The following is a 56,120-nucleotide window of genomic DNA, read 5'->3' as shown; positions in this document are numbered from 1 at the left end:
GGGCAATGCCATGGGCCCCGACTTCTGGCGCGAACTGCCGCTGATCTTCGGCGAACTCGACGCCGACCCGGACATCCGCGCCATCGTGCTCACCGGATCCGGCACGCACTTCTCCTACGGCCTGGACCTGCCGGCCATGAGCCCGCTCTTCGGGCCGCTGCTGGCCGACCGGGCGCTCGCCGGGCCGCGCACCGACTTCCTCAAGCACGTGCGCAGCATGCAGGACTCGGTCACCGCGGTCGCCGACTGCGTCAAGCCGGTCATCGCGGCGATCTCCGGCTGGTGCATCGGCGGCGGACTGGACCTCATCGCCGCCGCGGATGTCCGCCTGGCCAGCGCCGACGCCAAGTTCAGCCTCCGCGAGGCCAAGGTGGCCATCGTCGCCGACATCGGCTCGCTGCATCGGCTGCCGGGCATCATCGGCGAGGGGCACGTGCGTGAACTCGCCTACACCGGCAAGGACATCGACGCGGCCCGCGCCGAGAAGATCGGCCTGATCAACGACGTGTACGCCGACCAGCAGGCCGTGCTGGACGCCGCCCACGCCATGGCGCGCGAGATCGCCGCCAACCCGCCGCTGGTGGTGCAGGGCATCAAGGACGTCCTCGACCAGCCCAAGCGCGGCAGGATCGCCGACGGGCTGCGCTACGTGTCGACCTGGAACTCGGCGTTCCTGCCGTCGGAGGACCTCACCGAGGCCATCCAGGCGGTCTTCGAGAAGCGCCCCCCGGAGTTCAAGGGGAAATGACCCCAGGGGGTTCCGGCCCCGTAAAAGGACCCCATGCCTCCGGTTCCCGGCCTATCGTTTTGGGCGGGGGACCGGAGGTTTGGCCATGGCTACATCCGAGGTGAGCGAGTCGACCGGTGCGGGCGGCTTCACTCATCGCGAAATAATGGTGATCCTCAGCGGGCTGCTGCTGGGCATCCTGCTCGCGGCGCTCGATCAGACCATCGTGTCCACCGCGATCCGCACCATCGCCGACGATCTGAACGGGTATTCACTGCAGGCCTGGGCGACCACCGCGTATCTGATCACCGCCACCCTGGCCACGCCGCTGTACGGCAAGCTCTCGGACATGTACGGGCGCAAGCCCTTCTACCTCGCCTCGATCACCATCTTCGTGACCGGCTCGCTGCTGTGCACCTTCGCGCAGTCCATGTACGAGCTGGCCGCTTTCCGGGCGCTGCAGGGTCTGGGCGCGGGCGGGCTCATGTCGCTGGCGCTGACCATCGTGGGCGACATCGTGAGCCCGCGCGAAAGGTCCAGGTACCAAGGGTATTTCCTGGCCGTGTTCGGTACCTCGAGTGTGATCGGGCCGGTGCTGGGCGGGCTGTTCGCGGGACAGCACAGCATTCTCGGGATCGCGGGCTGGCGCTGGGTGTTCCTGGTGAACGTGCCCATCGGCCTGTTCACCCTGGTCGTGGTGACCCGGGTGCTACGCCTGCCGCCCCGCGAGAAATCCCGTGACCGCGTGGACTACTGGGGCGCGCTGGCGCTCATCATCGCCATGAGCCCGCTGCTCATCGTGGCCCAGCAGGGACGCGAATGGGGCTGGGGCAGTGCGCGATCCATCGTCTGCTATCTGATCGGCGCGCTCGGGGTGATCGCCTTCATCCTGGTGGAAGCCGCGCTGGGAGAGGCCGCGCTCGTCCCGCTGCGCATCTTCGCCAATCGCACCTTCGCGCTCGGCGTCGTCATCTCGTTCGTGGTGGGCGCGGGCATGTTCGGCGGAATCCTGCTGCTGCCACAGTATTTGCAGGCCGACCGGGGTGCCGGCCCGATGCTGGGCGGGCTGCAGATGATACCCATGGTGCTGGGCATGATGATCGGCTCGGTGGTATCGGGGCAATTGATCTCGCGCACCGGGCACTACCGCGTCTACACGCTGCTGGGCTCGGCCATGATCACCATCGGGCTGTTCCTGCTGCACTACCTGAAGGCCGATACGGCGTTCTGGATCGTGGTGCTGTTCATGCTGTGTGTGGGTTTCGGGCTGGGCAATCTCATGCAGCCGCTCATCGTGGCGCTGCAGAATGCGTTGCCGCCCAAGGACATGGGCGTCTCCACCGCTGCCGCCACCTTCTTCCGGCAGATCGGCGGCACGCTCGGCGCCGCGGTGTTCCTGTCGATCCTGTTCGATCGGCTCGGACCCAATATCCGCGCGCAGCTGCTGGAAGCGGGCAAGGACCGCACGTTCCAGGACGCCGTCGCGGCCGGGGCGCACGACGGGAATCCCGCGGATATGGCGCTGTCGCAAGGACTTCTGAAGCACGACACCTCGGCGGCGCAGGGGGTGCTGAACGACAGTTCGGTGATCCAGAAGCTCGATCCCGTGCTCGCACACCCGTTCAAGGTGGGATTCGCGGAATCGCTGTCGACGGTCTTCCTGACCACATCCGCCGTCACCCTGCTGGCGTTCGTGCTGGTGGTGTTCTGGAAGGAAGTCCCGCTGCGCACGACCGCCGGGCTCGCGGCCGCTGCCGAGTAGGACGCGGGATCCGGGAAAACGAAAGGAGCGGCGCGGAATCCGCGCCGCCCCTCGTCAGCGGGAGCTCAGTGGCCGCCCTGCTCCTTCAGGCGAGCGTAGGCCTCGTCGACGAGCTTCTCGGCCTTCGCACGGCCCTCCCAGCCCTCGACCTTGACCCACTTGCCGGGCTCCAGGTCCTTGTAGTGCTCGAAGAAGTGCGCGATCTCCTTGCGCTGGAACTCCGGAATGTCCTCGACGTCCTGGATGTGCGCCCAGCGCTTGTCGCCGGCAGGCACCGCCACGAGCTTCTCGTCGATGCCGGCCTCGTCGCTCATGATCAGCACGCCGACGGGACGGGCCTCGACCAGCACACCCGGGAACACGGACTCGGGCAGCAGCACCATGCAATCCAGCGGATCGCCGTCGCCGCCGAGGGTGTTCTCGATGTAGCCGTAGTCGGCCGGGTACATCATCGGCGTGTACAGGAAGCGGTCCAGCCGAACGCGTCCGGTCTCGTGATCGACCTCGTACTTGTTGCGCTGACCCCGGGGGATCTCGATCGTGACGTCGAACTCCACGTCATCTCCTTTTCGGTGGGCGGTAAGGCTGCCGACTCGCCAGCTCGTTCAAGGGAACGACTGCGCAACGAGGATAGTGTGTGAATGCGGGGCAGTTCGCGGCCCGGCTCGGTTCTGGAGCGACGGAGCGAGGGAGCGCAGCGGCTGAGCGGAGGAGTGAAGAACCGAGCCTTCGGCTCCATAGGCCTGCGCCTTGGCCGTGAACCCGCGACGCCGAAGGCGGCGCAATCGGATACAGGAGACAGCGGCAGGTGTTTGGTCGGAACAAGCAGAACATCGGTGGTCTGGAGGCCAAGCGGCGACGCAGAACCTGGATCGTGGTGTCGTTGGTGCTGGTCGTCGCGGTGGCGGCGGCCGGGGCGGTGGCGGTGATCCTGAAGCCGTGGACGGAGGAATTCCGGCACGGGGGGTTGACGATCGCCGATCCGCCCGCGCCCGTGAAGCCGATTCCGCAGGTCGCGCCCGCCCCGGTGACCGCGCCCGCCGCCTCAGCGAACGGGCTGGCCGCCGCGCTCGGACCGGTGGTCGGCAATCCGGACCTCGGGATCTTCGCCGCCTCGGTCTCCGACGGGGACACCGGCAAGGTGCTGTGGACCATGGACCCGGACAAGGGCATGATCCCGTCCTCCACCGCCAAGATCCTCACCACCGCGGCCGGACTGCTCGCCCTGCCCGACGATCACCGGATCACCACCAAGGTGATGACCGGCTCGGCTCCCGGCGAGATCGTGCTGGTCGGCGGCGGCGACCCGACCATCACCGCGCAGCCGGACGGCAAGGGCTACTACCCGGACGCACCCCGGCTGCAGGACCTGGTCGCGCAGATCAAGACCGCCGGGCAGCGGGTGGACTCCATCGTGGTCGACACCTCCGCGTACGCGGGCCCGAACTTCGCGCCCGGCTGGGACAACGCCGATATCGCGGGCGGCTCCATCGCGCCGCTCGACCCGGTCATGATCGACGGAGGCCGCCTCGACCCGCTGGTCGAATATTCGCCCCGCACCCCCACTCCCGCCCTCGACGCCGGCCGGAAGCTGGCCGCCGAACTGGGCGTCGATCCCGCCAAGGTGAAGCTGGGCACCGCCCCGGCGAGCGCGAACCAGCTGGCCGCCGTGCAGTCCGCGCCGCTGCGGGAACGCATGCTGCAGGCCATGGTGCACTCCGACAATGTGCTCGCCGAGGCCATCGGCCGCGAGGTCGCGGTGGCGAGCGGGCAGGAAGCCTCCTTCACCGGCGCGGTGACCGCCATGACGACCGTGTTGCAGGCCGCCGGATTCGATCTGACCGGCCTGAAAATGGCCGACAACAGCGGGCTTTCGACCGACGACCACATTCCCCCGCGCCTGCTCAACCGGGTGCTGACCGTGGCCGCGTTGTCCAATAGCGCTGGCCCGCAAGGCAATTCGACCGCCGACTCGGCCGCGACCAGCGCCGACGGCTCCCCGCTCGCGCCGCTGCTGGACTTCCTGCCAGTGGCGGGCGGTACCGGCTCGCTGGCAGCCCGCTATGTCGACCGGGATCGCGACGGGGCGGGGTGGATCCGGGCCAAGACCGGAACTCTGTCCGTCTCGAGTGCGTTGGTGGGTTATGTGCTGGACCGCGACGGACGGGTCCTGACGTTCGCCTTGATGTCGAACGATCGGCCGCCGGAGGCGAGCCGACCCGCGCTGGACGCCGTCGCCAACGCACTGCGCAACTGTGGCTGCTCCTGACGGGTGGATGAACATGACCGGATCCGAAAACCCTGTGGCCCCCGCTCGCACCCGGACCAACCTGACCGGTGTAGTGGACTGGAACGTGGCCGCCCGCACCGGCGCCGCGCTGGTGCCCGCCGGGCCGCGGACATCCCGGTACTCGGCCGAACACGCGGTCGCCGAACTCGCCGCCGCCTCGGTGCGCGCCGAGGGGCCGGTCCGCGAGGTCAGCGGTCTCGACGACGGGTCGGTGGTACCGGACGCGCTGATCGTGGACCGGCCCGGCTGGATCCACGCCGCCGCCGAATCCATGGCCCAGCTCACCGGCAGCGGCGTGGAACCCGGGGAGAAGGGCAAACTCGTCGGCAAACCGGCAGGAGTGCAGGCCGGAGCCATGCTGGCGTTCCTGTCGACGGCCATCCTCGGCCAGTACGACCCGTTCACCGGGCCCGACGGCACGCTGCTGCTGGTCGCGCCCAACATCATGGCGGTGGAACGCGCACTCGGCGTGCTGCCCAGCGACTTCCGGCTCTGGGTGTGCCTGCACGAGGTCACCCACCGGGTCCAATTCTCTTCCGCCCCTTGGATCGCCGGCTACATGCGCCGCAATGTCGAGGTGCTCGGCGAGGCGGGCGACGAACCCCTCGCCGATATGCTGGCCCGGCTCGTCGACGCCGTGAAGGAGCGCCGCCGCGGCGGCGACGACCCGGCCGGCGGCGTCATCGGGCTGCTGCGCGCCACCCAGGCCGCACCGCAGCGCGACGCCCTCGACCGTCTGCTCATGCTCGGCACGCTGCTGGAGGGCCACGCGGACCACGTCATGGACGCCGTCGGACCCGCCGTGGTGCCCTCGGTCGCCCGCATCCGCGCCGCCTTCGATCAGCGCCGCAAGCGCCCAGCCAACCCCATCCAGCGGCTGCTGCGGGCACTGCTCGGCATGGACGCCAAGGTCGCCCAGTACGTGCGCGGCAAGGCCTTCGTCGACGAGGTCGTCGACACCGTCGGCATGGCCCGGTTCAACACCATCTGGACCGACCCCGAAACTCTGCCCCGCACAGACGAAATCGGCGAACCGCAGCGCTGGGTCGCCCGCGTCCTCGGCTGAGCCGTTGCCGCCGCACCGTGCCCCGGGGCCCGCGTGCGACGATCAGGGCGTGAACGATCGGCCCCGGCTGCCCGAGACGCCTGCCGCGCTGGAGATGCGGCGCGCCGTGCGGGAATGGCTGGGACGGTACGCGCCTGACGGGGTGGTCGCCGTGGCCCTCTCGGGTGGGGCGGATTCGGTCGCCCTGACAGCCGCCGCCTGCGCGGAGGCGGATGTGGTGGACGCCTTGACGGTGGATCACGGTCTGCAGACGGGGTCGGCGGAGGTGGCCGCGGCGGCGGCCGCGCTGGCGTCGAAGCTGGGCTGCCGGTCGGCGCGGGTACTGACCGTGACGGTCGAACGTGCCGGGACGGGCCCCGACATCGCCGATCACGACCAGGACATCGGCGACCGCGCGGGCAAGGCCCGGTACCCGGGTGGTCCGGAAGCGGCGGCGCGGCGGGCCCGGTACGCGGCGCTGGACCAGGCGCGGCAGGGATTGCCGGTGTTGCTCGGGCACACGCTGGACGATCAGGCCGAGACGGTACTGCTCGGGCTCGGGCGTGGGTCGGGGGCGCGGTCCATCCAGGGGATGCCGGAATTCGATGCGCCGTGGGGGCGGCCGCTGCTGGGGGTGCGGCGGAGCGTGGCCCGCGAACTGTGCGCGGATCTGGGGATCACGCCCTGGGAGGACCCGCACAACAGCGCGCCGGAATTCACCCGGGTACGCCTGCGACACGAGGTGCTGCCGCTGCTGGAGGACGTGCTCGGTGGTGGCGTGGCCGCCGCGCTCGCGCGCACGGCAGCGCAACTGCGGGAGGACGGGGAGGTGCTGGACGCGCTCGCCGGAGAGTTGCTGGCAGCCGCCCGGGACGGTGACGGGCTGCGAATCGAGATGCTCGCCACTGCCGCGCCCGCGGTCCGCCGCCGCGCCATTCGCGAATGGTTGCTCGAGCGTGGCGCAAAATCATTGACGGACAGCAATTTACGGGCGGTCGAGGCGCTGGTCACGCGGTGGCGGGGGCAGGGCGGGGTCGCGGTGGGCGGTTCGGCCAGTGGGACGAGGTTGGTTGCCGCGCGTGAACATGGCAGGCTCATACTCGGTTCGGAGTGAACCCGGATTCGGGTCGACATCACTGAAGGGAAACCAGCGGACGTGTACGGGGACGACATCGCGTCGGTGCTGATCAGCGAGGAACAGATCGCCGACAAGGTCGAGGAACTGGCCGAACTGGTCGCCAAGCGCTATCCCGCCGATGCCCCCGAGGGCGACCTGCTGCTGGTGGGCGTGCTCAAGGGCGCCATCTTCTTCATGACCGACCTGGCCAAGAAGCTCACCGTGCCGACGCAGATGGAATTCATGGCCGTCTCGTCCTACGGGTCCTCCACGTCGTCCTCGGGCGTGGTGCGCATCATGAAGGACCTGGACAAGGACATCGCCGGGCGCAATGTGCTGATCGTCGAGGACATCATCGACTCCGGCCTGACGCTGTCGTGGCTGCTGCGCAACCTGTCCAGCCGCAACCCGGCCTCGCTCGAGGTGGTGACGCTGCTGCGCAAGCCCGACGCGCTGCGCACCCAGGTGGATGTGATGGCCGTGGGCTTCGACATCCCGAACGAGTTCGTGGTGGGCTACGGCCTGGACTACGCCGAGCGCTACCGTGATCTGCCGTACATCGGCACCCTGGACCCGAAGGTCTACGGCGGGGAGTAACAACTCTCGAGGATCGAAACGAAGGCCGCTACCGGTGACCGGGAGCGGCTTTCGGCGTTGATGTGACGAAACTCACTCAATCGGCTGCTTTGGGGCGTGGGCCGGGGGGAGTGGTCGTTGCTGGATGTCGGCGCTCGGGTCGAGCGGGAATCGGGCATGGGGCGGCTTTGTGTGTAACTGCTGGTCAAGTGTCCGCTAGGGGGTGGGTGGGCGAGCGTCGGTGAATGGCCAGGAATTCGCGGGTCCGGTTAACAGAATGTTTCGGGGGAGTCCTATGCTGTCTGTAACAAACCTGACGGCTGTTTTCTGATCCAGTTGCAAACTTTTGGGTCAGATACGGCTGGAAAATCAAGACCGATTCTGATAGCAAGGGGCTATGGACCCGCATTTGCGCGACCTGCGGTATTTCGTCGCCGTCGCTGAGGAACTGCATTTCACCAACGCCGCTCAGCGGCTGCACATCGCACAACCCACCCTGTCACGACAGATCCGTCAGCTGGAGCGCCAGCTCGACGTCGTGCTGTTCGACCGCAACCAGCGCAGCGTGGCCCTGACCGTCGCCGGCAAGGAACTCCTCGAAGGCGCGCGGAAGATTCTGGAACTGTGGGAAGTCACCAATGTCGCCCTGCAAGAGGCCGGTGAGGTGCTGCGCGTCGGCATCCAATCCTCCATCGGCCGCGGCCTGATCACCGATCTGGAGAGCGCCAGCGGCCACCGGCTCGCCCTGCACTCCGCGTCCTGGACCGACCCGTCCAGCGGGCTGGCCGGCCGTCAGGCCGACCTCGCGCTCATGTGGCTGCCGGTGCCCGACACCAGCCGCTACCGCTGGCAGGTGCTGCGCACCGAACCGCGCTGGGTGCTGCTGCCCGAAAACCACGCCCTCGCCGGCCAGGAGCAGATCGACTTCGCCGACCTGATCGACGAGCCCTTCATCGCCATGCCCGCCGAAGCCGGTGCGGCACGGGACTTCTGGCTCGGTGCGGACGCCCGCGGCGGCCGTCAGGCCAAGATCGGTGCGGAAGCGGCCACCGCCGAGGAGCGCCTCGAAGCGGTCAGCCTCGGCCTGGGCGTGTGCCTGCTGGCCGAGAACAACGTCCCCATGTACCGCTGGCCCGGCCTCACCGCCCGCCCGGTCACCGGCCTGGCTCCCTGCGAACTGGCGGTGGCCTGGCGTGCCGACGACGACCGCCCCACCATCCTCGAGTTCGCCGTCCGCGTCCTCGACGGCGGCTTCGCCGAGAAGGAACCGGTCGCGGCCCAGTAGGCCCCGGCCAGGACCGGTCGAAACGGGCGGCGGCAGAGGGTCGGAGGTTGCCGCGGTCCGTCCGGCAGTACTGAGACAGAAGAACAGCGCCGCGTCACCGTGTGACGCGGCGCTGTGCTGTATCCGGGCGCGCTGTGATGGCGTGTGCTCAGGGAGCGACGCGCTGCCAGGGGTGGGCGGCCTCGATCTGCGCGGCCAGCCGGAGGATGGTCGACTCGCTGCCGGGCGGGCCCGCGATCTGCGCCGCGACCGGGGTGCCCGTGCGCGGGTGCAGGCCCATGGGTAGTGACAGCGCGGGCCAGCCGACCAGGTTCCACAGCGGCGTGAACGGCGAGAACTTCGTGTTCGCAAGGACATTCGCCAGCCAGGGGCGGGAATGCCAGCGGCGGGCACGCGGGGCGGGGGTCGCCAGGGTGGGCGTGATGACCACGTCGTAGCGCTCGAAGTAGTCGAGCAGCCGGGTCTCCACCCGATCGACCTGCGACGGGCGCAGCAGTCCGGACTTCAGGGCCGCCCTGCCGAGGGCGACGTGCACCCGGGTGCGGCGCTGCAGGCGATCCGGGTGCTGCACGGTCGCGGCCTCGCGGGCGGCATTGCCCAGCCAGCGCAGCAGCAGCGCGAAAGTCGAGCCCTGGTACGGGAGTTCGGCGACGCCGATGATGTGGCCCGCCCGGGAGGCGGCCGCGGCGGCCTTGTCGGCGGCGGCGGTCCAGGCCAGGTCGATATGGCCGAGTGGTGTCGGAGACCCGGTGGCCAGGCCGATGCGCAGCGTCGAGGGCGTCTCCAGATCGGCCAGGTCGGGGCGGTCCGCGAGCACCGAGAGCATGAGCGCGGTATCCGCGACCGTCGTTGCGAGGACCCCGTTCTCGGTCATCCCGCCCCACGAGTCCAGCCCCACCTCGGCGGGCACCAGACCGCGGCCGGGCTTGAGGCCGACCACGCCGCAGCAGGCGGCCGGAATGCGGACCGAGCCGAGCCCGTCATTGCCGTGCGCGATCGGGACCATGCCGGAGCCGACCGCCGCGCCGGAACCACCCGACGAGCCGCCCGCGGAGTAGCGGGTGTTCCACGGGCTGCGGGTGATGCTGCCCGGGCCGTCGGTGACACCCCAGAGCCCGAATTCGGGCACCGTGGTCAGGCCCACGACGACCGCGCCCGCGGCCCGCAGCCGCCGCACCACCGGGTGGTCGCCGGTGGCGGGGGTTTCGGGACCGGCCAGCGAACCGCCCCGGGTGACCTCGCCGGCGACGTCGATATTGTTCTTCACCGCGATCGGCACGCCGGCCAGCGGCAGCATGTCCAGATCCGGTCGTTCGGCCACCGTGCGGGCCTCGGCGCGGGCCGCTTCCTCGCGAACGAGACTGAAAGCGTTCAATTTCCGATCGCGGGCGCGAATCCGGTCCAGCGCCGCGCCGACCGCGTCCTCGGGGGAGATCGAGCCGTTCTGGACGGCCGCGGCGATGCCGGTGGCCGTGGTCAGGTCCACAGGGGGACGGTCGGATGGGGTGTCGGAATCCGCCGTGGTGCGTGCCACCGCTACCTCCTCGGCGGTGCCGGCTGTGGCGATTTCAGCCGCTAGCGCCGTGCCCTCGTCGTGCATGCTGGTGTTCCCCCGTCGCCTCGTGTCGAAATCGGGTGATCCGCTCGTGAGGCGCAAGTTATCATTCCGGCTAGCAGTCGGGGATGATGGTGTGGGGTGTGGCGGGTTCTTTGTCCCAATCTCAGAGTCCACGACATCCTCGGATCGACAGTGCGGATCGACGACATCCGTGCCGAGCCAGAGGGGTGCGGACATGGCTTCGGGTTCCGACCACCGTTCCGGCGGTTACTCGGCGAAAACGGAATCGAGTGCGATCGCCGCCTTCACGGCGGCGTGGGACTCCACTGCGGCCCCGCCCCGGATCACCGACTATCTGCCCGACGCCACCACACTGCGGCGGGGTGCGCTGATCGAGCTCATCCGGGTGGACATGCGCCACCGCTGGCTGCACCGACCCGCCGGAACCCAGGTCACCCCGCCCAAACGGCTGCGCGACTACTGCGCCGAATTCCCCGAACTCGCGGACCGGGATCTGCCCGCCGGGCTGGTGTACGAGGAGTTCGTCATCCGCCGGCACAGTGGCGAGCGCGTGGATCCGCGCGACTGCCTGCGCGAATATCCGGATCAGGCGGCCGAGCTGCGGGAACTGCTGAATGCCGACGACGACGATCAGAGCACGCGGCGGGCCGGGCTGAACGAATCCACGCGCGGTGACTTCGGGCTCGAACGCTCCGAGCGGACAGAGCTCGAGCCGACACAGCTCGAACGGACGCAGCTCGAGCCGACCGCCCGGACCGGGCCGCTCGTGGGCGGCGACACCACCCGGGTACCCGAACCGGGTGAGGTGACGCGGTACGAGGATCCCTCGCAGCTGGTCGGCACACCGGCCGAGCCCACCGGCGGGATCACCACGCCCGAGACCGGGGAACTGCTCGATCGCATCGAGATCGGGCAGCGCATCGATGATTTCGACCTGCTGACCAGTCTTGGTTCCGGGGCGTTCGCCCGGGTCTTCCTGGCCCGGCAGCGCTCCCTGCAGCGGCTGGTGGCGGTGAAGATCTCCGCCGACCACGGCACCGAGCCCCAGACGCTGGCCCAGCTCGACCACGACTACATCGTGCGCGTCTTCGACCAGCGGCTGATGTCGGACCTGCGCACCGAATCCGGGCGGCGCCTGCGACTGTTGTACATGCAGTTCCTGCCCGGCGGCACCCTGCTCGGCGTGCTGCGCTGGGTGCGGGCCACCCCGCCCGCGCAACGCAGCGGACAGCTGCTGCTGGACGCGGTCGACGCGGCCATGGAGGAGAAGGGCGAGATCCGGCCCACCGACTCCAGCGTGCGCGCCGAGCTGGCCGGGCTGTCCTGGCCGGAAACCGTGGCGTGGCTGGGCCGCCGGCTGGCCGAGGCACTGGACTACGCGGACGGGCACGGGGTCCTGCACCGGGACGTGAAGCCCGCGAATGTGCTGCTCACCGCCGAGGCGGTACCGAAACTGGCCGACTTCAACATCAGCTTCAGCCGGAATATCGACAGCGCCGGCCCGGTCGCGTACTTCGGCGGTTCGCTGTCCTACATGTCCCCGGAACAGCTGGACGCGTGCCATCCCGGCACCGCCATCAGCGCCGGCGACCTGGACACCCGCGCCGACATCTTCTCCCTCGGCGTGGTGCTGTGGGAGCTGCTCACGGGGGCGAAACCCTTCGACGACACCACCGCCGGGCCCGGCGACCACGGCGACCGCACCACCCTCGAGGCCATGCTGGCGCGGCGGCGCGGCGGCGTCGACGCCGCCGCCCTCGGCCGGGTGCCGCCCGACTGCCCCGCCGCGCTGCGCCGGGTCCTGCTCACCTGCCTGGAGCCCGCCCGCGAACAGCGCTGGAGCAGTGGCGGGGTCCTGGCCAAACAGCTCGAGATGTGCCTGGACGAACGTGCCCGCGACCTGGTCGACCCGCCGCCGCACAGCTGGCGAATACGGTTGCGGCCGTGGATGATTCCACTGGTCACACTGGCCATCGTGGTGCCGAACCTGCTGGCGTCGATGTACAACATCGCGCACAACCAGGCCTTCATCGTCAACCACCTGTCCGAGTCGGCCATGCACACCTTCCTGGTCACCACGACCACGGTGAACCTGGTGTTCTTCCCGCTCGGGACGGCCGTCATCGCCTATCTGTGCCGGTCCCTGATCTTTGTGCCGCGCGGGGTGCGCCTGGGCCGCGAATACGACCCGGAGACGCTGCGCAGAGCCCGCGCGGACGTGCTGCTGGCCGGGGAACGCATCTCCCTGGTGGTGTTCTCGCTGTGGGTGATCGCGGGCATTACCTTCCCGACGGTGCTGCGCATGACGGCTCCCGACCTACCGGCCCGTGGCATGGTGCACTTCCTGGTGTCGCTGGTGGTGTGCGGGGCCATCGCCGTGGCGTATCCGTTCTTCCTGGTGGCCTTCTATCTGGTGCGGTGCATCTATCCGATGTTCCTGCGGCACGGGGACATCAGCGCCGAGGACGCCGTGTGGCTGCACCGCCTGGGCCACCGCTGCACCACCTATCTGGCGGTCGCGGCGTCGGTCCCGTTGCTGGCGGTGGCGGGCGTGACCTTCCTCCCGCCGGACGACATTCCGCAGGTGATCGTCGCGGTGCGGGTGCTCAGCGTCGGCGGGATCGCGGCCTTCGTCCTGATCTATGCCATGTTCCGGGCGCTGGAGGCCGACCTGGCGGCGCTGGAGCGGGTGGTGTCGTCGACCCCCTCGTCGCGGGTGCCCGGAAACGGGGCGGGTACCGAATCGTGAGCGAACTCGCAGCGCAAGCTCTCGCCCGCTTCGCTGCCGACTGGGAATCCACTCTGCGCGGCGACCGTGACGAACCGCCGCCCCTGGCCGGCTACCTGCCCGACGGGCACGAGGTGCGCCTCGCGGTCCTCACCGATCTGGTGCGGGTGGACATGCGGCAGCGCCGGCGGCGCGCCGGAATGGAGAAGCGGCTCGCGGAATACCGCAGGGAATTCCCGGAGGTGGGGACCAGCCCGGACTTCACCGACCTGGTCTGCGAGGAATACTTGGTTCGCAGCCGTTTCCGGCCGGTGGATGTGGACAGTTTCACCGCCGAGTACCCGGAGGCGGCCACCGAGATCCGCCGCCGCTTCACCGGCGACACCCCGCCGCCCCCGCCGCCCGTGCTGCCCGAGAGCATCGGAACCGGCAGCCGCCTCGACGATTTCGACCTGCTCACCGATCTCGGCGGCCGCGAACACAGCCGCATGTTCCTGGCCCGGCAGCGGTCCATGCAGCGGCTGGTCGCGGTGCGGGTGGAGGCCGGCGTGGACAGCGACACCGACACCGTCGCGCAGCTCGACCACCAGCACATCGTGCGGGTCTTCGACCAGCGCCTGATTGCCGACGGCAGCACCGGAAAACCGTTGCGACTGTTGTACATGCAGTATCTGCCCGGCGGCACCGTCGACGGCGTGCTGGCCCGGCTGCGGCAGGAATCCGCGACGGCCGGGCGCGACAGCGCCGATGGCGGACTGCTGCTGCGGGCCATCGACGCGGCCATGGAGGCCAAGGGTGAGATCCGGCCGGCCGGGTCCCGGGTGCGGGCCGAGATCGCCGGGCTGAGCTGGCCGGAAACCGTGGCGTGGGTGGGGCGGCGGCTGGCGGAGGCGCTCGACTACGGGTTGCGGCAGGGGGTGCTGCATCGCGACATCCGGCCCGGCAATGTGCTCTTCACGGCGGAAGGGGTGCCCAAGCTAGCGGATTTCGCGCTGGGGCCGGTGTACTGGAGTGGGGCGTTCCTCGGGGCGGGCGCGAATGATGCCGGGGCGCTGCGGTATCGGTCGCCCGAGGTGCTGGCCGCGCAGCTGGATCCGGCCGCGCCGCTGCCGGACACCCGCGGCGACATCTACTCGCTCGGACTCGTGCTGTGGGAAATGCTCACCGGCGCACTGCCATTCGACGATGCCGACGCCGGGACCGATGCCGGGGCGGTGCGGGCCATGCTGGCCCGGCGGATGGCGGGCGTGCCCGCGGCGGCCCTGGACACCCTGCCCGCCGACACCCCGGCCGCGCTGCGGCGGGTGCTGCTGGAATGCCTGCAACCCGATCCCGCGCGGCGCTGGCAGACCGGCGGCCAGCTGGCCGGGCAGCTGAACCTGTGCCTCGATCCGCGGGCCCGGGATCTGGTGGATCCGCCGCCGCACACGCTGTGGGCCCGGTTGCGCGGCTGGCCGGTGCCGATCGCGATGCTGTGCGTGGGCCTGCCGAATGCCGTGGCCAGCTGGTACAACGTCCGGATCAACCAGAGTCTCGTCGTGAATGAGCTGCCGCTGGTGGATCAGCAGCGGTTCGAGCAGGTGGCGCTGGTGAACAATCTGGTCGCCTTCCCGCTGGCGGCGCTGCTGCTGTTGTGGCTGGCGCGGCGGCCGCTGACCGTCTCCTACCGCTTGGCCCGCGGGCACCGGTACACCCCGGCCCAGCTGGCCCATGCCCGCGCCGACACGTTGCTGATGGGGGAGCGGGCGGTGTGGGTGCCGTTCGCCATGTGGTTGATCGCCGGGGTGGCGTGGCCGCTGGCCCTGTCCGATACGGGAGCGCGGTTGCCGCGCAATGCCTTCGCGCACTTCTTCACCGCGCAGGTGGTATGCGCGACCATCGCGCTGGCCTATCCGTTCTTCCTGATCATGGTGTACGCGGTGCGGTCGCTGTATCCGCAGCTGCTGGCGCGCGGTTCGGTGGGGCCCGCCGACCGGCGGCAGCTGTCGGCGCTGGCCCGGCGCAGCAATTTCTATCTCGCCGCGGCCGCGTCGGTGCCGCTGCTGGCGGTGGCCACCGTGACCTTCGTGTCGACCGCCGATCTGTCGCTGGTGATCGTGCCGCTGCGGCTGATCAGTGTCGGCGGTGTGCTGGCGTTCGTGGTCACCTACCGGCTCTCGCGGCTGCTGGAGGAGGACCTGCATGCGCTGGTGCGTGCCATTCCCGAAGGCGGGCATTGATTCCCCGTAGGCTCGGAGGGGTGGCGATACGTGGCAGTGTCGAAACCTCGTTGGCGGAGTTGGCGGCTCGCGTTCGCCGCCGCGCCGACGGGCATTCCGGTCGGTTTCTGCTCGGTATCGTGGGCCCGCCCGGTGCCGGCAAATCCACCCTCGCCCGCGGCATTCGCGACGAACTGAATCTGGCCGCCGGCGCTTCGATCGCCGAAGTCGCGCCCATGGACGGATTCCACCTCACCAACGCCCAGCTGCGCGCCGCCGGATTCCTCGATCGCAAGGGCGAACCCGACACCTTCGACATCGACGGCTATGTGGCCCGGCTGCGCACCATTCGCGAAACCGCGCCGGGCACGCCGGTGGCCTGGCCCACCTACGATCGCGAGATCCACGAACCGGTCCCCGGCGGCGTCGTGTTCGATCGCCAATCCATCGTGGTGACCGAGGGCAACTACCTGCTGCTCGACGACCGCGCCCACCCGGCCTGGGCCGCCGTGCGCCCGCTGCTCGACGAGTCCTGGTACCTGGACGTGCCGCGCTCGATCATCGAACAACGCCTGCTGCGCCGTCACATTCGCGGCGGCCGCACCCTCGAGGCCGCGCGGACCAAGGTGGCGCACAGCGACCTCCGCAATGCCGCCCTCGTCGAATCCACCCGCACCCGAGCCGATCTGGTGCTGCGCAAGGCCGGACGCGGCTATCGCATCGACTGAATGCGTTATCCAATCGACCGAATGTCGAAGTGCCGCATCCACTCCCGGGTGCCGGGGAAACCGCAGGAGGCCGTCGCCACCGCGGCCGCGCGCCGCAGCGCGACCGGGAATTCCGCGCCACGCTCGTGGAAATGGCAGAACGCGCCGTGCAGGATGTCGCCCGCCCCGAGGGTGTCCACCGCCGGCGCCGCGGGAACGGGGATCTCGCCGCGTTCGCCGGGTGTCGAGTATCGGATCGGGCCGCCGCCACCGGTGATCGCGACCAGCCGCGGTCCCGCCGCGTGCAGGTGGTCGAACACCTCATCGGCCGAATCGCCCGGTACCCCAGGCGGAGTGAAGGCACTCGAGCAGATGGCGATATCGACGACCGGCAGCAGCGCGCCGTGCACCGGACGCCAGCGGCCGGCATCCAGCACCACGGGCACGCCCGCCGCCCGCGCCGCCGTCGCCAGCCGTAGCGCGGGTTCGGGATAGTGGCCGTCCACCAGCAGCACCGTGGCGCGGTCGAGCACCTCGGCCGCGGTCTCGTCGAGGGCCGGGTGGATCCGGGATCCGTCCAGCGACACGATGGTCCGGGTGGCCGCCGCGGTGGCGACGATGATCGAGGACACCGGCGGCTGTTGATCGCCGTCGGGCGTGAGGTCCACGGCGGTGACCCCATGCCGCTGCAGATCACCGCGAATCAGTTCCGCCAGTGGATGTTTGCCCAGCGCGGTCACCAGGGCCGGTGTCGCGCCGGACAGGAAGGCGTAGGTCACCGCCGCATTGGCGGCCGGTCCGCCCGCGCCGAGAAACAGGTCGGCGGCCTGGGTCTTGGTGTCCTCGGCGGGATACCGGTCGACGGCATAGGCGAGATCCAGTGTCGACAATCCGGCGAAAACCGCACTCCTGCTACCCATGCCGCCGACCCTACGGTGAGCTACTCGCGCACCCGGTTCTCATAGGCCTTGCGCGCGTCGGAGTCCACATCGTCCAGGAACGCGCTCTGCGCACCCAGCGCGCGCCCGATGGCATCGCCCACCGACTGCGGCAGCAGACCCACCACCTGCGAGATGATGCCCGCCATCGCCGTGATGCGAACCTTGGAGCGCGGCTCCACGATCAGCTTGGTGATGGCGTCGGCGATCTCCTCCGGCTCGGCCGGGCGCAGCAGCTTGGGCCCCGTAACCCCGGATCCCAGTTCGGTTCTGGTGAGCGTCGGCAGCACCGAGGAGAAGCGCAGCCCGGTGCCCCGGTACTCCTCGCGCAGGGTGTCGGTGAAGCCCAGCACCGCGTGCTTGCTGGCGTTATAGGTGGCCAGGCCTGGAATGTGGGTCTCGCCGGCGAGCGAGGCGATATTGATGACGTGCCCGCGCCCGCGCGGCAGCATGCGCCCGATGGCCAGCTTGGAACCGAGGATCACGCCGTACACATTGATATCGAGAATGCGGCGGGTGATCTTATCCGGTTCGTCCACCACGCGGCCGGTGGGCATGATCCCGGCATTGTTGATGAGCACGTCGATCGGGCCGAGGCGGCGCTCGACCTCGTCGAGGAAGGCGTCGAAGGACTGGTGGTCGGTGACGTCCAGCCGGTCGTAGACGTCGAAACCCCGTGCGGCGCCGGACTCCTTGACGGTGGTCTCGTCGATATCGCCGATGGCGATCCTGGCGCCGAGGGCCTGCAGGGCGGTCGCGGTGGCCAGGCCGATGCCGCGCGCCCCGCCGGTGATCACCACGACCTTGCCGGCGATCGTTCCGAAGTCGGTCATCACATCCCCCGCACGGTCTTGATGATGGCGGGCAGGTTGATCCGCCGCAGTCCGCGGGTGCCCGCGGCCCGCATGGCGCCCATGGCGATGGTCAGCTTGGCCGGTGAATACGGGAACCACAGCGGCTCTTTGGTTTGCGTGGGCAGGATCGGCTTGGTGATGGCCTGCTGACGGCAGTACTTGCGCACGCCGTTGGCACCGCCCCAGCGCGCGCCGGTGCCGGACAGGCCCCAGCCGCCCATGGGCAGCGCGAAGCTGAACATGTTGGCGAACACATCGTTGATGTTCACCGCGCCCGCGTTCAGTTGGCGCGCAACGCGTTCGGCGCGATCCTTGTCGCCGGACCAGACCGAGGCGGACAGGCCGTAGATCGAATCATTGGCCAGGCGAATGGCTTCCGCCTCGTCGGCCACCTTCATGACCGGCAGCGTGGGCCCGAAGGTCTCCTCGGTCATGCAGGTCATGGTGTGGTCGACGTCGGCGAGCACGGTCGGTTCGAAGAGCGTGCCGACGCCGGTGCGCTTACCGCCGGTCGTGACGCGCGCACCCGCCTCGAGGGCCTCCTCGACGTGCCGCTGCACGATCTGCGCCTGGTTCTCGTTGGCGAGTGCGCCCATGTCGTACCGGGGTCGGCGGCCGTCCACGCCCTGGCGGACCTCCTTGACGGCGGCGGTCAGCTTCGCCAGGAACTCGTCGTAGACAGGCGCTTCCACGTACACGCGCTCGACCGAGATGCACACCTGCCCGGCGTTGAACAGCCCGCCGAAGGCGATGCCGTGCGCGGCGCGATCCAGGTCGGCGTCGGCCAGCACGATGGCCGGGTCCTTGCCGCCGAGCTCCAGGCTGTACGGGATCATCCGCTCGGTGCAGGCCACCGCGATCTTGCGGCCGGTGGCGGTGGAACCGGTGAACTGGATGTAGTCGGCGTTCCCGACCACGGCCGCGCCGGTCTCGCCCGCGCCGGTGACCACCTCGAACACCGGCGGTGCGCCGATCTCGCGCCAGCCGCGTGCCAGCTCGACCGCCGAAAGCGGTGTCACCTCGGAAGGTTTCAGGATGACGGCGGCGCCCGCGGCCAGCGCCGGGATCACATCGATGACCGGCATGGCCAGCGGGAAGTTCCACGGCGTGATGACACCGACCACCTGGTAGGGCCGGAACACGGTGGTCAGCTGCTTGACCCGGGCCAGCGGGCTGTGCGGCGAAGGATGTTCGTCGGCAAGGAATTTCGCGGCGCGGCGGGCGTAGTAGCCGGTCAGGTCGACCGAGAACGCCGGGTCGATGAGCGAGTCCACCCGCGCCTTGCCGGTCTCGGACTGCAGCACGTCGGCCAGGCGATCGGTGTTGTCCACCAGCCAGTCCTGCAGCTTCAGCAGCCACTCCTTGCGCCCGTCGGGGCCCAGGGCCTCCCAGGCGGGCTGTTGCGCGCGCAGGGCGGCGACCTTGTCGGCGACCGTCTCTGCCGAATCGATCGGCACCGTGCCCGCGAGTGCGCCGGTCGCCGGATTGCGGACCTCGAGTTCGGTGGCGGGCGCCTCCGGTTTCGGGGTGGCTCCCGGTTTCGGGGTGGCCTTGACGGCGGTCCCGGCCGGCTTGCGAGTCCCGGTCTTGCGAGCGGTGCCCGCGGCGGGTTCGGTATTGGTCACGATGTGCCTCTCCCCACGTGCGCTACGTTGCGACGGCGAGCTGTGCCCCAGCTCACTGGACTATGATCGTGACACAATTTCGTGAGCCCATGCTTGGCCAATCGGGTCAATTGTTCCGGTCGGTTTTGTGCTCTGAGTACAACCTCGGAGGAGTGCCCGTGGCGACGCCCGCGAACCCGGCGGAGATCCGGCTCTGGATCGCCGATTTCGTCGCGGAAACCCTCCCGGCCGACACCCTGGAACAGGTCGTCACCCGCCTCGACGACGCCATCATCGCCCGCATCCCGGAGATGCGGGACCGTGATATGCGTCGCGACCTGGCCGCCAGCAGCCGGGCCCACGCGGTCGCCGTGCTCAGCGGCCTCACCCAGGACCGGTTCGAATACCCGGTCCCGCCGGAGGCGCACGCCTTCGCCCGCACCGTCGCCCGCCGCGGCTACGACGTGCGGCTGCTGCTGCGCGTCTACCACCTCGGCCAGGAGGCGGTCATCGACTACATGACCGAGGTGCTCGAACAGCGGCAGCTGCCGCAGGACATCGAAAGATCGGTGCTGCTGAGGCTTTTCGACCGCACCACGCGCTGGGTCAGCACCTCGGTCGAGGCTCTCACCGACACCTACATGGCCGAGCGGGAGCAGGGCCTGCGCGCCGCGCTCACCCAGCGCGCCGAGACCGTGCGCGCCCTGCTGGACGGCGCCGAGGTGGATATCGAAACCGCCTCGGGCCGACTCGGATACCGGCTGGCGCAGCGGCATCTGGCGCTGGTGCTGTGGACGGACGAGGATGCCGCACCACTGCCGTCGGACGGCACCGGCGAGGCCGTCGGCCGGCTCGACCGGATCGTCGCCCGCTACGCGGGCACGCTCGGCAACGGCAGCCTGCTCACCGTGCCCTCGGGTGCGACCGCGCTGTGGGCGTGGATCGGCGTGGACGAGGCGCTGCCCGAGCCCGGCGATCCGGTGTGGTCGGTGGACGCGCCCGTGCGGGTGGCGATCGGTGTGCCCGCCGCGCACGCCGCCGGCTTCCGGGACGGCCACCGCGAGGCGGTCGCCGCCCGGCAGGTCGCCGAGCGCGCCCGCCCGGGCCTGCCGCGGGCGCTGCACTACTCGGAGGTGGAGATCGCCTATCTGGCGGGATCCGACGAGACCGCCATGCGGTCGCTCATCGACAGGGAACTGGGCGCACTCGCCGCACCCGACGCGCAGTCGGCGCGACTGCGGGAAACCTTGCATGCCTACCTGCGAGCCCGCCGCAGCCCGGACGCGGCCGCGAAACTGCTCGGCGTGCACAAGAACACGGTGCGGTACCGGATTCAGCGCATAGAAGAACTACTCGGTCACTCTCTCGACCAGCGTGGTACGCGACTGGAGGTCGCGCTCGACTGCGTGGCGGTCTACGGCGTGTGAGCCCGCGAGCGTCAGCTCGCTTCCTCCGCCACGGTGTCCCGGCCGGCGCGTCGCCGGGTGGGCGGCTCGCCTTCGGAGGCCCGGCGCTCCGGTAATTCCGCCAGCAATTGCGTGGTGGCCGCGGCAATGGCGGCCACCGCCTTGTCCACCGCGGCCTTGGTGGCCGTCGTCAATCCCGACACCCCGCCGACTTTGCGCACGTATTCCTGTGCGGCGGCGTAGATTTCCTGCTCCGTGGCGGCCGGACTCAGCCCGCGGAGGAGGGTGATGTTCCCACTCATGCCCCCAGAGGTTAGCGCCCGATTACCCGCTGTGACAGGGCAAAATTCAGACAATTGCGTGAGTGTGTCGCGCCGCGCCCGCGAGAATGTCGCACAGTGGCCGCCGGAATTCCGAACCGAATGGTTTGCCGATTATTCGCACCCGACGCGGCCGGTGTGGCATACGCGATCGGCGAATAGCGGGCCACTCCAAGATCGATGGGGAACAATCGGGGTATGGCTGCCCGAGACGTGCCCACGCTGACGACTTTTCCATACCCGGAGCTGGACCAGCGCGAGGACGATCACTGGTCCGGTGCGCAGGTCTCCGACGACGAACTGCGCGCCCTCTCGCTCGGCGGCTTCTACTCCTCCCGCTGGGACGCCTTCCACGACGCCCTGCTGCTCGGCCCAGAACGCGACCATCCCCTCGGTGATCGCCGCGAACTTGCCATCGACACCCTCACCGGCGCCTGGGGCATCACCGACGGCACCGAGGCCATGGCCTCGATGGAACAGCTGCTGGACGGTATGCACGGCCCGCTCTACGCGCTCGTGCATCCACTCGTCATGACGGCCATCAACTCCCCTGAACGGGATCGCTTCGGCGAGCGTGCCGACCGGCACCGCGCGTTCCTGCGGCAGGTCGGCTCGTTCCGTGGCATGGAGAATCCGGAAGCGCTGGTCCGCGATTACGACATCTGGTCGCAGGCCATCAAACTCGGCCTCACCGACCATCTGGTGCGCCCGCTGCCCACCGACATCCAGGCCTGGGATCTGGCCCGCGTGGTCGCCGTCGCCCGCATGGCCTACACCGCGGGCTACCTCGACGCCGATGTCGCCTGGGATTACCTCATGCGCGCACTGCCCCCGGCCCAGCGGAAATACCGGAACTGGCGGCAATTCGGCGATGCCTATCTCGCCGGGTGGACCTATTGGCAGGCGTGCGAGGACCTCGCGGAACTGAAATCCGGTGGCGTGGACCGGCGGATGGAATTGCTGCGCCTGTGGATGCGCCCCACCAGTCCGTGGCGGCGTATCGCGCTGCAACCGGACGAATAAGTCGGCCTGGTTCGGGGGGCTTGACCCCCAAACCTTTTCACTCGATCCGCCCAGTGCTCAATCGGGCAGGGACCGGAGAATTCCGCGTCCGTACCGCTGGAACTGCGCGTCGTCGACCATGCCGAGCGAATGCCGCTCCACCAGCAATTCCCATTCGGAGTACAGCTTCGCCACGCCCGGATCCGCCGGCCCGGCGGCGCCGTCGGCCACCTCGCGCTGGATGGCGAAATTCAAAGCGCCCGTTACCCGATCGGTGTCGGCCCGGTCGGTGCCGGTGAAATGCCAGGTCAGATTGCCGTCGCTGACCTCGACGCCGTACTCGGCGAGCACGGCGCTCGGTGCCTCGGCATCGTCGGTGGTGCGTGCCCACAGCAGGGTCGCCACCGGTAGCTCATGGGCGAAACGCTTGCCCGAGTTCAGCGAGACGAAGATCATCCGGGTGGTGGTGATCGCGAGCAGTCCGGTGGCCCGGGGCGCGGGCGCCTGCGCGGTGACGAGGGCGGTCTCCAGCACGTATTCGCCGGGGGTGACATAGCGCTGCAGCGCGGCGACGGCCGCCTTGGCGTCCCGCTTGGGCGCCATCCGGCGCACCGCGCGATCCACGTCCGCCCGAGCGGGCCCGCTGCGTCCCCAGGAGGGCGCGGGCGGGGTGAGGTCGGGGGCGGCCACGTCCAGTCGCTGAGTGGCCAGGATCTGATTGTTGATGCGCTCGACGATGACGGTGGCGGCGGGTACATCGTGCTCGGCGATGAGTACCGGCAGCGGGGTCCGGTCGGCGGGGACGCCGGTCAGGACGGGGGTCGGGTAGCGCAAATATATTTCGATGACGACGGCGTCATCGGCGCGCCGGTTCAAACGCACCTTGAGCAGGTCGCTTACCGGCACGTCGAGCACGCGCTCGCCGTCGGTTCCAGGCCGCAGCACCGTCAAACGCCCGTTGCCATGACGCACAATCGCTGTGGGTGTCCGTAGCTCGACTATGTCCATACCCCCTGCGCTCTGTTGTGTCGTCACTCACGATGAGACGACCATGCCATGATTGTGACCACTCGGTCCGACACCAGGGGGTGATCGACCCAGTGTGTTGCCGCAGATGGTCGGGGAACCACCCGCGTTCTCCAGCCGTTTACCTGTTGAACTGCACTAGCTGCCGAACTGCGCGATGTAACGACTAGACCGTACGCGGTAACGTGGCATGTCCGCATCCGTTCGCCGGAACGGGCGTGCCACGCAAGCATCGCAGGCAAACCGGATACACCCCCCGGAAAGGACTGGCCGCCGGCCGACGCTCTATGAACCGCAAGACTGTGTTCCGCAACCTGGCCATAGTCGCGGGCTTCCTGCTCGTGATCTGGTTGGTCAGCTATTTCAGCAACGACACGCGCGGCTGGCATAGCGTCGATACCTCGGTGGCGCTTTCCCAGCTCCAGGACAAGTCGAATGTCGATTCGGTCCAGATCGACGACAAAGAACAGCAACTGCGCATCACGCTGAAGAACGGCAACGATGCCACCAAGGGCGAGACCAAGCTCATCGCCAAGTATCCGGGCGGCGGCGAGGTGTCCGCGCAGGTCTTCAAGGCCGCGCAGGATTCCGGCGCCAAGGTCAACACCACTGTCAAGCAGGATTCCTGGCTGAGCCAGATTCTGCTGTTCATGCTGCCCATGGTGATTCTGCTGGGCCTGTTCATCTTCGTGATGGCACGCATGCAGGGCGGCGGCCGCGGCGGCATGATGGGCTTCGGCAAGTCGAAGGCCAAGCTGCTGTCGAAGGACATGCCCAAGACCACCTTCCAGGACGTGGCGGGCGCCGACGAGGCCATCGAAGAGCTCTACGAGATCAAGGACTTCCTGCAGAACCCGGCCCGGTATCAGGCGCTGGGCGCGAAGATCCCCAAGGGCGTGCTGCTCTATGGTCCGCCCGGTACCGGTAAGACGTTGCTGGCCAAGGCCGTTGCCGGTGAGGCCGGGGTGCCGTTCTTCACCATCTCGGGTTCGGACTTCGTCGAGATGTTCGTCGGTGTCGGCGCCTCCCGCGTGCGCGACCTGTTCGATCAGGCCAAGCAGAACAGCCCCTGCATCATCTTCGTCGACGAGATCGACGCGGTCGGCCGCCAGCGTGGCGCCGGCCTGGGCGGCGGTCACGACGAGCGCGAGCAGACCCTGAACCAGCTGCTGGTGGAGATGGACGGCTTCGGTGAGCGCACCGGCGTCATCATCATGGCGGCCACCAACCGGCCCGACATCCTGGACCCGGCGCTGCTGCGCCCGGGTCGTTTCGACCGGCAGATCCCGGTCGGCAACCCGGACCTGAACGGCCGCCGCGCGATTCTGCAGGTGCACTCCAAGGGCAAGCCGATCGCGACCGACGCCGACCTGGAGGGTCTGGCCAAGCGCACCGTCGGCATGTCGGGTGCGGACCTGGCCAATGTGATCAACGAGGCCGCGCTGCTCACCGCGCGTGAACACGGCAATGTGATCACCGGTGCGGCCCTGGAGGAGTCGGTCGACCGTGTCATCGGCGGCCCTCGCCGCAAGTCGCGGGTGATCAGCGAGCACGAGAAGAAGATCACCGCCTACCACGAGGCCGGTCACACCCTGGCCGCCTGGGCGATGCCCGATATCGAGCCCGTGTACAAGGTCACCATCCTGGCTCGTGGCCGCACCGGCGGTCACGCCATGACGGTGCCCGAGGACGACAAGGGCCTGATGACCCGTTCGGAGATGATCGCCCGCCTGGTCATGGCCATGGGTGGCCGCGCAGCCGAGGAGCTGGTGTTCCACGAGCCGACCACGGGCGCCTCGTCCGATATCGACCAGGCCACCAAGATCGCGCGCGCCATGGTCACCGAGTACGGCATGAGCGCCCGCCTGGGCGCGGTCCGCTACGGCGAGGAGCAGGGCGACCCGTTCCTGGGCCGGTCCATGGGCATGGCATCGAGCTACTCGCACGAGGTGGCCCGCGAGATCGACGAGGAGGTGCGCAACCTCATCGAGGCCGCGCACACCGAGGCGTGGGCGGTGCTCAACGAGTACCGCGACGAGCTGGACTCCCTGGCCACCGCGCTGCTGGAACGCGAGACCCTGCACCGCAAGGATCTCGAGGAAGTGCTGACGACGGTCGAAAAGCGGCCGCGCATCACGGCTTTCAACGATTTCGGTGACCGCACCCCGTCCGATCGCCCGCCGGTGAAGACCCCGCGCGAGCTGGCCGCCGAGCGCGGTGAGCCGTGGCCGGAGGAGAACTCGCGGCCGTCGCATCCGGTGGTGCAGCCCAACGGCTATCCGGAACCGGTCTACGGCTCCGCGCAGCCGCAGTACGGCGGCTATCCGGCGCCCGCGCCGCAGGGCTATCCGCTGCCGCAGGCTCCTGCCTATCCGCGGCACGGTGCGCCGACACACGGTTCGCGTCCGGACTACGGCGCCCCGGCCGGTTGGTCGGCGCCGGGCTGGCCGCCGCAGGAGGACGAGGCCCAGGCCCCGCAGCCGCGCGGCGCGTACGGCGGCTGGGCGCCCGCGGGCAACCAGCGCTATCAGCCGGGCGCCCAGTATCAGCCGGGCTACTCGCAGCCGGAGCATCCGGCCGCGCAGCCGGCATCCGGGAATGACGAGGACGAGAAGAACGGTTGGGACGGACCGAACGGTCGTCGCTGACCGCGGTCCCGATAGGCTCAATGGGTTCGCGGCCCGCCTCGGGCGGGGTTCGGACGCTGGGTGAACGCCCCGTCCGGATCCGCCCGAGTGGTTCGGCGACCGCGTCCAAGCCGCGTGTGCACGTGCGGCAAGTCAACACAGGAGGTGTCGATTGTCGGCCACCAACAATCGTGTCGTGTCCGGCCTGATCGCGCTCGACACCGGTCGACCATTCGATCAGGACCGTGCGGAGGCCGCCGTGCGGGAGCTGCTGATCGCGGTCGGCGAGAATCCGGATCGTCCCGGGCTCGCCGAAACCCCGTCCCGGGTGGCGCGGGCCTACCGGGAGATGTTCGCCGGATTGTTCACCGATCCGTCCGAGGTGCTCAACACCACCTTCGAGGAGGGGCACCAGGAGCTGGTGCTGGTTCGCGACATTCCCATGTACTCGACCTGTGAGCACCACCTGGTGGCGTTCCACGGTGTCGCGCATGTCGGCTACATTCCGGGCCCGCACGGCCGGGTTACCGGACTGTCCAAGCTTGCCCGCCTGGTCGATCTGTACGCCAAGCGCCCGCAGGTGCAGGAGCGGCTGACCAGCCAGATCGCCGACGCGGTGATGGAGAAGCTGGATCCGCGCGGCGCCATCGTGGTGATCGAGGCCGAGCATCTGTGCATGGCGATGCGCGGTATCCGCAAGCCGGGCGCCTCCACCACCACCTCGGCGGTGCGCGGCATGCTGCAGACCAACGCCTCTTCTCGCGCGGAGGCCCTGGATCTCATTCTGCGAAAGTGAGCGCACCGACCATGGCCGAGAGCGGTACACGGGGGGCCAACCTGGTTGTTCCTCGTGGGGGCCGCTCGTGCGTGGTGATGGGCGTGGTGAACGTCACCAGCGACTCGTTCTCCGACGGCGGCCGCTACCTGGATCCGGGCCTGGCGGTGGCGCACGGTCTCGAGCTGTACGAGATGGGCGCGGACATCATCGATGTCGGCGGCGAGTCCACCCGGCCCGGCGCGATTCGTATCGACCCGGAAACCGAAGCGGCGCGGGTGGTTCCGGTGATCCGGCAGCTGGCCGCGGCCGGGGTGCCGACCAGCGTGGACACCATGCGGGCGAGCGTGGCCGAGGCCGCCATCGCGGCGGGCGTGTCCATGGTCAATGACGTGTCGGGCGGGCGTGCCGACCCGAACATGGTGAAAGTCGTTGCGGCGACCAGGATCCCGTGGATCCTCATGCACTGGCGGGCCGAGGCGGACTACCGTCACGCCGGTCCCGCCGAGCAGTACGACGATGTGGTGTCCAAGGTCTGGGAGGAGCTGAACGCGCAGGTCGAATTCGCCCTCGCGGGCGGTGTCGACTTCGGGCAGCTGGTGCTGGACCCGGGCCTGGGCTTCGCCAAGAACGCCGACCACAACTGGGAGTTGCTGGGCGGCCTGTTCTATCGCATGACCGAGATGATGGACGCGGGCCTGCCGATCCTGATCGGCGCCTCCCGCAAGCGTTTCCTCGGCGGCCTGCTGGCCGATGCCGAGGGCCCGCGCCCGCCGGACGGCCGCGAGGTCGCCACGGCCACGATTTCCGCCCTGGCCGCCGAGCACGGCGCCTGGGGTGTGCGGGTGCACGATGTCCGATCGTCGCTGGACGCCATCGCGGTGGTCGACGCGACCACCAATGCGGCCCGGCGCCTGCGGGAGCGGTATGTCCGGGAGCGGGAGACGGGGGAGCGGCTGTGAGCATCCATCGCGCCGGATCACCGGGTGACCGCATCGAATTGCCCGGTGACCGTATCGAATTGCGCGGGCTGCGCGTCTTCGGCCATCACGGTGTCTTCGACTTCGAGAAGCGCGACGGCCAGGAGTTCGTCGTGGATCTGACGCTGTGGACGGATTTCACCGCCGCCGCGAAGTCGGACGATATCGCCGACACCGTCCACTACGGCGAGCTGGCCGAGCAGGTGGTGCAGATCGTGGCCGGGGAGCCGAAGGATCTGATCGAGACGGTGGCCTCGGCCATCGCCGACGAGGTGATGGCGGATCCGCGCATCCAGGCCGTGGAAGTGGTGCTGCACAAGCCTTTCGCGCCGATTCCCCATACCTTCGAAGACGTCCGTGTAGTCACGTCCCGTCGTCGCGAACCGGAGGAGTAGAGCGGTGACCCGCGTTGTCCTGTCGATCGGATCCAATCTCGGTGACCGGCTGGCGCATCTGCGCAGTGTCGTGGCGGCGCTGGGCCCGCGCGTGGTGGCGGTCTCGTCGGTGTACTCGACCCCGCCGTGGGGCGGGGTGCCGCAGCAGGACTACCTGAATGCGGTGCTGGTGGCCGAGGATCCGGCCATGGAGCCCTCGGACTGGCTACGCCTGGGGCAGGAGCTGGAGCAGGCCGCGGGCCGGATCCGGGAAGTCCGCTGGGGCGCACGCACTCTCGATGTGGACGTGGTGCAGGCCGAGTCGCGCCGCCGCGAGGGCCGGGTGGTGGTGCGCAGCCTGGATCCGGTGCTGACGCTGCCGCATCCGCAGGCCCACCATCGTGCGTTCGTGCTGGTGCCGTGGCTGGAGATCGATCCCGATGCGGAGCTGGAGGCGACCGGCGCGCTGCGCACGCTGCGAGAGTGGCTGTCCGCCTTGGATTCCGCCGAGGTGAGCGGGGTGCGCCGCACCGAGCTGACGCTGGGCTGGACGCCGTGACGCCGGAGCTGCAGCGGTGAAGCCGACCCGCATTCTCGATCTGTGTGCGAATGTGCTGCTGGCGGCGATCGTGGCCTGGGTCGCCACCAATATGGCGTATTCGAGTTTCCCGCCGATCTCGGTGTTCTCGGGCGCCTCGCTGTTGCCGGTGGCGCTGCTCGAGGCGGTGCTGGCCTTCGTGATTCGGCAGCGTAAGGAGAATCACGGGATCGGTCCCGGTTCGGGGCAGCTGCATGCGATCACGGCGGCCCGGGCGGTGGCGCTGGCGAAGGCGTCGGCGCAGGTGGGGTCGCTGGTGGGCGGGATCTGGCTGGGTTTCCTGGTGTGGCTGCTCATGCAGCGCTCGGATCTGCGTGCGGCGGCTTCGGATACGCCGGGCGCGGTGGTGGGTCTGCTGGGCGGGGTGGCCCTGGTGGCCGCGGCCCTGTGGCTGGAGTATTGCTGCCGCGCCCCCATTGAGCCGCCCGATGAGGCAGCTACTTCGTAGCTAACGGATTGGCACTGATCATCGCCAAGGTGGGGGCCACACTCCCGAGATCAAGCTACGCTGGCGGACATGGTTTCACCCTCCCGTAGCAGTGCTTCCCGTCGCCGCCGGGAGGATGCGGGAAAGTTCTTCACCGGCTTTCTGCTTCTCCTCGGACTGGTTGCCAGCGTTTTCCTGGTCTTCAGTGACAACCTCCACCTGATCCGGGTGGGCCTGGTCGCGGCCCTCTGGGCGGCCGCCATCGGCGCGCTCGCCGCCACCCGTTATCGCAGGGAGGCGGCCGTCGACAAGGCGAAAGTGGGTGATCTCCAGAAGGTCTACCAACTGCAGCTGGAGCGCGAGGTTGCTGCCCGCCGCGAGTACGAGCTCGGCGTGGAGACCCGGGTCCGTCACGAGGTCGGCGCCGACGCCGCGGAGATGGCCGCGCTGCGTGCCGAACTCACGGTCCTGCGCGAGAGCCTGCAGCGACTGTTCGACGGCGATCTGCCCTCCGAACGTCCGGCCCTGCGTGCGGATGCCGTTCGGGTCCAAGAACTTCCGAGCAGCGAGGCCGGTTCGGCCCCCGAGGCGGCGAACGATAACTGGCCGGACGCGGATCCCTGGGACCCGTGGTCGTCCCCCGACCAGGCCGAGGACGACGACGACCCGCGCGCCCGCATGGCCCCCAAGTTCGATCCCGCGCACCCCGAACCGCCGGCCTTCGCCACCCCCTTCGACGACCCGGTCACCGCCGAGACGTCGATCATCACCGACGCCATGCGCCAGGACTACGAGGCCGAACGTGCCGCCGCCGAACCGGATTCACCCGCCCCGCCCCCGAACCCGGAGGCCGCCAACGAATCCGCCCCCGCGGACAACGGCATTGCCGCGACCACCGGCAGTGTCCGCGCCGACGGCAGTGCGCCTGCCAACGGCGGTACCACCAATGGCAACGCCACTGCCGATGGCACCGCGACCACCGGCCCCGTCCCGCGCCTGACCCCCGACCCCACCCCCGCGGCCCCGGTGGGCCGCGCCACCGCCCGCCGTCGCCGCCGCTCCGAGGACGACGCCGACGCCGAAGGCACCCACCGCCTCTCGGTCGCCGAGATCATGGCCAATCTCAAGTCCGAGAACAGCAACTGACCGCAAGTCAGCGGGGGTTCGGGGGCAGCGGCCCCCGAGAATCCCGAGGGGGGTCGGGGGCGGAGCCCCTGAGAGCCGCGGGAGTTGCCTATCCCACAGTGGGTAGCTCTGGCGAATCGGCGGCGATATCCTCGCTCGAGTAACGTCCGGTACCCGCAAGGCGGGACTGGAACGACTTTCGAGAGGACAAAGTGACCTCGGACAAGGATGTCTGCGGGACCGATCCTGCGCCTGCACGCTTGACGGTGGGAATCGTCTCGGCGGGACGCGTCGGATCCGCGCTGGGCGTGGCACTGGAGCGTGCCGGTCATGTCGTATTCGGGGTTTCCGCGATTTCGGATGCCTCGGTGCGTCGTGCCACCACGCGCCTGCCGGATTCCCGCATCCTGCCCGCCGAGGAGGTGGCCGCCCGCAGTGAGCTGCTGATTCTCGCGGTGCCGGACAGTGAACTGCCGGGTCTGGTCGCGGGTTTGGCGGCCGCGACCGCGGTGCGCGCGGGCACCATCGTGGTGCACACTTCCGGTGCGAACGGGGTCGGCGTGCTGGCGCCGCTGACCGCGCTGGGCACGCTGCCGCTGGCGATTCATCCGGCCATGACGTTCACGGGACACGACGAGGATGTGGCCCGCCTGGCCAATGCCTGCTTCGGCGTGACCGCCGCCGACGACATCGGCTATGCCATCGGGCAGTCGCTGGTGATCGAGATGGGCGGTGAGCCGGTGCGGGTCGCGGAGGAGAACCGCACCCTCTATCACGCGGCTCTCGCACATGGCAGCAACCATCTGGTGACCTTGATCGTGGATGCGGTCGAGGCATTGCGCGCCGCGCTGTCCGGTCCGGGTCTGCTGGGTCAGCAGACGGTCGACGATCAGCCGAACGGCCTGGCCGAGCGCATGCTCGCGCCGCTGGCCTCGGCCGCCCTCGACAATGCCCTGCGCCGCGGTCCGGCCGCGTTGACGGGTCCGGTGGCGCGCGGCGATGTGGCCGCGGTGGCCGCGCATCTGGACGCTCTCGAAGCCTTGAATCCCCGGCTGGCCGCGGGCTATCGCGCCCTGTCGCTGCGTTCGGCCGAGCGCGCCAAGACCAATCCCGCCCTGATCGATCTGCTGGAGAAAGGACACTGACGCCCATGGACCCCAAGCTGATTGGCACGTACAAGCGCGGCGAGCTGACCGTGCTGCATGATCCGGCCGTCATGACCAAGGTCGTGAAGGCGCTGCGGTCGGTGGGCCGCCGGGTCGCGCTGGTGCCGACCATGGGCGCGCTGCACGAGGGCCATCTGGAACTGGTGCGGCTGGCGAAGCTGACCAACACGACGGTCATCGTGTCGATCTTCGTGAACCCGCTGCAGTTCGGCGCGAACGAGGATCTCGACAAGTACCCGCGCACCCTGGACGCGGATGTGGAACTGCTGCGCGGCGAGGGCGTGGAGCTGGTGTTCGCGCCGAGCGCCCAGGACATGTACCCGTTCGGCACCCGCACCACGGTGCAGGCCGGTCCCTACGGCGACATCCTCGAGGGCGCGACCCGCCCGGGTCACTTCTCCGGTGTGCTGACCGTGGTGTCGAAACTCTTCAATATCTGCATGCCGCACGAGGCGTTCTTCGGCGAGAAGGACTACCAGCAGCTGGCGCTGATCCGGCAGATGGTCGTCGATCTGAACATGGACGTGAAGATCGTGCCGGCGGCGACCGTCCGTGAGGCGGACGGTCTGGCCAAGTCCTCCCGCAACCGCTACCTGAGCGCGGCGGAGCGCGAGCTGGCCACCACCCTGTCGGCGGCGCTGCTGGCCGGCCGGCACGCGGCGGGCCGGGGTCCGGAGGCCGTGCTGGAGACCGCGCAGTCGGTGCTGGATCTCGCGCCGGACATCCAGGTCGACTATCTGGCCCTGCGGGGTGCGGACTTCTCCGAGCAGTGGCCGACCGGCAATGCCCGGCTGCTGGTCGCGGCCCGGGTCGGTACCACCCGCCTGATCGACAACATGCCCGTCTCCATCGGCAAGCCGCTCGATGGCCACCCCACTGCCCCCGATCAGCCTGCCCAGGCAGCTCTCTAGGAAGGCGACGACGATGTTGCGCACCATGATGACGTCGAAGATCCACCGCGCCACGGTGACTCACGCCGATCTGCACTACGTGGGTTCGGTGACCGTGGACCAGGACCTGCTCGATGCCGCCGACCTGCTCGAGGGCGAGAAGGTGAGCATTGTCGACATCACCAACGGGGCCCGCCTCGAGACCTATGTGATCGCCGGCGAGCGCGGTTCCGGCGTGATCGGAATCAACGGCGCCGCAGCGCATCTCGTGCATCCCGGCGACCTGGTCATCCTGATCGCCTACGGCATGATGGACGAGGCCGAGCTGAAGAACTACGCCCCGAACGTGGTCTTCGTCGACGAGCGCAATCGCCCGGTCGAGCTGGGCACCGATCCGGCGCACGCCCCGGAGGGGTCCGACCTGATCTCGCCGCGTTCGCTCTCGCTGGCCTGAGCGGCGGGCCATGCTGCTGACCATCGATGTCCGCAACACCAGCATCGAGCTGGGCCTGTTCTCCGGCAGCGGAGACCACGCGAAGCTGGTGCGGCACTGGCGGATGCACACCAATCCGCTGCTGACCGCGGACGAGTTCGCGCTGCAGGTGCGCGGCCTGATCGGCGCGGACGCCGAACAGGTGGTGGGCGTCGCGGCGCTGTCCACGGTGCCGCCGGTGCTGCGCGAGCTGCGTGAAATGCTGTCCCGCTATTGGGCTCATGTCCCGCACGTGCTGGTGGAACCCGGTGTGCGCACGGGTATTCCGCTGCTGGTGGACAATCCCAAGGAGGTCGGTGCGGACCGCATCGTGAATTGTCTTGCGGCATATCACCGTTTCCGCTCGCCGGCCATCGTGGTGGATTTCGGGACGGCCATCTGTGTGGATCTGGTGTCGGCCAAGGGGGAATTCCTCGGCGGCAGTATCGCGCCCGGGGTGGAGATTTCCACCGAGGCGCTGATCGCCCGCAGTGCGCTGCGCCGCGCGGAACTCACCCGCCCGCGGTCGGTGGTGGGCAAGAACAGCATGGAGTGCCTGCAGTCGGGCGCCATTTTCGGATTCGCGGGCCTGGTGGACGGCCTGATCGATCGCATTCGCGATATCGACGCCTTCTCCGGCGACGATGTGGCGGTGGTGGCGACGGGCGCGACCGCGCCGCTGATCGTGCCGGAGTCGGAGACCATCGAGCATCACGAGCCGCATCTGACACTGGACGGCCTGCGCCTGGTCTACGAGCGCAATCAGCAGCGCCGGACCCGGCCCGAGCCCAGCGCCGCCCGGCCCTGAACAGACCGGCTGGAATAAAAGTGACGCAGTCGTCGCCGGGAGCCCCTGGTGATTCCCGGCGAACCGCTGTTAGACTCGCCGACGTGTATTTCCGCGTGAGCACCCAGGAGTGTTGTCGAGGCTGATTCGCCTCGACGGTCGTCGAGGCTTCGTATAGCCCCCGGCCACAAACACACTTCTTGGAGTTTCGCTCATGCGTTCCTCTGTTTTCTCCCTCCCTGTCGATACCCGCGCCGCCGCCTCGCCGCTCCTGCCCGAGGTCACCGAGCGGGCCACCGCCTCCGCCCTGCCGACCCGGCTGCGTCCGGCCGACCTGCTGCGCCTGACCGATGAGGGCGCCCAGGACGTGCTGGAGGGCCGCTACGACCACCTGCTGCCCGACGGCGGCCTGTGGCCCACCGAAAACCGCTGGGCCACAAGGCTTGTCGCCGATGACGAGGTGGACATCTGGCTGATCAGCTGGGTCGAGGGCAAGTACACCGAACTGCACGACCACGCCGGCTCGCTGGGAGCGCTGACCGTGCTCTCCGGCGCGCTGTCGGAATATCGCTGGAACGGCCGGGACCTGCGCCGCCGCACCCTCACCGCGGGTGATCAGGCCTCTTTCCCGCTCGGCTGGGTGCACGACGTGGTGCGTGCCCCCGAGGCGGAGGCCGGTATCACCGGCCCGCTGAATCCGACTCTGAGCGTGCACGCCTATTCCCCGCCGCTGACGGCCATGTCCTATTACGAGGTCACCGGCCACGGCACCCTGCGGCGCACCCGTTCCGTCCTCACCGACCAGCCCGAAGGCGAACTCGAATGACCCACATGACGATCGACGGCATGCTCGCCCAGGCCCGCGGGCAGCTGCGTCGCCTGCTTCCGATCGAAATCCCGCAGGCCATCGCACGCGGCGCGATTCTGGTGGATATTCGCCCGCAGGCGCAGCGGATGCGCGAGGGCACCCTGCCGGGCGCGCTGGTGATCGAGCGAAATGTCCTGGAATGGCGTTTGGATCCGTCGAGTTCCGCGCGTCTGGCCATGGCCGAGCACCACGACATGGAATGGATCATCGTCTGCTCGGAGGGATACACCTCGAGCCTGGCCGCCGCCTCCCTGCAACAGCTGGGCCTGCGCCGCGCCACCGACCTCGAGGGCGGATATCAGGCCTTGAAAGCGGCGGGCCTGCTGACCGCCGCGGCCACTGCCCCGCACTTCGAACGCGAGGTCGCGACCCTCGCCTGGCTGTAGCCGAAGCGGCGGGGAGGCGGCGGAAAAAAGAAATTCCGCCGCAGGATAGTCTTGAGACCCGTGAGCACCTCCACTCCTCCTTCTCCCTCGAGCAACCCCGTTCCTGCTGGGCAAAAGCGTGCCGCGGCGGCCCCCGTGGAGCATGACGTTCCCGAGCAGATGCGGATTCGCCGCGAGAAGCGCGAGCGGTTGCTCCAGGAGGGCCGTGAGGCCTATCCGGTGGTGGTGAACCGCACCCACACCCTCGGTGAAATTCGCGAGGCGTACCCGGATCTGGCGGCCGATACCCAGACCGGTCAGACGGTCGGGATTGCGGGGCGCGTCATTTTCGTCCGAAATACCGGCAAACTGTGTTTCGCCACCCTGCAGGAGGGCGACGGCACCAAGCTGCAGGCGATGATCAGCCTCAATGGCGTCGGCGCGGAGTCGCTGGCGGCCTGGAAGTCCGATGTCGACCTGGGTGACTTCGTGTACGTGCACGGCGAGGTGATCGCCTCGCGCACGGGCGAATTGAGTGTGATGGCCGATACGTGGGAGATGGCGGCGAAGTCGCTGCGCCCGCTGCCGGTGGCCCACAAGGAGATGGGCGAGGAGTCGCGCGTCCGCCAGCGCTATGTCGACCTGATCCTGCGCCCGGAGGCCCGCGAGATGGCCCGCACCCGCGTCGCGGCCGTGCGGGCGCTGCGAAATGCGTTGGAGCGCAGAGGTTTCCTCGAGGTCGAGACCCCGATGCTGCAGACCATTCACGGCGGCGCCGCGGCCCGTCCGTTCGCCACGCACTCGAACGCGCTCGATATGGAGTTGTTCCTGCGCATCGCTCCGGAGCTGTTCCTGAAGCGTTGCGTGGTCGGCGGCATCGAGAAGGTCTTCGAGATCAACCGGAACTTCCGCAACGAGGGCGCGGACTCGACCCATTCGCCCGAGTTTGCAATGCTGGAAACCTACGAGGCGTACGGCACCTACGACGATTCCGCCACGATGATGCGGGAATTGATCCAGGAAGTCGCGCAGGAGGTCTACGGCACGCAGGTCGTGACGCTCGCCGACGGCACCGAATACGATCTGTCCGGCGAGTGGGCGACGGTGGAGATGTACCCATCGCTGTCGGAGTCGATCGGTACCGAGGTCACCCCGGAAACGTCGGTCGAGGAATTGCTGGCACTCGCGGACCGGGTCGGTCTGGAAATTCCGGAGGGCAAGGGCTACGGGCACGGCAAACTGGTCGAGGAACTGTGGGAGCACGTCTACGGTGACAAGCTGTACGCGCCGACTTTCGTACGGGACTTCCCGGTCGAGACATCGCCGCTGACGCGCCAGCATCGGAGCAAGCCCGGGGTTACCGAGAAGTGGGACCTGTACGTGCGTGGCTTCGAACTGGCCACCGGCTATTCCGAACTCGTGGATCCGGTGATCCAGCGGGACCGTTTCATGGATCAGGCGCGTTTGGCCGCGGCCGGTGACGAGGAGGCCATGCGTCTGGACGAGGACTTCCTCACCGCGATGGAGCACGGTATGCCTCCCACAACCGGAACGGGTATGGGTATCGACCGTTTGCTGATGGCCCTGACTGGCCTGGGAATCCGGGAAACGATACTCTTTCCAATTGTGCGTCCGGTAGCCCGATAGTTCTCCGGATTGCATTTCCGGGCCCTGTTCTGGGACTATCGGAATTAGCGGTATTCTGGCGTCGGGTAATCGGCCTGACTATGCGGGTCGCACGATTTCGAGAGGACGTTCATCTCATGGCAAAGAAGGTCACCGTTAGCTTGATCGACGATGTCGACGGTGAGTCCATCGCGGACGAGACCATCGAGTTCGCAATCGATGGCGTCTCGTACGAGATCGACTTGTCGACGGAGAATGCGGCCAAGCTGCGGGAGGGTCTGGACAGTTGGGTTTCGGCCGCTCGGCGCGTGAGTGGCCGGCGTCGTACCAAGGTGGCCGGTGCTCCGGCCGCGGGCCCGAAGAACCGGGTGTCGATCGATCGCGAACAAAGCGCGGCCATTCGCGAATGGGCGCGCCGGAATGGTCACAAGGTGTCCGCTCGTGGTCGTATCTCCGCTGACATCACCGAGGCTTACAACAAGGCCGCTGCTAAGAACTAGTTGTCCGACTAGTCGCCGATTCGACTGCCGTCCGGGTGTTTCGTGCGTGCCCGGGCGGCAGTGGTTTTCTTCATACGCTTTGCGTATAACCGGAGGATCGACTGCGATCTTGCTAGTGCCGGGGAGGCCAGGCACCATTGAAACGTGCGGACGATGTCACTGGCTGGAAGTAGAGAAGAGGTATCGGCGCAGTGACCGCTTTCCACGGTTCCTTCCTCCGGGTCAAGGATCAAGAGGGACGTCAGCATGAGCTGATGCTGTCCCCGGACCAGCCGCGAATCACCATCGGGCGATCGCCTCAGGCCGACCTGTCCCTGTTCTGGGATGTCGAGGTGTCGCGGCTGCACGCCACCGCCGAGTACCTGGGCGCGCACTGGACCATCGTCGACGACGGCCTTTCCCGCAACGGCACTTTCGTCAACGGGGACCGCCTGGTCGGCCGTCATCGCCTGCAGCCCGGGGACGTCATCCGGATGGGCACCTCTCGGGTCACCTTCCACGACTTCAGCGGCGCCGCAGGCGATGTCACGCAGACCTCCACCGGCGGGCTGCCGACGCTGCGCTCGCTCACCGAAACCCAGCGGTCGGTATTGATCGCGCTCTGCCGGCCGCTGCGGAGCAATGATGGGTTCGCCTCACCCGCCTCCAACCAGCAGATCGCGGCGGAACTCTTCCTCAGCGTCGACGCGATCAAGACCCACCTCCGCGCGCTGTTCGCGAAGTTCGGTGTCGAGGACCTCCCGCAGAACCAGAAGCGGGTCCGCCTCGCCAACCTGGCCATGCAGTCCGGCGTCATCTCCGAACGCGACCTCTGATTCGCCGATCCTGGTACTGCCCGTGCCTGTTGGACCCCTGCGCATGCGTGCGAGCTTCTGAGCCATGGGTTTCCGTGCCCGCCGGCGATTGACTGGATGTAGTCGATCGCCCGGGAAGAACACGGGTGGCAGATCCAGTCAGGAGAGAACCATGTTCGCATTTCGCACCGCCGTGCTGGTGGCGGCGACGCTGACCACCGGACTGATCGCCGGGGTGTTCTACGCCTACGCGACCTCGGTGATGACGGCCCTGGGCCAGTCCGACGACCGCACCTTCATCGATGTCATGCAGAAGATCAACGTGGTCATCATCAATCCGTGGTTCATGCTCGGATTCATGGGCACGGTCGGCTTCACCGTGCTGGCCGCGGCTCTGCACCTGGGCAAGGACAACCGCACCACGCTGATCTGGATCGGGGTCGCGCTGGCCCTCAATGTGATCGCGTTCTGTGTCACCTCGGGCCTGAACGTGCCGCTCAACAATCAACTGGCCAATGCCGGTGACGTCGGGCAGATCCCGGATCTGGCGGCGGTGCGCTCGCAGTTCGAAAGCTCATGGGTGGCTTGGAATATCGTCCGCGCGGTGCTCCACACGCTGGCGTTCCTGGTGCTGACGGGCGCGCTGTTCGTGGCCGGCGTGCAGCATGCCAAGGCGAGCGCGGCCGCCGCGGTCGCCACCGTCGCGCAGCCGGGCTTTCCGCCGGCGCCGGGCGCGTACTCGACTCCGGCGGGGTGGTCCGCACCGGCGCAGCGGCCTTTCCCGGCTCAGTCCGGATTCATCTCCGGTCAGCAGTAGTTCGGTCCGATTCCGGCGGTGGCCGGGACCCCGGATGCGGCCTCACAAGCCGCCTGCGGGGCCCGGTCGCCGCCGTTTTCCGGTACTGAAACCGGTTTCAGAACTTACCCGCCAGTAATCCATCGCTCGTGCTTGTTTCCTGATTAGGTATGCCGAACGCGTTCTAATTCGGGAGGGAACATGCGAAGGATGCCCAGGCGTGGAACACCGGGATCACTGCTGGTCATGGCGGTTCTGGCGGTCTTGTGGATCGGTGCGAGCGGTACCGCCCGAGCGGAATACCCGGTCACTTTCAACTTCTTCGCGGGCATCCCCAACGAGCTCACCAATCCCGGTGGCTCGCTGCCCGGCGCCAATGACTGGTCCTGCAAACCCAGTGCGGCGCACCCGGATCCGGTGGTCCTCGTGCACGGCACCGCGGGCGGTGCGCAGACCAACTGGGGCGCCTACGCGCCGCTGCTCGCCAACCAGGGCTACTGCGTCTACGCGCTGACCTACGGCGCCCTCGACGTGCCGTGGCCGCTGTCCGCGCTGGGCGGTATGAAGCCGATCCCCGAGAGCGCCGCGCAGCTGGGCGCCTTTGTGAGCCGCGTGCTGTCCGCGACCGGTGCGGCGCAGGTCGACTTCGTCGCCCACTCGCAGGGCAACACGGTCGGCGAGTACTACATCAAGCGGCTCGGCGGCTCGGGCAAGGTCAACCGCTTCGTGGCCATCGCACCCCCGTGGCTGGGCATCTTCGGCGACCAGATGAACGTCGTGCGCGCCTTCGGGCGGCAGCTCGGCGCGAGCGCCGACCAGGTGGACAACCTCGCCGCGATGGGCGTCGTGTGCCAGGCGTGCCCGGAGATGCTCGGCAACTCCTCGTTCATGAATGCCCTGAACGCCGACGGCGTCTACGACCCGTCGGTCACCTACACCAACCTGGCCTCCAACTTCGACGAGGCGGTGTGGCCCGCCATCGCGCTGGTCCCGGCCCCGAACGTCACCAATGATCTGATGCAGGACGGTTGCCCTGTCGACTTCTCCGATCACATGGCCATCGCCGGCAGTCGCCGCGCGGCCATGATGGCCCTCAACGCGCTCGATCCGGAGCATGCCCAGCCGGTGCCGTGCGAGTTCGTCCCGCCCGTCACCGGCGACTGAGGAGCCTCGAACGCGACTGTTCGCTGTGGGCGTAGCCGATTCGGAAACGGCCCGCGCAACTGCCCCGTTATGACTGAATGAGTCGTACTGTCGCCGGTTCGCAATAGGGTGGACGGACGACGTGCGTGACCCCCGGCAACTAGAGTGGAGTCGGGGGATGCAACCCCAGGGCTTCATGGCAGGCTGGCGACCAGAAGGGCAGCACAGGGTCTGAAGCGCCGGATGCCAGTGATGGCGGAGCAGGAGAGTGAGGGAGCGATGTTCGAGAGGTTCACCGACCGCGCGCGGCGGGTCGTTGTCCTGGCCCAAGAAGAGGCCCGGATGCTCAACCACAACTACATCGGCACCGAGCACATCCTGCTGGGCCTGATCCACGAGGGCGAGGGCGTCGCGGCGAAGTCGCTGGAGTCCCTTGGCATCTCGCTGGAGGGTGTGCGTTCGCAGGTCGAGGAGATCATCGGTCAGGGCCAGCAGGCCCCGTCCGGCCACATTCCGTTCACCCCGCGCGCCAAGAAGGTGCTGGAGCTGTCGCTGCGCGAGGCGCTGCAGCTCGGGCACAACTACATCGGCACCGAGCATATTCTGCTCGGCCTGATCCGCGAGGGTGAGGGCGTCGCGGCGCAGGTGCTGGTCAAGCTGGGCGCGGACCTGAACCGGGTGCGCCAGCAGGTCATCCAGCTGCTGTCGGGTTACCAGGGCAAGGAGCCGGTCGAGGGTTCCGGTTCGCGCGGCGAGCAGGGCACCCCGTCCACCTCGCTGGTGCTGGACCAGTTCGGTCGCAACCTGACCCAGGCCGCCCTCGAGGGCAAGCTCGACCCGGTCATCGGCCGCTCGAAGGAAATCGAGCGCGTGATGCAGGTGCTGAGCCGCCGTACCAAGAACAACCCGGTCCTGATCGGTGAGCCCGGCGTCGGTAAAACCGCCGTCGTGGAGGGTCTCGCCCAGGCCATCGTCAACGGCGAGGTGCCGGAGACGCTCAAGGACAAGCAGCTGTACACCCTCGACCTGGGTTCCCTGGTCGCGGGCAGCCGCTACCGCGGTGATTTCGAGGAGCGCCTGAAGAAGGTGCTCAAGGAGATCAACACCCGCGGCGACATCATCCTGTTCATCGACGAGCTGCACACCCTGGTGGGTGCGGGCGCGGCCGAGGGCGCGATCGACGCGGCCTCGATCCTGAAGCCCAAGCTGGCTCGTGGTGAGCTGCAGACCATCGGCGCCACCACCCTCGACGAGTACCGCAAGTACATCGAGAAGGACGCCGCCCTGGAGCGCCGGTTCCAGCCGGTCCAGGTGGGCGAGCCGACGGTCGAGCACACCATCAACATCCTCAAGGGTCTGCGCGACCGCTACGAGGCGCACCACCGGGTTTCGATCACCGATGGCGCTCTCGTCGCTGCCGCTACCCTCGCGGATCGCTACATCAACGACCGCTTCCTGCCGGACAAGGCGATCGACCTCATCGACGAGGCCGGTGCGCGCATGCGCATCCGCCGGATGACCGCGCCGCCGGACCTGCGCGAGTTCGACGACAAGATCGCCGAGGCGCGCCGGGAGAAGGAGTCCGCGATCGACGCGCAGGACTTCGAGAAGGCCGCGCGTCTGCGCGACAAGGAGAAGCAGCTCGTCGCCAAGCGGGCCGAGCGCGAAAAGCAGTGGCGCTCCGGCGATCTGGACGTCGTGGCCGAGGTCGACGACGAGCAGATCGCGGAGGTGCTGGCCAACTGGACCGGTATCCCGGTGTTCAAGCTCACCGAGGAGGAGACCACCCGTCTGCTCCGCATGGAGGACGAGCTGCACAAGCGGATCATCGGCCAGGAGGACGCGGTCAAGGCCGTGTCCAAGGCCATCCGCCGCACCCGCGCCGGTCTGAAGGACCCGAAGCGTCCGTCGGGCTCGTTCATCTTCGCCGGTCCGTCCGGTGTCGGTAAGACCGAGCTGTCGAAGGCGCTGGCGAACTTCCTGTTCGGCGAGGACGACGCGCTCATCCAGATCGACATGGGCGAGTTCCACGACCGCTTCACCGCCTCGCGCCTGTTCGGTGCCCCTCCGGGCTACGTGGGCTACGAGGAGGGCGGCCAGCTCACCGAGAAGGTGCGCCGCAAGCCGTTCTCGGTGGTGCTGTTCGACGAGATCGAGAAGGCGCACCAGGAGATCTACAACACCCTGTTGCAGGTCCTCGAGGACGGCCGCCTAACCGATGGTCAGGGTCGCACGGTCGACTTCAAGAACACGGTGCTGATCTTCACCTCGAACCTCGGTACCTCGGACATCTCGAAGGCCGTGGGTCTGGGCTTCGCGCAGTCCAACAACGAGGGCTCGAACTACGAGCGGATGAAGCTCAAGGTCAACGACGAGCTGAAGAAGCACTTCCGGCCCGAGTTCCTCAACCGTATCGACGACGTGATCGTGTTCCACCAGCTCACTCAGGACCAGATCATCCAGATGGTCGACCTGATGATCGGCCGCGTCGCCAACCAGCTGAAGAACAAGGACATGGAGATCGAGCTGACCGAACAGGCCAAGAGCCTGCTGGCCAAGCGCGGTTTCGACCCGGTCCTGGGCGCCCGCCCGCTGCGTCGCACCATTCAGCGCGAGATCGAGGACCAGCTGTCGGAGAAGATCCTCTTCGGCGAACTGGGAGCCGGTCAGGTCGTGGTGGTGGACGTCGAGGGCTGGGACGGCGAAGGCCAGGGCGAGAACGCCAAGTTCACGTTCACGCCGAGGGCCAAGCTGACCAAGAAGTCGGACTCCGGCGTCGAGGACAAGCCGGTCGCCGCCCTCGCGGGTGAGGCTCCGGCCTCCGCCTCGGGCGAGTAGGGCCTCAGCGACAACGAAAGCCCCGTTCTCCTTCGGGAGGGCGGGGCTTTTCGTTTGCCCGGGCGAGAAATTCGGTGGCGGCGCGATCCTGGTATCGCCCATGCTCGGATAGCTGTCCGGAGGGACCGGGCGCGGAAAGGGCGGCAGCATGCTCTCCGAGACACAGATCGAGGACTTCATCACCGAGGGATTCGTGAAGGTCGAGGGCGCCTTCTCCGCCGAGACGGCCGCCGCGGGCCGCGAGATCCTCTGGCGCGCAACCGGTTGCGACCCGGAGGATCCGTCGACCTGGACCCAGCCGGTCATCCGGCTGTGGGACCACGCCCAGGAGCCCTTCGCGCAGGCGGTCACCGCGCCGCCGCTGCTCGCCGCCTTCGATCAGCTGGCCGGTCCCGGCCGCTGGTTTCCTCGGAAAACCTTGGGCAGCTGGCCGATTCGATTCCCCAGCCCGGAGCCGCCGGGCGACGACGGCTGGCACGTCGACGTGAGCTTTCCCGGCGATGCCGCCCGCGACGACTACCTGAGCTGGCGCGTGAACATCCACTCCAAGGGCCGCGCCCTGCTGATGTTGTTCCTGTTCTCCGATGTCGGCGTCGATGACGCCCCGACGCGTATCCGGGTCGGCTCGCACCTGCGGCTGGCGCCGGTACTGGAGCCGTTCGGCGAGGCGGGTACCACCATGTTCGACCTCCACGAGTTCTACACCGCCACGGCCGATCTCCCCGAGGCGGTCGCGACCGGCCGAGCCGGCGATGTCTACCTCTGCCATCCCTTCCTGGTGCACGCCGCCCAGCCCAATCGCGTCGGCCGCCCGAAGTTCATGGCCCAGCCGCCGCTGCTGCTGCGCGAGCCGTGCGTGCTGGACCGCCCGGACGGCGCGTATTCACCGGTGGAACGGGCCATCCGGCGCGGGCTGGCGCTCGGGGCCGCGCACTGACTACGCGCCGAGGCGTAGCCGGGATGTGGTCTGCGGACGGATGTTTCGCGCCGCCGCCGGGCGGAGGGTGGAGTCATGGAACTCGGATTGCATCTGACGAACTTCGCCTTGGACACCCCTTCGGAACGGATCGGATCGCGGCTGGCGGAGGTGGTCCGCACGGCCGAGGACGGTGGGTTCTCGGTCATCGCGGTGGGTGACCATCTCTGGCAGAGCCCGTGGCTGGGCCATGTGGAACAGAATGTGCTGGAGGCGTATTCGACGCTGTCGTTCATCGCGGCCCACACCTCGCGGGTGGAGCTGACCGCACTGGTGTCGGGGGTGCACTATCGGCATCCGGCCATGCTCGGGAAGCTGGTCACCACCCTGGATGTGCTGTCCGGCGGCCGGGCCTGGCTGGGGATCGGTGCGGGGACCTCCACGGGTGATGTGGAGGGCTACGGCCTGCCGTTCCCGCCGCTGCGCGACCGCTACGAGATGCTGGACGAGGCGCTGCGGATCTGCCTGGCCATGTGGACCGATGAGCGGGGCGCTTCGGAACCCGTGCCCGGCAGGCACTTTCAGGTGGAGCGTCCGCTGAACGCGCCGCAGGCCGTGCGGAATTCGCCGCAGGGCGCGTATCGGCCGCATCCGCCGATACTCGTCGGCGGGGACGGCGAGCGCCGCACGCTGCCGCTGGTGGCGCGCTACGCGGATGTGGCGAGCCTGCGCCCGGGCCCGGACTTGCCAGCCAAGATCGCGCTGCTGGACCGGATGTGCGTGGAGATCGGCCGCGATCCGCGCGACATCCGCAAGAGCTGTGTCTTCGCCTTCGATCCCGGCCCGGACGGAGGGGGCGTCGGCCAGGTGCTGGGGCAGCTGAAGTGGCTGGCGGGCATGGGGATCGACCTCGTCATCGGCCGGGTGGCGGGCGTTGACGACCTCACGGCCCTGGATGTGCTCGGCCGCGAGGTGATTCCGGCGGCCGCCGAGTTCGGCGCTACTGCCAGCCCGGCCTGACCAGGCCCGATTCGTAGGCCATGACGACCAGCTGGGTGCGGTCACGCGCACCCAGCTTCACCAGGATCCGGCTGACGTGGGTGCGGGCGGTGGCGGGGCTCATGTAGAGCCGGTCGGCGATCTCGGCATTGGTGAGGCCCTCGGCGACCAGGATCATGACCTCGCGTTCGCGGTCGGTGAGTTCCGAGAATTCGGCCGCGGGTGCGGGTTTGGCGTGCGCGGCGAATTCGGCGACCAGGCGCTTGGTGACGCTGGGGGAGAGCAGCGCGTCACCGCCCGCGACCACCCGCACGGCCTTGACCAGGTCGGCGGGTTCGGTGTGTTTGACGAGGAATCCGGTGGCGCCGGAACGCATGGCCTCGAAGACGTATTCGTCGAGTTCGAAGGTGGTCAGGACGACGACCCGCACCGCGGCGAGGACCGGATCGGCGGCGATGGCGCGGGTGGCGGCGAGGCCGTCCAGCACCGGCATGCGGATGTCCATGAGTACGACATCGGGCACGAGTTCGCGGGCCAGGTCGAGGGCCTGGGCGCCATTGTCGGCCTCGCCCACCACCTCGACGTCCTCCTGCGCGCCGAGCAGTGCGACGAAGCCCGCTCGCACCAGCGCCTGATCATCGGCGATCACCACCCGGATGGGCATGACGCGTCCTCCAATTCCGTGCTCACGCAATCGGTTCGTTCCGCACGAGGTGGGTGGGCAGCCGGGCCTTCACCCGAAATCCGCCGTCGGCCTTCGGTTCTGCGGACAGTTGCCCGCCCAGGGCGTGGGCGCGTTCGGTCATGCCGGTGATGCCGTGGCCGCCGGCCGGCGACTGCGGCGCGGGCTGGCGGGTGGGCCGGGTGTTGTCGATGGTGAGCTGCAGCCGCTCGGCGGCGTAGTGCACGGTGACGAGCACGCTCGCGCCGGGCGCGTGCCGCACCACATTGGTGAGCGACTCCTGCACGATGCGGGCGGCGGCCACGTCGACCACGGCCGGCAGCCGTCGCGGCCCACCGGTCACCATGGTGTGCACCTCCAGCCCGGCGGCACGGGCCGGTCCGGTGAGCTTGTCGAGGTCGGTGATGCCGATGGTGGGTGCGGTCGGCGCGGTCACGGTGGCGGTGCCGCCGCGAATGGAGCGCAACAGCGCGTTCACCTCACCGAGCGCGTCCTTGCTGGCGGATTTGATGGCGGCCAGCGCGGTGGCGGCCTGTTCGGGCTTGCGGTCGAGCAGTTCCAGCGCGACCGAGGACTGCACATTGATCAGGGAGAGGCTGTGCGCGAGCACGTCGTGCAGTTCGCGCGCGATGGCCAGGCGCTCCTCGGTGACCCGCTGTTCCCGCTCGGCCGATTCCAGTGCGCGCTGGGCCTGTTCGCGTTCGCGGTCGGCCTGTTCCTCGCGGCGGGCCGCCTCGCCGCGCTGCCGCCGGGCGATGACGGCGGCGCGTCGCTGCCGGATGCCCTCGGCCGCCGCGCCGAGCACGAAAAGCCAGGCGAGCAAACCGAATTCCTGCCAGGTACCGGTGTGGTACCCGCGCCAGCCGGGCACCGGCCACACCATGAGCAGGTAGCCCACGGCCACGAACGGATAGGTGTACCAACGGGATTCGACGACAGCTGCGGTCAGGAAGGCGACGATGAGCGAGAGGAAGATCGGCCCGTAGCCGTAACCGAGCAGTAGGTACGCGACCGCCACGGCCAGCGTCGCATAGAACACTTCCAGCGGGCGGCGCCGACGTAGTACCAGCAGTGCCGGACCGGCGATGAGCAGCGCATATCCGTACACATCGAGCTGGCGCACCACCGTCTGGTGATGATTGGCCAAGGTCCCGAAGCCGAGTTGTATCGCCCCCACCGCCAGCGCCGGGAGCACGTCGCGCCGCCAGAGCCTTCCCCCGCGTGTGTCCATAGCTGCACCGTAGCGCCGTCTGCGGGCAGCGGCACTGTGTCGCGGCCAAATACGTCCAGATACGTACGCCGGATCGCGCGTTGCGACGGATTTTTTCCCGTGCGCGGCGGCGGATCGTTGAGCCCATGAACGAAGCAGTATCCGATGGCGGCCGCCGCGGGCCCTCCATGGTTACGCAGGCAAGCGCGGAGAGGCGGAGCGGCTCCTCCGGGCCTGACGCACCGACCGCGGTCGTCGTCACCGATCGGCTGACCAAGCGCTACGGCTCCCACACCGCCGTGGACGCCGTGAGCATGAGCGTCCGCCGCGGTGAGATCTACGGTTTCCTGGGCCCCAATGGCGCGGGCAAGACCACCACGCTGCGCATGCTGGTCGGTCTCATCCGCCCGTCGTCCGGCGGCGCGGCCGTGCTCGGGCGGCAACCCGGCGACCCGGAAACCTTGCGCCGCACCGGCGTTCTCATCGAGGGCCCAGGCTTCTACCCCTACCTGTCGGGCCGGGACAACCTGCGCGTCCTGGCCCGTTACCGGGGTGTCGGCGACGACGCGGTCGCCGACGCCCTGGACCGGGTGGCCCTCAGCGCCCGCGGCAAGGACCGGTTCCGCACCTATTCGCTCGGCATGAAGCAGCGTCTCGGTGTCGCGGCCGCCCTGCTCGGCCGCCCCGACCTGTTGATTCTCGACGAACCCACCAACGGCCTGGATCCGGCGGGCATGGCCGAGATGCGCGAGCTCATCACAGGACTCGCCGCCGACGGGCACACCGTGGTGCTGTCCAGCCACCTGCTCAGCGAGGTGCAGGAGATCTGTGATCGCGTCGGCGTCATCTCCGCCGGGCGACTGCTGGTCGAGTCGACGGTGCGCGAATTGCGCGGCACGGCCTCGCTTCTGGTGCGCGCGGAGCCACTGGAGGTGGCCTTCCCGGCGGTGCGCGCGGTGGTGGGGGAGCGGTCGGCGCTGGTGACCGCCAACGGTATTCGCGTCGACGCCGGGGCCGCCATCGCCCCCGTGGTGGCGCGCGCGGTCATCGAGGCGGGCGCGGAGCTGCTCGAGCTGCGCACCGACGAAAAGTCCTTGGAAGAAGTCTTTTTCGAGATGACGGAGACGGCGAAATGACCGACCTACTGGCCAGCACCCGGGCCGAACTGCTGCGGCTGCGCAAGTGGCCGGCCTTCTGGATCGTGCTCGGCACCTGGATCCTGTTGAATCTCACCTTCGCCTACCTGTTCAACTACCTCGCCTACACCACCGGCAGCACCACCCGCATGTCCAACGGCCTGCCGCGTGAGCTGCTCCTGCAGCAGATGCTGCCCGCGGCCGTGCCGGAGGTGTTCACGCAGGGCATGGCCATGTTCGGCGGGGCGCTCATGCTGGTGCTGGGCGCGCTCGCCGTGGGCAGCGGCTACGGCTGGGGCAGCTGGAAAACAGCACTCACACAAGGGCCTTCGCGGGTGCACGTGATCGGCGCGGTGGTGCTGAGCCTGGCGGTGACGGTGGTCGCGCTGGTGCTGGCCGCCTTCGTGATCGACACCGGCGTGGCCGCGCTCATCGCCGGCTCCCAGGGCCAGTCCCTGGCGCTGCCCTCGGCCGGCCGGATGCTGCTCGGAATCGGTTCCGGCGCCGCCATTCTGGGCATGTGGACGCTGGCGGGCGCGCTGATCGGGGCGGTCGCCCGGGGTCCCGCGCTGGCGGTGGGCCTGGGCCTGGTGTGGGTGCTGGTAGTGGAGAACCTGCTGCGCGGCGTCGCGGCGATCTTCGCGCCCATCCGGGCCGTCACCGACCACCTGCCCGGCACGGCCGCCGGCTCCCTTGCGGGTTCCCTGCGCACGGTGGGCGGCCCGGCCACCCCCGGGGTCCTGGACGTCCTGGGCCGCGGCGAGTCCCTGCTGGTCCTCGCCGCGTACGTGGTCGTCTTCGCGGCCGGAACGATCTGGCTGATTCGACGCCGTGACATGGTGTGAGACAGGCGAATACCGTGCGACGCGGCCGTTCACCAGCCCGGTGAGCGGTCGTGTCGCCGGGTCGCCGGTTCCAGTACGCCGTGTGCGAGTTTCGCCAGGCCCGCGGCAATCTGCGCGGACCCGAGCCCGCGTTCGCGCTGATGCCGGTACACCTCGGCGGCGAGCGGTGCGAGCAGCGGGTCCACGAGTGAATCTGGTTCGGCCACACCGGCTTCGGTGAGCAGGGCGCGTACGTGCACCGCCCAGAACTGATAGGCCCCGGTGCGGAAACGCGCACCGCCGGTCTCCGCGCCGAGCACCAGGTGGGCGTGGGTGTCCAGCAATTCGACCATCGCGGCGTAGAACGCGGCCAGTCGCTCGGCGGGCGGCGCGCCCGGTCCCAGGGGCGGCTCGCCGCGCAGCAGCTGCTCCTGGAGTGCCCGCTCGTGCTCGTCGAGCAGCGCGACGGCGATGGATCCCACGTCCGGATAGCGCCGGTACAGCGTCCCCCGCCCGACCCCGGCCGCCTTGGCGATGTCGTCCATGGTGACGGTGCGGGGGTCGCGCCCGGCGAACAGTTCCGCGGCTGCGGCCAGCACCTTGGCCCGATTGCGGGCGGCGTCGGCGCGCTCGGCGGGCGCGAACCGGTCGTTGAGCAGTGGCAGGCCGGGGGTGTTCATGCAGCTCACTGTAGCCCTCGAGGGATAAGTGGACAATTAGTCCGGTTGTGGTTTACCGTCGGAGAAGTAACCGGACACAACGTCCAGTTGATCGGAGCCTCGACCATGACCGCCCTGCTGCACCTCGACGCCAGCGCCCGCCGCACCTCGGTCAGCCGCGAGCTGAGCGCAGCCTTCGCCACCGCCTGGCGTGCCGAACACCCCGGCGCCGCCTACATTCACCGCGACCTGGCCGCCGACCCCATCCCGTTCATCGGCGAGGGCTGGACCGAACTGTGCGACCGGGTGCTGGCCCACGGTCGCACCGATCTCGACCGCCTGGCCGAACTGGTGGATTCCCCTGCGCAGCAGCGGGCCTGGGAGATCGTCGAGCCACTGCTGGCCGAGATCCGCGCCGCCGATGTCGTACTGATCGGCACGCCGATGTACAACTACTCGATCCCGGCGAGCCTCAAGGCGTGGCTGGATCAGATCACCTTCCCGCGAATGTCGCTGGCCCCCACCCGATTCGTGGTCGTCACCGCGCGTGGCGGCGCGTACTCGCCGGGCGCGCCGAAGGCGATCTACGACTATCAGGAGCGCTACCTCCGCGACTTCTTCGCAGGCCATTTCGCCGTCGACGACACGGTTTTCGTCCATGCCGAACTGGTGAACTCGCGCCAGGATCCGGCGCTGGCCCACCTGCGAGACGAGCACGACGCCTCCCATGCCACCGCGCTCGCCACCGCGCGCACCCTGGGAAAGGAGTACTGAAATGAACTGGCTCGTCCTGGGTTTGGCCGGCGTGGTCGAGATCGCGTGGTCGCAGTCCATCAAGCCGACCCAGAATTTCACCAAGCCGCTGCCCACCCTGCTGTGCTTCGTGCTCGCGGCGGTCGCGGTGTACCTGCTGTCCTGCGCCATGCAGTCGCTGCCGGTGGGCACCGCGTACGCCATCTTCACCGGCATCGGCGCGGTGGGCGCGATCGGGCTGGGCATCGTGGTGCAGAAGGACCCGGTGAGCGCGGGCCGGGTGCTGGCGCTGTCCATGATCATCGGCGGCATCGTGCTGGCTCGGGTCACCAATCCCGGGTGAGCGCGGGCCGGGGCGGTATCGTCGCGCCCCATGGACGTTGCGCCCCTGCGGCCACCCGACCTCGCCGCGCGACCGTTCTTCCTGGTCGCGGAACGCATCATGGCGGCCTCGCCCGCCGAGCTCTACCACCAGTGCACGCAGCAGTTCGGACTCTGGTTCGCCGACCCGGGTTCGATCCTCATGCGCCCGGTGGTGAACCAGCCGTTCTTCTTCACCGCGGGCGGCGGCCACCCGCACTACGGCAGATTCCTGCGGCTGGAACCCGACCGCCTGGTCGAGCTGACCTGGGTCACCGGCGGCACCGAGGGCACGGAAACCGTGCTCACCCTGGAACTTTCGGCGCACGGCGCGGGCACCGCCCTACTCCTCACCCACGCCGGCTTCCCGAACGACGTGACCCGGGACCGGCACGAGAAGTCGTGGGCGCGGGTACTCGAGGACTGGGACCACCGCACGGCCGTGGCCGTCTGAGGGATGAACACCGAATGATCGTGAGCCCGCCCCGCTTTCGAGCGGAGTAGGTTCGACCCGTACCGATTTCCCGGGGGTTCGGGGGCCTAGCCCCTGAGAGCCTCGAGAGTTGAGTTCCCCCCACGAAAGGACAGTGATGCCTACACGTAGCGCGCGTACCGCCTGGTCCGGCGGCCTGCAGGACGGTTCCGGTCAGGTCGAGCTGGTCAGCTCGGGCGCCGGCAAGTACGACGTCTCGTTCCCGAAGCGCACCGCCGACGAGGCAGACGGCACCACCAGCCCTGAAGAGCTCATCGCGGCCGCGCACTCCTCCTGCTACGCCATGGCGCTGTCGGCTCAGATCGGCAATGCCGGCGGCACCGTGCAGGGCCTGGACATCACCGCCGACGTGACCCTGGGCCCGGACCCGGCCGGCGGCTTCCGCATCTCCAAGATCAAGCTGACCGTGGCCGGCAAGGCGTCGGGCATCGACGAGGCCGGCTTCCTGGCCGCCGCCGAGGCCGCCAAGGCGGGCTGCCCGGTGTCCAAGGCGCTGGCCGGCGTCGACACCATCGAGCTGGCTGCCACCTTCGAGGCGTAACCCGCGAGTTCCCGGCCGACGCTGTGGTCGGCCGGGAACCACCGCGGGCCGGGGTTGTGGACGATGGCGTTGATCAGGCGTTCTTGCCCGGCACGTCCAGGACGACCTCGAACTCCAGCAGCGACGCGCCGGTGGAGACCGGCTTGCGGGCCTCGCCCGCGTGCGCCTCGCGCGCCGGGCCGTCCCGCCACGCCGCGAAGGACTCCTCCGAATCCCACTGCGTGACAACGAAATACCGGTTGTCACCGGAGACCGGGCGGAGCAGCTGGAAACCCAGGAAACCCGGCGAGTTCTCCACCGCGTGCGCACGGTGCGCGAAGCGCTTCTCCAGTTCGGGGCCCGCGCCCTCGGGAACCTCGATTGCGTTGATCTTGACGACTGCCATGGGTGCGAATGTACTCCGCGTCCGCGACGTATCGTTCGAGGCAATAACCAACTCGGAACACATGGTCGAGGCGATGTTGTACGACGAAGGCGGCGCGGGTGCGCCGATCCTGCTGCTGCACGGATTGATGGGCAGCGCCCGGACCTGGCGGGCCCAGCTGCCCTGGCTGCGCGAACTCGGGCACGTGTACACGTTCGATGCCGCCGGGCACGGACGCCCCGCGCCCGCAGAGCTCACCACCGAGGCGTTCGTGGCCGATCTGGCCGCGGCGACCTCGGACATCGCCGAACCCATGGTGGTGATCGGGCATTCGATGGGCGGACTGCACGGGTGGATGTTCACCGCGGCGCACCCGGAGCGGGTGCGGGCGCTGGTGGTCGAGGACATGGCGCCGGACTTCCAGGGACGCACCGCGGAGAACTGGGCGGCCGTGATTTCGGCTTGGCCGCAACCGTTTCCGGACGAGCGGGCCGTGCTGGAATTCTTCGGCCCGGTCGCGGGCCGCTACTTCCTCGACTCGTTCCGGCAGGGCCCCGACGGCTACCGCCTGCACGGTGAGGTCCCGACCTTCCGGGACATCTCGGAGGAATGGGGCATCCGCGATTTCTGGGCGCAGTGGAAATCCGTCACCGTCCCGGCCCTGCTGATCGAGGGCGAGCACACCATCACCCCGCCGGGGCAGATGCGCGAGATGGCCGAGCTCCACTCGGATGCCCGACACGTCGTCATCCCCGATGCCGGTCACCTCGTTCACGACGATCAACCCGCCGCCTACCGGGCCGAAGTCGAGGATTTCCTGCGCCGCGTCCTCGTTTGATGGCGGGTGCCTTCAGTCGGGTGGGGTGGTCGCCGTATGCTCGGCTCGACCGTGACTCCTGACGGATGGTGACAAACGATGATCGACTTCTCGATTCCCGCCGACCTTGCTGCCGAACGCGATCGGGTTCGCCGGTTCGTCATCGACAAGATCGTGCCCTTCGAGCGTGATCCGCGCCTGACCGCGCACGGCCCCGACGACGAGCTGCGGCAGGAACTGGTCGAACTGGCCCGCGCCGAGAAGCTGCTCACCATCCAGGCCCCGGTGGAGCTGGGCGGGCGCGGCCTGACCCACCTCGAGCAGGCCGTGCTGTACGAGGCGGCCGGCTGGTCCACCCTCGGCCCTGTCGCCATGAACTGCGCCGCGCCCGACGAGGGCAATATGTTCCTGCTCTCCAAGATCGCGAATCCGGAACAGACGCAACGCTTCCTGCAGCCGGTGATCGACGGCCACCAGCGCAGCGTCTTCGCCATGACTGAGCCGGGCGGCGCCGGCTCCGACCCCAACCAGCTCGCCACCGAGGCCACCTTCGACGGCGAGAACTTCACCATCAACGGCCGCAAGTGGCTGATCACCGGCGCCGACGGCGCCAAGACCTGGATCATCATGGCGCGCTTGGCCGCCAACCCGCACCTGCCCGAGGGCCCCACGCTGTTCCTCTGCGAAGGCGACGCGCCCGGGATCGTGATCGAACGCGTCATGAACACCATGGACCGCAACTACGTCGGCGGCCACGCGGTGGTGCGCTTCGACAACCTGGTGCTGCCCGGGGAATCCGTGCTCGGCGAGACCGGCCAGGCGCTGCGCTACGCCCAGTTGCGGCTGGCCCCGGCCCGCCTCACCCACTGCATGCGCTGGCTGGGCGCGGCCGAGCGGGCGCAGGCCATCGCGGTCGACTACGCCAAGACCCGCACCGCCTTCGGCAAGCCCATCGGCGAGCACCAGGGCGTGTCGTTCATGTTGGCGGACAACGAGATTGCGCTACACCAGTGCCGCCTGACCATCTGGCACGCGTGCTGGCTGATGGACCAGGGTCACAAGGCCCGCCATGAATCCTCCATCGCCAAGTCCTACGTCTCCGAGGAGCTGTTCAAGGTCACCGACCGCTGCGTCCAGGTGCTCGGCGGCATCGGCATCTCCGACGAGACCGTGGTCGAGATGATCTTCCGCGACATGCGCGCCTTCCGGCTCTACGACGGCCCCACCGAGGTGCACAAGTACGCCATCGGGCGGCAGATCCTGCGCGGCTGAAAGCCCGGTCTGCCCGGTCGGACCGGCTTTCATCGGGCGAAACCCAAAGGTTCGCGGCGCGTCTCGATTCTGGACTGAGCGGAGCGGGGGAGCGCAGCGGAGGAGCGGAGGGAGGGAAGAATCGAGACCTCCAGCGCCGCGAACCCGCCCGGAGCGGAGCGGAGGGCAAATTAAACACAGAGGGCATAATCTTCCAGCATGAGTTCGGAATTGCACGTGGACGTCTCCGGCGGCGTCGCCGTGCTCACGCTCAATCGGCCCGCCCAGCAGAACGCACTGACCCCGGCCATGGCGTCGGAACTCGGTGCGTCGCTGCGCCGCTGCGACGAAGACGACGCCATCGGCGCGGTCGTCATCACCGGGACCCCGCCCGCGTTCTGCGCGGGCGCGGACCTGTCGCTGAAGGTCGGCGAGGTCAACGGCCTGATCGATCCGCCGCCGTTCCGGATCCGGAAACCGGTCATCGCGGCGGTGAACGGGCACGCGGTGGGCATCGGCCTGGAGATCGCGCTGCAGTGCGACCTGCGCTATGTCGCCCGCGACGCGGTGTACGCGCTCAACCAGGTTCGCCGCGGCGCGCTCGCCGACGGGTTCGCGCACTGGACCCTGCCCCGCCTGATCGGCAGCGCCCGCGCCGCCGACCTGCTGCTCACCGGCCGCACCTTCGACGGCGACGAGGCGTACTCGCTGGGCATCGCCAATTCCTGCCTGCACGCCGCCGAGGTGCTGCCCACCGCCCTCGAGGTGGCCCACGACCTCGCCCACGGTTCCGCCCCGCTCCCGGTGGCCCTGTCCAAGCGCCTGCTGTGGGAGGCCCCCACCATGGCCCCGGAAACCGTGGGCCGCTTGGAAACCGAGCTCAACGACTACGTCGCCAAGAGCACCGACGGCGGTGAGGGCGTCGCGGCCCTCAAGGACCGCCGTCCGCCCAAGTGGACCGGCAGCGTCAGTGGCGAATGGCCCGCCTGGGATGCCGTGACGGGTGGCGAGCGCCGGCCCGGTCTGGACTGACCGGGCCGTACGGCCTGGCCTGATCGGGCCGTTGGCTAGGCGCGCCCGCTGATGGCCATCAGCAGGAAGATGCAGGCGAAGACCACCATCAGGCAGGTCCCGACAACGCCGAGGACATAGCCCACCAGGACCTGCACCCGGCCACCGAAGCGGCCCCCGCCCTCCTCGATCTCATTCAACGCGCGCCGTCCGAGCGCCCAGGCGATGGGACCCAGCGCGCCGCAACAGAACACGCTGAGCGCACCCAGCAGCAGGACGGCCGTCGCATGCTCGTGCTCGACGGGGGATCCGAGGGGCGGCTGATCGAAGACCACCGCCCGAGTTTACGGGCGGAAGCCCCGCAGCGGCAGGCTGACGCGCGGTGTTAGCTTGCGCCACTTAGTTATCGAGGCTCGAGAGCTCCGATATGTGGTGGTCGAGTGACCGAATCAGGCCCGGCGCTGCCGCGCCACCTCGGCCAGCACCACGCCCGCCGCCACCGAGGCATTGAGCGACTCGACCGGACCCGCCATCGGAATGCTCAGAATCGAATCGCAGGTCTCGCGCACCAGGCGCGACAAGCCCTTGCCCTCCGAGCCGACCACGATGACCGTCGGTGCGCTGCCGTCGAATTCGTCGAGGGTGGTGTCGCCGCCCGCGTCGAGGCCGACGATCTGGTAACCCTTGTTCGCCCAATCCTTCAGCGTGCGAGTCAGATTCGTGGCCCGCGCGACCGGAAGCCGCGCTGCCGCACCCGCACTGGTGCGCCATGCCACCGCGGTGACGCTGGCGCTGCGCCGCTGCGGGATCACCACACCCTGCCCGCCGAAGGCCGCCACCGAGCGGATGACCGCACCCAGATTGCGCGGATCGGAGATATTGTCCAGCGCCACCAGCAGCGCCGGCTCGCCCGAGTTGTGCACCCGGTCGACCAGATCGTCCGGGTGGGCGTACCGGTACGGCGGCACCTGCAGCGCCATGCCCTGATGCATGCCGTTGTGGCTCATCTTGTCCAGGTCGGTGCGCGGCACCTCCAGGATCGAGATACCGATCTCCGCGGCCGTCTTCACCGCCTCGCTGAGCCGGTCGTCGTTCTCGGCGCCATTGGCGACATAGAGCGCCGTGGCGGGCACACCCGCGCGCAGGCACTCCACCACCGGGTTGCGGCCGAGCACCAGCTCCGGACCCTCGTTGTCCTTGCGGCCCGCGATGGGCCGGGCCGCATTGCGCGACCGGGAGGTGGCGGCCGACGCCTGGGCCTTGGCCTTCGCCTTGGCGCGCTTCGCGGCCGGGTGGTAGGTGCGGTCCTCGGCCTTGGGCGTCGCGCCCTTGCCCTCGAGCCCGCGGCGGCGCTGCCCGCCCGACCCGACGGTCTGCCCCTTCTTGCTGCCGGTCTTGCGCGTCGCCCCGCGTCGCTGGGAATTGCCTGCCATCACTTCGCCTTCCGTATTTCGCGGGTATCCCGCCTCGGCCCGGCCGCGGGACGAACCCGCTCACGGTCGATCGTGCGGGAAACCTGCCTCCGGTCGGCGCAGCGAACGGCTGCGCCCCTGTCTGAACTTGCGCGCTGCCCAGAGCAGCGCCTCCGGCCGGCCACGAGCCGCGCGGCATTGCCGGAGGGACGCTACGAATTGTGCCCTACGCTGGGCCGCCACCCCGAATTCGGTGCGCTCCGCCACACCGCGCGAGCTAGCCCGCGCGGTATTCGGGTGACCCAGGTTCCGCCTATGCGGAACCGCTCACTTCTTCTCCTTGGCCAGGGACCATTCCGCGCCCTGCGGCGTGTCGG

56 protein-coding genes (2 of these 56 running past the window's edge) are annotated in these 56,120 nt (G+C 68.9%); 42 read left to right on the top strand and 14 right to left on the bottom strand.

What is annotated here, in order from left to right; all coding sequences use genetic code 11:
- Both AB0L60_RS03745 and AB0L60_RS03740 read left to right on the top strand, forming a co-directional pair.
- Positions 1-748, top strand: partial view of a crotonase/enoyl-CoA hydratase family protein gene (locus AB0L60_RS03745; protein ID WP_364606586.1) — the 3' portion only. 74 nt of this gene lie to the left of the window's left edge; only the last 748 of its 822 coding nucleotides appear in the window; the start codon falls outside the window, past its left edge; its stop codon occupies positions 746-748.
- Positions 749-833: 85 nt separating this feature from the next.
- Positions 834-2,489, top strand: coding sequence for an MDR family MFS transporter (locus AB0L60_RS03740; RefSeq protein ID WP_364606583.1), 1,656 nt, complete (start codon positions 834-836; stop codon positions 2,487-2,489).
- A gap of 65 nt (positions 2,490-2,554) precedes the next feature.
- On the opposite strand, the gene ppa is transcribed toward AB0L60_RS03740, so the two are convergent.
- Complete coding sequence (gene ppa / locus AB0L60_RS03735) at positions 2,555-3,046, bottom strand: inorganic diphosphatase (protein WP_354831485.1); 492 nt, start codon at positions 3,044-3,046, stop codon at positions 2,555-2,557.
- Positions 3,047-3,297: 251 nt separating this feature from the next.
- Between ppa and dacB the strand changes: the two genes are divergently transcribed.
- From dacB to AB0L60_RS03710, 5 genes are all read left to right on the top strand, one after another.
- Positions 3,298-4,758: a D-alanyl-D-alanine carboxypeptidase/D-alanyl-D-alanine-endopeptidase gene (gene dacB / locus AB0L60_RS03730; RefSeq protein ID WP_364606579.1), complete on the top strand. Its 1,461-nt coding sequence runs from the start codon at positions 3,298-3,300 to the stop codon at positions 4,756-4,758.
- Positions 4,759-4,771: 13 nt separating this feature from the next.
- Positions 4,772-5,845, top strand: a complete 1,074-nt coding sequence (locus AB0L60_RS03725) for a zinc-dependent metalloprotease (protein WP_364606576.1) — start codon at positions 4,772-4,774, stop codon at positions 5,843-5,845.
- Between the two features lie 94 nt (positions 5,846-5,939).
- Positions 5,940-6,938, top strand: a complete 999-nt coding sequence (gene tilS / locus AB0L60_RS03720) for a tRNA lysidine(34) synthetase TilS (protein ID WP_364606791.1) — start codon at positions 5,940-5,942, stop codon at positions 6,936-6,938.
- A 42-nt stretch (positions 6,939-6,980) separates the two neighbouring features.
- Complete coding sequence (gene hpt / locus AB0L60_RS03715; protein WP_354831477.1) at positions 6,981-7,538, top strand: hypoxanthine phosphoribosyltransferase; 558 nt, start codon at positions 6,981-6,983, stop codon at positions 7,536-7,538.
- Between the two features lie 376 nt (positions 7,539-7,914).
- Positions 7,915-8,802 carry a LysR family transcriptional regulator gene (locus tag AB0L60_RS03710; RefSeq protein ID WP_354831474.1) on the top strand — a complete coding sequence of 296 codons (888 nt, stop codon included), beginning with the start codon at positions 7,915-7,917 and terminating at the stop codon, positions 8,800-8,802.
- A gap of 148 nt (positions 8,803-8,950) precedes the next feature.
- Here the strand turns inward: AB0L60_RS03710 and AB0L60_RS03705 are convergent, their stop codons facing one another.
- Positions 8,951-10,336 (bottom strand): amidase family protein, encoded by a 1,386-nt coding sequence (locus tag AB0L60_RS03705; RefSeq protein ID WP_364606571.1) that lies wholly within the window; start codon positions 10,334-10,336, stop codon positions 8,951-8,953.
- Between the two features lie 259 nt (positions 10,337-10,595).
- Here AB0L60_RS03705 and AB0L60_RS03700 point away from each other — a divergent pair, with 259 nt between their 5' ends.
- The 3 genes from AB0L60_RS03700 to AB0L60_RS03690 are packed head-to-tail and all read left to right on the top strand — an operon-like array spanning position 10,596 to position 16,035.
- Positions 10,596-13,130, top strand: coding sequence for a serine/threonine-protein kinase (locus AB0L60_RS03700; RefSeq protein WP_364606568.1), 2,535 nt, complete (start codon positions 10,596-10,598; stop codon positions 13,128-13,130).
- Positions 13,127-15,328: a protein kinase gene (locus AB0L60_RS03695; RefSeq protein ID WP_364606565.1), complete on the top strand. Its 2,202-nt coding sequence runs from the start codon at positions 13,127-13,129 to the stop codon at positions 15,326-15,328. Before AB0L60_RS03700 ends, AB0L60_RS03695 begins: the two co-directional genes overlap by 4 nt.
- 20 nt (positions 15,329-15,348) lie before the next feature.
- A complete protein-coding gene (locus AB0L60_RS03690) occupies positions 15,349-16,035 on the top strand; it encodes a nucleoside/nucleotide kinase family protein (RefSeq protein WP_364606562.1) in 687 nt (228 codons plus the stop codon).
- A gap of 5 nt (positions 16,036-16,040) precedes the next feature.
- On the opposite strand, the gene AB0L60_RS03685 is transcribed toward AB0L60_RS03690, so the two are convergent.
- Genes AB0L60_RS03685 through AB0L60_RS03675 form a run of 3 tightly spaced genes read right to left on the bottom strand, consistent with a single transcriptional unit; the run spans position 16,041 to position 19,431 of the window.
- Positions 16,041-16,934 (bottom strand): PfkB family carbohydrate kinase, encoded by an 894-nt coding sequence (locus AB0L60_RS03685; RefSeq protein ID WP_364606559.1) that lies wholly within the window; start codon positions 16,932-16,934, stop codon positions 16,041-16,043.
- A 20-nt stretch (positions 16,935-16,954) separates the two neighbouring features.
- Positions 16,955-17,785, bottom strand: a complete 831-nt coding sequence (locus tag AB0L60_RS03680) for an SDR family oxidoreductase (RefSeq protein ID WP_364606556.1) — start codon at positions 17,783-17,785, stop codon at positions 16,955-16,957.
- Complete coding sequence (locus AB0L60_RS03675) at positions 17,785-19,431, bottom strand: aldehyde dehydrogenase family protein (RefSeq protein ID WP_364606548.1); 1,647 nt, start codon at positions 19,429-19,431, stop codon at positions 17,785-17,787. The genes AB0L60_RS03680 and AB0L60_RS03675 overlap by 1 nt, the downstream gene beginning before the upstream one ends.
- Positions 19,432-19,589: 158 nt before the next feature.
- Here AB0L60_RS03675 and AB0L60_RS03670 point away from each other — a divergent pair, with 158 nt between their 5' ends.
- Positions 19,590-20,837, top strand: coding sequence for a helix-turn-helix domain-containing protein (locus AB0L60_RS03670; protein WP_364606545.1), 1,248 nt, complete (start codon positions 19,590-19,592; stop codon positions 20,835-20,837).
- 11 nt (positions 20,838-20,848) lie between these two features.
- On the opposite strand, the gene AB0L60_RS03665 is transcribed toward AB0L60_RS03670, so the two are convergent.
- Positions 20,849-21,118: a DUF2277 family protein gene (locus AB0L60_RS03665; protein WP_364606542.1), complete on the bottom strand. Its 270-nt coding sequence runs from the start codon at positions 21,116-21,118 to the stop codon at positions 20,849-20,851.
- A 216-nt stretch (positions 21,119-21,334) separates the two neighbouring features.
- On the opposite strand from AB0L60_RS03665, the gene AB0L60_RS03660 reads away from it, so the two are divergent.
- On the top strand, positions 21,335-22,159 hold the full coding sequence (locus tag AB0L60_RS03660) for a DUF1266 domain-containing protein (protein ID WP_364606539.1): 825 nt from the start codon (positions 21,335-21,337) through the stop codon (positions 22,157-22,159).
- A 57-nt stretch (positions 22,160-22,216) separates the two neighbouring features.
- Here AB0L60_RS03660 and AB0L60_RS03655 read toward each other — a convergent pair whose 3' ends face one another.
- A complete protein-coding gene (locus tag AB0L60_RS03655) occupies positions 22,217-23,083 on the bottom strand; it encodes a hypothetical protein (protein ID WP_364606536.1) in 867 nt (288 codons plus the stop codon).
- Positions 23,084-23,451: 368 nt separating this feature from the next.
- Here AB0L60_RS03655 and ftsH point away from each other — a divergent pair, with 368 nt between their 5' ends.
- The 21 genes from ftsH to AB0L60_RS03550 all read left to right on the top strand — a co-directional run bounded on the left by ftsH (position 23,452) and on the right by AB0L60_RS03550 (position 44,251).
- A complete protein-coding gene (gene ftsH, locus AB0L60_RS03650; protein WP_364606533.1) occupies positions 23,452-25,812 on the top strand; it encodes an ATP-dependent zinc metalloprotease FtsH in 2,361 nt (786 codons plus the stop codon).
- Between the two features lie 175 nt (positions 25,813-25,987).
- Entirely contained in the window at positions 25,988-26,587 is a 600-nt protein-coding gene (gene folE, locus AB0L60_RS03645; protein WP_364606530.1) for a GTP cyclohydrolase I FolE, read from the top strand.
- Positions 26,588-26,598: 11 nt separating this feature from the next.
- Positions 26,599-27,528 (top strand): dihydropteroate synthase, encoded by a 930-nt coding sequence (gene folP / locus AB0L60_RS03640; protein WP_364606788.1) that lies wholly within the window; start codon positions 26,599-26,601, stop codon positions 27,526-27,528.
- Positions 27,525-27,941 carry a dihydroneopterin aldolase gene (folB, locus tag AB0L60_RS03635; protein ID WP_364606527.1) on the top strand — a complete coding sequence of 139 codons (417 nt, stop codon included), beginning with the start codon at positions 27,525-27,527 and terminating at the stop codon, positions 27,939-27,941. Before folP ends, folB begins: the two co-directional genes overlap by 4 nt.
- 4 nt (positions 27,942-27,945) lie before the next feature.
- Positions 27,946-28,479 carry a 2-amino-4-hydroxy-6-hydroxymethyldihydropteridine diphosphokinase gene (folK, locus tag AB0L60_RS03630; protein WP_364606524.1) on the top strand — a complete coding sequence of 178 codons (534 nt, stop codon included), beginning with the start codon at positions 27,946-27,948 and terminating at the stop codon, positions 28,477-28,479.
- Positions 28,480-28,495: 16 nt separating this feature from the next.
- Positions 28,496-28,966: a DUF3180 domain-containing protein gene (locus AB0L60_RS03625; RefSeq protein WP_354831436.1), complete on the top strand. Its 471-nt coding sequence runs from the start codon at positions 28,496-28,498 to the stop codon at positions 28,964-28,966.
- 69 nt (positions 28,967-29,035) lie between these two features.
- Positions 29,036-30,091: a DUF6779 domain-containing protein gene (locus AB0L60_RS03620; protein WP_364606520.1), complete on the top strand. Its 1,056-nt coding sequence runs from the start codon at positions 29,036-29,038 to the stop codon at positions 30,089-30,091.
- A gap of 191 nt (positions 30,092-30,282) precedes the next feature.
- Positions 30,283-31,215, top strand: a complete 933-nt coding sequence (locus AB0L60_RS03615; RefSeq protein ID WP_354831433.1) for a DUF2520 domain-containing protein — start codon at positions 30,283-30,285, stop codon at positions 31,213-31,215.
- 5 nt (positions 31,216-31,220) lie between these two features.
- Positions 31,221-32,147, top strand: a complete 927-nt coding sequence (gene panC / locus AB0L60_RS03610) for a pantoate--beta-alanine ligase (protein ID WP_364606516.1) — start codon at positions 31,221-31,223, stop codon at positions 32,145-32,147.
- Between the two features lie 13 nt (positions 32,148-32,160).
- Complete coding sequence (panD, locus tag AB0L60_RS03605) at positions 32,161-32,580, top strand: aspartate 1-decarboxylase (RefSeq protein WP_364606513.1); 420 nt, start codon at positions 32,161-32,163, stop codon at positions 32,578-32,580.
- Between the two features lie 10 nt (positions 32,581-32,590).
- Positions 32,591-33,406, top strand: coding sequence for a type III pantothenate kinase (locus AB0L60_RS03600; RefSeq protein ID WP_364606510.1), 816 nt, complete (start codon positions 32,591-32,593; stop codon positions 33,404-33,406).
- Positions 33,407-33,599: 193 nt separating this feature from the next.
- Positions 33,600-34,211, top strand: a complete 612-nt coding sequence (locus AB0L60_RS03595; protein ID WP_364606507.1) for a cysteine dioxygenase family protein — start codon at positions 33,600-33,602, stop codon at positions 34,209-34,211.
- A gap of 5 nt (positions 34,212-34,216) precedes the next feature.
- Complete coding sequence (locus AB0L60_RS03590) at positions 34,217-34,639, top strand: rhodanese-like domain-containing protein (RefSeq protein ID WP_364606785.1); 423 nt, start codon at positions 34,217-34,219, stop codon at positions 34,637-34,639.
- 159 nt (positions 34,640-34,798) lie between these two features.
- Entirely contained in the window at positions 34,799-36,265 is a 1,467-nt protein-coding gene (gene lysS, locus AB0L60_RS03585; RefSeq protein ID WP_364606782.1) for a lysine--tRNA ligase, read from the top strand.
- A gap of 116 nt (positions 36,266-36,381) precedes the next feature.
- Positions 36,382-36,744 (top strand): Lsr2 family protein, encoded by a 363-nt coding sequence (locus AB0L60_RS03580; RefSeq protein ID WP_354831422.1) that lies wholly within the window; start codon positions 36,382-36,384, stop codon positions 36,742-36,744.
- A 254-nt stretch (positions 36,745-36,998) separates the two neighbouring features.
- The gene (locus tag AB0L60_RS03575; RefSeq protein WP_245550268.1) at positions 36,999-37,559 is read left to right on the top strand and encodes an FHA domain-containing protein; all 561 of its coding nucleotides are present in this window, start codon (positions 36,999-37,001) and stop codon (positions 37,557-37,559) included.
- 151 nt (positions 37,560-37,710) lie between these two features.
- Positions 37,711-38,355 carry an anthrone oxygenase family protein gene (locus AB0L60_RS03570; protein WP_364606503.1) on the top strand — a complete coding sequence of 215 codons (645 nt, stop codon included), beginning with the start codon at positions 37,711-37,713 and terminating at the stop codon, positions 38,353-38,355.
- Positions 38,356-38,544: 189 nt separating this feature from the next.
- Positions 38,545-39,498 carry a lipase gene (locus AB0L60_RS03565; RefSeq protein WP_364606500.1) on the top strand — a complete coding sequence of 318 codons (954 nt, stop codon included), beginning with the start codon at positions 38,545-38,547 and terminating at the stop codon, positions 39,496-39,498.
- 258 nt (positions 39,499-39,756) lie between these two features.
- Positions 39,757-42,315: an ATP-dependent Clp protease ATP-binding subunit gene (locus AB0L60_RS03560; protein WP_354831410.1), complete on the top strand. Its 2,559-nt coding sequence runs from the start codon at positions 39,757-39,759 to the stop codon at positions 42,313-42,315.
- A 148-nt stretch (positions 42,316-42,463) separates the two neighbouring features.
- On the top strand, positions 42,464-43,252 hold the full coding sequence (locus tag AB0L60_RS03555) for a phytanoyl-CoA dioxygenase family protein (RefSeq protein WP_364606496.1): 789 nt from the start codon (positions 42,464-42,466) through the stop codon (positions 43,250-43,252).
- Between the two features lie 75 nt (positions 43,253-43,327).
- Positions 43,328-44,251 (top strand): LLM class flavin-dependent oxidoreductase, encoded by a 924-nt coding sequence (locus AB0L60_RS03550; RefSeq protein ID WP_364606493.1) that lies wholly within the window; start codon positions 43,328-43,330, stop codon positions 44,249-44,251.
- Here AB0L60_RS03550 and AB0L60_RS03545 read toward each other — a convergent pair.
- On the bottom strand, positions 44,232-44,894 hold the full coding sequence (locus AB0L60_RS03545) for a response regulator transcription factor (protein ID WP_364606490.1): 663 nt from the start codon (positions 44,892-44,894) through the stop codon (positions 44,232-44,234). The genes AB0L60_RS03550 and AB0L60_RS03545 overlap by 20 nt on opposite strands.
- A 22-nt stretch (positions 44,895-44,916) precedes the next feature.
- Entirely contained in the window at positions 44,917-46,143 is a 1,227-nt protein-coding gene (locus tag AB0L60_RS03540) for a sensor histidine kinase (protein ID WP_364606487.1), read from the bottom strand.
- Between the two features lie 167 nt (positions 46,144-46,310).
- Between AB0L60_RS03540 and AB0L60_RS03535 the strand changes: the two genes are divergently transcribed.
- The gene (locus tag AB0L60_RS03535) at positions 46,311-47,258 is read left to right on the top strand and encodes an ABC transporter ATP-binding protein (RefSeq protein WP_364606778.1); all 948 of its coding nucleotides are present in this window, start codon (positions 46,311-46,313) and stop codon (positions 47,256-47,258) included.
- Positions 47,255-48,103, top strand: a complete 849-nt coding sequence (locus AB0L60_RS03530; protein WP_364606484.1) for an ABC transporter permease — start codon at positions 47,255-47,257, stop codon at positions 48,101-48,103. The genes AB0L60_RS03535 and AB0L60_RS03530 overlap by 4 nt, the downstream gene beginning before the upstream one ends.
- A gap of 29 nt (positions 48,104-48,132) precedes the next feature.
- Here the strand turns inward: AB0L60_RS03530 and AB0L60_RS03525 are convergent, their stop codons facing one another.
- Complete coding sequence (locus AB0L60_RS03525; RefSeq protein ID WP_364606481.1) at positions 48,133-48,762, bottom strand: helix-turn-helix domain-containing protein; 630 nt, start codon at positions 48,760-48,762, stop codon at positions 48,133-48,135.
- A 105-nt stretch (positions 48,763-48,867) separates the two neighbouring features.
- On the opposite strand from AB0L60_RS03525, the gene AB0L60_RS03520 reads away from it, so the two are divergent.
- The 4 genes from AB0L60_RS03520 to AB0L60_RS03505 all read left to right on the top strand — a co-directional run bounded on the left by AB0L60_RS03520 (position 48,868) and on the right by AB0L60_RS03505 (position 50,888).
- Positions 48,868-49,515, top strand: a complete 648-nt coding sequence (locus tag AB0L60_RS03520; RefSeq protein ID WP_364606478.1) for an NAD(P)H-dependent oxidoreductase — start codon at positions 48,868-48,870, stop codon at positions 49,513-49,515.
- 1 nt (position 49,516) lies between these two features.
- Positions 49,517-49,837, top strand: coding sequence for a multidrug efflux SMR transporter (locus AB0L60_RS03515; protein ID WP_364606475.1), 321 nt, complete (start codon positions 49,517-49,519; stop codon positions 49,835-49,837).
- A 30-nt stretch (positions 49,838-49,867) separates the two neighbouring features.
- Positions 49,868-50,308 carry an SRPBCC domain-containing protein gene (locus tag AB0L60_RS03510; protein ID WP_364606472.1) on the top strand — a complete coding sequence of 147 codons (441 nt, stop codon included), beginning with the start codon at positions 49,868-49,870 and terminating at the stop codon, positions 50,306-50,308.
- Between the two features lie 136 nt (positions 50,309-50,444).
- Positions 50,445-50,888, top strand: coding sequence for an OsmC family peroxiredoxin (locus tag AB0L60_RS03505; RefSeq protein WP_364606469.1), 444 nt, complete (start codon positions 50,445-50,447; stop codon positions 50,886-50,888).
- 73 nt (positions 50,889-50,961) lie between these two features.
- On the opposite strand, the gene mhuD is transcribed toward AB0L60_RS03505, so the two are convergent.
- The gene (gene mhuD / locus AB0L60_RS03500; RefSeq protein ID WP_364606466.1) at positions 50,962-51,273 is read right to left on the bottom strand and encodes a mycobilin-forming heme oxygenase MhuD; all 312 of its coding nucleotides are present in this window, start codon (positions 51,271-51,273) and stop codon (positions 50,962-50,964) included.
- Between the two features lie 73 nt (positions 51,274-51,346).
- Between mhuD and AB0L60_RS03495 the strand changes: the two genes are divergently transcribed.
- The 3 genes from AB0L60_RS03495 to AB0L60_RS03485 all read left to right on the top strand — a co-directional run bounded on the left by AB0L60_RS03495 (position 51,347) and on the right by AB0L60_RS03485 (position 54,352).
- The gene (locus tag AB0L60_RS03495) at positions 51,347-52,090 is read left to right on the top strand and encodes an alpha/beta hydrolase (RefSeq protein ID WP_364606463.1); all 744 of its coding nucleotides are present in this window, start codon (positions 51,347-51,349) and stop codon (positions 52,088-52,090) included.
- 78 nt (positions 52,091-52,168) lie between these two features.
- A complete protein-coding gene (locus AB0L60_RS03490; RefSeq protein ID WP_364606460.1) occupies positions 52,169-53,341 on the top strand; it encodes an acyl-CoA dehydrogenase family protein in 1,173 nt (390 codons plus the stop codon).
- Positions 53,342-53,539: 198 nt separating this feature from the next.
- A complete protein-coding gene (locus tag AB0L60_RS03485) occupies positions 53,540-54,352 on the top strand; it encodes an enoyl-CoA hydratase/isomerase family protein (RefSeq protein WP_364606457.1) in 813 nt (270 codons plus the stop codon).
- A 35-nt stretch (positions 54,353-54,387) separates the two neighbouring features.
- Here the strand turns inward: AB0L60_RS03485 and AB0L60_RS03480 are convergent, their stop codons facing one another.
- The 3 genes from AB0L60_RS03480 to cysS form a co-directional block, all read right to left on the bottom strand.
- Positions 54,388-54,666, bottom strand: coding sequence for a DUF4190 domain-containing protein (locus AB0L60_RS03480; protein WP_364606454.1), 279 nt, complete (start codon positions 54,664-54,666; stop codon positions 54,388-54,390).
- A gap of 114 nt (positions 54,667-54,780) precedes the next feature.
- The gene (gene rlmB, locus AB0L60_RS03475) at positions 54,781-55,764 is read right to left on the bottom strand and encodes a 23S rRNA (guanosine(2251)-2'-O)-methyltransferase RlmB (RefSeq protein ID WP_364606451.1); all 984 of its coding nucleotides are present in this window, start codon (positions 55,762-55,764) and stop codon (positions 54,781-54,783) included.
- A gap of 306 nt (positions 55,765-56,070) precedes the next feature.
- A protein-coding gene (cysS, locus tag AB0L60_RS03470; RefSeq protein ID WP_364606448.1) for a cysteine--tRNA ligase crosses the window boundary here: on the bottom strand, positions 56,071-56,120 show its end. Its footprint extends 1,351 nt past the window's final position; the window shows 50 of its 1,401 coding nt (coding positions 1,352-1,401); its start codon lies off the right edge, out of view — the gene reads right to left on this strand; its stop codon occupies positions 56,071-56,073.

This window comes from Nocardia sp. NPDC051981 (genome assembly GCF_040680715.1).
GTDB lineage: Bacteria > Actinomycetota > Actinomycetes > Mycobacteriales > Mycobacteriaceae > Nocardia.
Note: the sequence above shows the minus strand (reverse complement) of the source record. Positions and strands in the feature narration are given on the sequence as shown.

Excerpts from the sequence above, each read along its gene's own strand:
- AB0L60_RS03740 (WP_364606583.1), top strand. The coding sequence starts at position 834 with ATGGCTACATCCGAGGTGAGCGAGTCGACCGGTGCGGGCGGCTTCACT.
- AB0L60_RS03725 (WP_364606576.1), top strand. The coding sequence starts at position 4,772 with ATGACCGGATCCGAAAACCCTGTGGCCCCCGCTCGCACCCGGACCAAC.
- tilS (WP_364606791.1), top strand. The coding sequence starts at position 5,940 with ATGCGGCGCGCCGTGCGGGAATGGCTGGGACGGTACGCGCCTGACGGG.
- AB0L60_RS03710 (WP_354831474.1), top strand. The coding sequence starts at position 7,915 with ATGGACCCGCATTTGCGCGACCTGCGGTATTTCGTCGCCGTCGCTGAG.
- AB0L60_RS03700 (WP_364606568.1), top strand. The coding sequence starts at position 10,596 with ATGGCTTCGGGTTCCGACCACCGTTCCGGCGGTTACTCGGCGAAAACG.
- AB0L60_RS03685 (WP_364606559.1), bottom strand. The coding sequence starts at position 16,934 with ATGGGTAGCAGGAGTGCGGTTTTCGCCGGATTGTCGACACTGGATCTC.
- AB0L60_RS03680 (WP_364606556.1), bottom strand. The coding sequence starts at position 17,785 with ATGACCGACTTCGGAACGATCGCCGGCAAGGTCGTGGTGATCACCGGC.
- AB0L60_RS03665 (WP_364606542.1), bottom strand. The coding sequence starts at position 21,118 with ATGAGTGGGAACATCACCCTCCTCCGCGGGCTGAGTCCGGCCGCCACG.
- AB0L60_RS03660 (WP_364606539.1), top strand. The coding sequence starts at position 21,335 with ATGGCTGCCCGAGACGTGCCCACGCTGACGACTTTTCCATACCCGGAG.
- ftsH (WP_364606533.1), top strand. The coding sequence starts at position 23,452 with ATGAACCGCAAGACTGTGTTCCGCAACCTGGCCATAGTCGCGGGCTTC.
- folP (WP_364606788.1), top strand. The coding sequence starts at position 26,599 with ATGGCCGAGAGCGGTACACGGGGGGCCAACCTGGTTGTTCCTCGTGGG.
- AB0L60_RS03620 (WP_364606520.1), top strand. The coding sequence starts at position 29,036 with ATGGTTTCACCCTCCCGTAGCAGTGCTTCCCGTCGCCGCCGGGAGGAT.
- panC (WP_364606516.1), top strand. The coding sequence starts at position 31,221 with ATGGACCCCAAGCTGATTGGCACGTACAAGCGCGGCGAGCTGACCGTG.
- panD (WP_364606513.1), top strand. The coding sequence starts at position 32,161 with ATGTTGCGCACCATGATGACGTCGAAGATCCACCGCGCCACGGTGACT.
- AB0L60_RS03600 (WP_364606510.1), top strand. The coding sequence starts at position 32,591 with ATGCTGCTGACCATCGATGTCCGCAACACCAGCATCGAGCTGGGCCTG.
- AB0L60_RS03595 (WP_364606507.1), top strand. The coding sequence starts at position 33,600 with ATGCGTTCCTCTGTTTTCTCCCTCCCTGTCGATACCCGCGCCGCCGCC.
- AB0L60_RS03590 (WP_364606785.1), top strand. The coding sequence starts at position 34,217 with ATGACGATCGACGGCATGCTCGCCCAGGCCCGCGGGCAGCTGCGTCGC.
- lysS (WP_364606782.1), top strand. The coding sequence starts at position 34,799 with ATGCGGATTCGCCGCGAGAAGCGCGAGCGGTTGCTCCAGGAGGGCCGT.
- AB0L60_RS03580 (WP_354831422.1), top strand. The coding sequence starts at position 36,382 with ATGGCAAAGAAGGTCACCGTTAGCTTGATCGACGATGTCGACGGTGAG.
- AB0L60_RS03575 (WP_245550268.1), top strand. The coding sequence starts at position 36,999 with ATGCTGTCCCCGGACCAGCCGCGAATCACCATCGGGCGATCGCCTCAG.
- AB0L60_RS03570 (WP_364606503.1), top strand. The coding sequence starts at position 37,711 with ATGTTCGCATTTCGCACCGCCGTGCTGGTGGCGGCGACGCTGACCACC.
- AB0L60_RS03565 (WP_364606500.1), top strand. The coding sequence starts at position 38,545 with ATGCCCAGGCGTGGAACACCGGGATCACTGCTGGTCATGGCGGTTCTG.
- AB0L60_RS03560 (WP_354831410.1), top strand. The coding sequence starts at position 39,757 with ATGTTCGAGAGGTTCACCGACCGCGCGCGGCGGGTCGTTGTCCTGGCC.
- AB0L60_RS03555 (WP_364606496.1), top strand. The coding sequence starts at position 42,464 with ATGCTCTCCGAGACACAGATCGAGGACTTCATCACCGAGGGATTCGTG.
- AB0L60_RS03550 (WP_364606493.1), top strand. The coding sequence starts at position 43,328 with ATGGAACTCGGATTGCATCTGACGAACTTCGCCTTGGACACCCCTTCG.
- AB0L60_RS03545 (WP_364606490.1), bottom strand. The coding sequence starts at position 44,894 with ATGCCCATCCGGGTGGTGATCGCCGATGATCAGGCGCTGGTGCGAGCG.
- AB0L60_RS03540 (WP_364606487.1), bottom strand. The coding sequence starts at position 46,143 with ATGGACACACGCGGGGGAAGGCTCTGGCGGCGCGACGTGCTCCCGGCG.
- AB0L60_RS03535 (WP_364606778.1), top strand. The coding sequence starts at position 46,311 with ATGGTTACGCAGGCAAGCGCGGAGAGGCGGAGCGGCTCCTCCGGGCCT.
- AB0L60_RS03530 (WP_364606484.1), top strand. The coding sequence starts at position 47,255 with ATGACCGACCTACTGGCCAGCACCCGGGCCGAACTGCTGCGGCTGCGC.
- AB0L60_RS03525 (WP_364606481.1), bottom strand. The coding sequence starts at position 48,762 with ATGAACACCCCCGGCCTGCCACTGCTCAACGACCGGTTCGCGCCCGCC.
- AB0L60_RS03520 (WP_364606478.1), top strand. The coding sequence starts at position 48,868 with ATGACCGCCCTGCTGCACCTCGACGCCAGCGCCCGCCGCACCTCGGTC.
- AB0L60_RS03515 (WP_364606475.1), top strand. The coding sequence starts at position 49,517 with ATGAACTGGCTCGTCCTGGGTTTGGCCGGCGTGGTCGAGATCGCGTGG.
- AB0L60_RS03510 (WP_364606472.1), top strand. The coding sequence starts at position 49,868 with ATGGACGTTGCGCCCCTGCGGCCACCCGACCTCGCCGCGCGACCGTTC.
- AB0L60_RS03505 (WP_364606469.1), top strand. The coding sequence starts at position 50,445 with ATGCCTACACGTAGCGCGCGTACCGCCTGGTCCGGCGGCCTGCAGGAC.
- mhuD (WP_364606466.1), bottom strand. The coding sequence starts at position 51,273 with ATGGCAGTCGTCAAGATCAACGCAATCGAGGTTCCCGAGGGCGCGGGC.
- AB0L60_RS03495 (WP_364606463.1), top strand. The coding sequence starts at position 51,347 with ATGTTGTACGACGAAGGCGGCGCGGGTGCGCCGATCCTGCTGCTGCAC.
- AB0L60_RS03490 (WP_364606460.1), top strand. The coding sequence starts at position 52,169 with ATGATCGACTTCTCGATTCCCGCCGACCTTGCTGCCGAACGCGATCGG.
- AB0L60_RS03485 (WP_364606457.1), top strand. The coding sequence starts at position 53,540 with ATGAGTTCGGAATTGCACGTGGACGTCTCCGGCGGCGTCGCCGTGCTC.
- rlmB (WP_364606451.1), bottom strand. The coding sequence starts at position 55,764 with ATGGCAGGCAATTCCCAGCGACGCGGGGCGACGCGCAAGACCGGCAGC.